Consider the following 57671-nt stretch of genomic DNA (forward strand, 5'->3'; position numbering starts at 1 on the left):
GTCTCGCCGTCGGCGACGCGGCAGGCGTGGATGTGGATTTCGGTGCCCTGCGCGTCCGGCCAGGACCGGTCGAGGAGCGAGCCGGCGTCCAGCGGCGTGGCGCCCAGCCGGATCCGCCCGGGTTCGCCATGGGCCACCAGATGCACGGCCGACGGCCGGTCGGCCAGCACCGCGGCCAGAACGGTGTGGGCATCCTCGGCGGCGGAGACCAGCAGGGTGCGAAGCTCCGGACGCCCATGGGTGAGCAGTTGGTCGAGATCCTCAAGCCCGGCATCCGCGATGATGACTTCGGTCAAGGGAAACACTCCTTGGGTTGTTTTATGTCTTGGGTCGTTGTGTGTCTGAGATGTGCAAGTGATCGAGATGTCTTGCGGTCGTTGGCGGCACCCGGTCGCATCGTTCGCGGCCATGAGGAAGCCTGCGACCCCCATGACATGATATTTCTGGGCACTTGTTCGCAATTGCCTAAGAAGAAATACCCCGGCACGCGTCAGATGAATTTCACAACAGGTATCGAGTGCTTAAAAAAGATGATTTCTTCAGGTTTATGCTTTTGTCTTCACTTACGGCTTTGGGGTAGTTGGCATGGCCGTCAAGGGCGGGCGGCATCACCACTCCGCATTTGCGAAGGTGGTACGGTGGCGTATGGCTGAGATCCGGACGGGGTGCCGACCCGTTCGAGGTACACTGCGCTCCGTTCGAACGCTCGTTCCGGGGCCATTGAACGGCCACAGGCCTAAGAATGCCCCCCTTTCGTCCCATCCATCATCACAACTGGTGGCAAAAAAGGGGGTGGATGCACTTTTCGGTGTTTTCAACGCGAAAGCCGCGCTTAGGGTTTCCGACGGCTTGATCAAAGCCGCCGACGAGAGCCGAAAGTCATCATGCATGATGACGCCGGAACGGGCGATATCACCGGAAAATCCGGTGAGACTCGTGTCCAGGTAATCGGCTGAAATGTTTGGAGACATCTCATGGCTATTAACTTCGCAACTGAGACGCTGAAGGCCATCATTTCGAAAGGTGTGGTTTCCACGGCCTCCGACGTGACGACGTCCGACAGCGCAGTCGCCAAGTTCAAGGCCCAGGATACGCAGACTCTGACGCAGACCACCGACGGCCAAGACACCCACACTCAGGCCACCGGCACCCAGGGTACCGACACCCAGAGCACGCAGCAGGGCGGCGGCACGGACGGACCCCACACCGCATCCGACGCCACGTCCGGCTCCACGGCCGCCCCTGCCTTCCCCTCGTTGCCGAATGGCACCCTTTCCGACAGCGCCCTCATCGAGTTGAAGGCAGCCTACTCCGAGGTGAAGACGGCGCTTAGCGACGCCGGCACCGATCTGACGACGCACGGCACAGGGGCGGGCCAGGGCGGCAGCCCGCTGGTCAAGGCCCTGACCGAGGCCACCGGTGAAAACGCCGGCACCGTCCGCGAGGTGCTGCAGCAGGTTCACGCCGTGCTCCGCCAGGAGCACACGGCGCAATCCGGCGACCAGGCCGGCGACCAGGCCAACGGCACGGGCAGCTTCTGGCACGACCGCTTGGCGCAGCAGGACCACACCGCGACCGACACGACCGCCGCGACGAAGACCACGGCCGGGACCGGAACTGGAACCGGTACCACGACGCAGACCGCCGCGGGCACCGACATGAAGGAGTCCGCGGGATCGGCGACGGACACCACCTCCACCGGCGCCAACACCGACACGGCCAAGGACGATGCCGCGAAGGGCAACGCCACCAAGGGCGCGGACGCCGGTCACAACCTGGCGGACGGCCATCTGTGGCATGACCGCTTGGTCCAGCAGGACAGCGGCACGCCGACTCCCACCCACGGAATGCCGGGGAACGGGACGGCGGCGACCTCTGACGGCACCACCGCCGAATGGCATCATTTTGCTGCCCAGAGCGGCCATCAGGATGGCGCGGACCAGGGCGCGACGGCCCCGACCCTGACCACCGAGCTGACCTCCGCGGTCGACCACTTCATGCAGGCTCTGGAGGACCTTCATGTCGGCCAGACGCAAGGCCACGCGACGGATCAGGCGGCACATATGACCGCCGCGTAAAGCCAGCCAGAGGCGCGGGGAAAGGGCCGGTCTCTGATGGGAGACCGGCCCTTTCCCCGCTCAGCTTCTCGTCGTTAGAGAGGAAACCCCGCCCCCAAACCAGCCTGGATTACAACAGCATCCAAAAAACCATGTGCAGGATGATCCAAGGGAAAACGCCAGAAGCGACCCAAATCATAGCGCGCAAACGCAGCGAATATTTTTCGGTTGACGGTCGTCGATCAGAATTCTGAAAAACCACGCCCGGATCGTCGTTGATTTTCTGCGGAATTTCGCGGCTATTTTCCGAATCTGCTCTGACCTCCTCCTTCGGAAGGAGGTCTATAGTATCCGCTCTATTAGGATAAAAAGACACGTTCCGTCTCCCATGCTTCCAATGTTTTGCAAGTGTTTGCGAGAGGCGTCAATCTGAGCCAGAGGCTTGCGCAAAGCCCACACTATCCAATCGGCTGACCGCTTCCAGCCGGGCGTTGTATTCCGCAACGCGAATGGCTTGGAGCGCGTCATGGCAAAGACGAACGTAGGCTCCGACGAATTCTTTCTTGATGCTCATCGACAGAACCTGCCGGTGTCGACCGACATGGCAGAACCGGACCATTCCAGCATCGGACTCGGCTATGTTGCGGTCGAGATCAATTTTCCATTGAGGTCGCGTGGCCATTCCGGTGCTCCTGAGTTACGTGCTGCCACGGGCGGAATTCGGGAATCCGACGTGGCCCGGCCTGGCCAGCCCACGCGGTGACCGAAAACGTCGCAAAAACTGCGGAGAAGGAAGCGGGGACACGCGGGTCAGCGCGCGCCTTCCGGCCAAAGGATCACGCGAACGGTTTGGAGCATGATGATCACATCCAGAAAGACGCTTTGGTTTTTGATGTAATAGAGATCGAACTTGAGTTTTTGTTTGGCGTCTTCGATCGAGGCGCCGTAAGGATAGTTGACTTGGGCCCAGCCAGTGATCCCAGGTTTGACGATGTGACGGTACGGATAGCTCTGGATTTCGTGTGCCAAGTCGGCAACGATGGAGGGGCGTTCCGGCCGAGGCCCGACGAAGCTCATTTCGCCGCGCAACACGTTGAAGGCTTGCGGCAGCTCGTCGATGCGAACTTTGCGGATAAAGGAGCCGACCCGTGTCACGCGTGTATCCTTGATGGCCGCCCACCGCGCAATGCCATCTTTTTCCGCGTCTATTCGCATGCTGCGGAACTTCAGCACGCGGAAGGTCGTGCCGTTGAGCCCTACGCGTTCTTGGCGGTAGAGGATGGGGCCACGGTCTTCCAACCAGATGCCGACGGCCGTCAGCGCCATAAGCGGCGCGGTGAGCACCACCAGCAGCAAACTGGCCACGATGTCGAAAATCCGTTTGCTCGCCCGGCTCAGCCACCCTTTATAAGACCCCTGCGAAAACAGCAGCCAATCCGGATAGGCGTTGTCGATGTTGAGCTGACCGAGTTCCCGCTCCAGCAGTGTCTCCACATCGATCACGGGCAAACCTTCAAGACGGGCCTGCCGCAGCATCTCCCGCAGCCGCACATCCTTGCGGGCGTCACCCGCCAAAACGATTCCATCCGCTTTCAGGCGCCTGTAGAGGGAGGCGAAATCTCTCGTCTGAATGACGCGGTCGGGCTGGCCTCCGGTCCTGCTGTCGCCAGTGCTCTCACGCTCGTCTCCGGCCGGGACGAACCCGAGGCAGATGAAACTGGCGGCCCCGTTGGCATGCTCCAGCGCCTCAATCCGCCGAGCCTCCTCTCCGGTGCCGAGCACCACCACACGCGACTTCCAGAAGGGGAGATCGGCGATGCGCTTCAGAACCTCACGCGATATACCCAGCATCAAGAGGCTTAGCGCCATACAGACCGCCTGCGCATCTCCCGGCATCTGCGCCTGGGGAAAAGCCCAAGTGGCCAGCATCAGCGTAAGAACCGCGAGCGCGAAGCTGGCCAGCATGCGCAAAACAGCGAGCCTCGGCCTCACAAGGAAATTTCGATCATAGCAACCCATAATGTAGAGGCCAAGCAGCACAGACATTGCATAAAATATCGCCTGCCATGGCAATGAATACTGGGCATCAACAAGCGCACCGCCTGTTGCCAGAACATGAATACTCATTCCTACGGCAACCGTTGCGAAGAGCACCGCCAAATCGATGGCGCCGAGCACAATCAGAGATGCTGGTATGGGTATGCTGAAAATCCTAATCATGGATCACCCATTTTTATGGTGTGCGCTCTAAGCGGCTAGCCCCTTTGAAAAACGGGGACGCAACTAACCTTTAAGAGCAGGAAAAGATGGATAAATCCTATCATTGCGCAGAAACAAATCACTTAACAATTAGTTCAGATTTGCAATGAATACGGCGTAATCAGTGAGGGATTACCCTTTCGGCGAACTCAAAAGATAGGCCATATTCCAACGTATACGAATATTTGCGCGGCGGACCAAAGGGATGCCGAAAATTTCGTTGAAACATCCGAGACTGTGCGGGTTGATGCGCGCCTCTTCACATCGCCACCCATGGCGACGAGCTCCATCCCCAAGTGGAGCCTTTGGCTCGGCTCACGATTGCGCACCGTAGAGGTCCCCGTCCGCTGTAAACTTTTGAGACACGGCCGGGACGGCGGCTCCGGAACTCTCTTTACGCCGACGCAGGAAGCCAAGACCAAGCAAGGCAGGGCTGAACAGCGCGAGCGAGGCGGGTTCCGGAACTGGAGTGGGTGGCTGAGTGTGATGGCTGCCAATGAGCATCAGATGAGCAATAGCCGGCCGCTGGCCGCCCCTGTTGGTGAAATTGATACCGAAGGTGCCGGAGCTGGTAAACGGCCCATTCGTCAGAAGCACATCGCCGAGTGAGCAAGTGGAATCGGCGTTTCCGCCAAATAAGTTAGCGCCAAGATCAATCGCGAGCGGAAGGTCTGGAGTTCCAACAACATCCGTCCAGTGCGCGCTCCACAATTCACTGCTTCCGCCGTCGGCGGTGACTTCAAAAGCCATACCGCCAATGCCTGTCAGGGCGCTGCTATCGTCCAATTTTTCGAGATGACCGAGACCCGAAGCACCAAAAGCCTCGTCCATATTGTCCGTTTCAGCACTCGCGCCACCGCCTTGAGCGGCGTTTTTCGCGCATTTTGTGGGCGCATAGGTCACGCCATTGATGGCCAAACTCAGCTTTGAAGCCAAGCGCGCAGCAGCCTCGGCCTTTTGAAGCGTCAGCGTTGGAATTGCCGTAACGACAGCGGCAACTGCGACCGACCGCCTGCGATCGAACTTTGGCACACTCATATTTACTCTCTTCGGCTAATCCATTGGGATTTCGAGGCCTTGCCGCAACCAGACCTCAATGAAAGCAACGGCCGTGCCAACAGGATGAAGTCATTGCAAAATCTTGGTGTGGCGATCAACGCAAAATCAACTTGTAAAGATTACAAACAAACACCGTACGTATACAGGCAAATTCAACACAGAAGCACTGGGCCGGCGTCGATATAGCACCTATACTATGCCCCTGTCATAAGCAATTATCCGGTGACGCATCAATCACAAGGTCATAGAACCGCGCATGACTGAATGCTGAGCCTTTCCCATAACTGTGGTGTTAACATTAACATTATGCAGAACAGGTTACGAATATTTTCTGAGACACCATCCAACGCCTCATACGCGTCGACGACTGAACACTTCTGTTGCGTCATTGAAGACTCGCTTATCCGAGCGCCCTGAGGCCGGTGAATTGAGTCCGCCCCTCATAGGCGCGGCACAGCAGCCGTACCTTCTGATCATCAAGGGCTGAGCAGTGTCCGTAGCCGAGGTCACGGGCTGCACGCCCCATGAATCTCCGCGCCCGCAGAACAACAAAACAAAAACAAGAATACAGAGGCAAATTTTCAACCAATACCCTTCAGGGTAGCTAAATGGCCCCAAGCAAATCTCCGCTCACCTTCGATGCAAACGGTCGAAGTCGCCAGATGAGCTTCCGCTGCATGTGGGAGTTAAGGTAAATTGCACTCCGCGTTAATTGGTGGAGAACCGCTCGACGGCCGGGTTGTCTAGACAACACGAATGCGGCAGAGCCAACTGCGGACAGTCCTTCCCAACAAATGCCCCGCGTTTTCGCCGCCTTTAAGGCGGCGCAAAAAGCGGGGAGGGGGGATTGGAGACGCACGCTGGAAATGGGTGTCACAACCTAACCTTTCGCCGGTCCTGGGCGACAAGGGCTGCCCTTACACACCAGGCCGGCCGATGGAGCTGTAGCTGAAGCCCGCCTTCGTCATGTCGCCGGGATTGTAGATGTTGCGCAGGTCGATCATGACCGGCCGCTTCAGCAGCTTCTTGACCCGCTTCAGATCCAGCGCGCGGAACTCGTTCCATTCCGTGAGGATGGCGACGCAGTCCGCGCCGTCGAGCGCGGCGTAGGCATCCTTCGTCCACTCCACGCCGGGCAGCAGCTTCCCGGCCTCTTCCATGCCCGCCGGGTCGAAGGCACGTACGTGGGCGCCGGCCGCCTGCAGCGCCGGGATGATGTCGAGCGAGGGCGCGTCGCGCATGTCGTCGGTGTTGGGCTTGAAGGTGACGCCCAGCACGCCGATGGTCTTGCCGTCCACCACGCCGCCGCAGGCGGCGATGATGCGCTCGGCCATCTGCTTTTTGCGCTTGTCGTTGATGTCCACCACCGTCTCGATGATGCGCAGCGGGCTGCCCACCTGCTGGGCGGTGCGGACCAGCGCCAGCGTGTCCTTGGGGAAGCAGGAGCCGCCGTAGCCCGGGCCGGGGTGCAGGAACTTCTTGCCGATGCGCCCGTCCAGCCCGATGCCGCGGGCGACGTCGTGCACGTCCGCCCCGACTTTCTCGCACAGGTCGGCGATCTCGTTGATGAAGGTGATCTTGGCCGCCAGAAAGGTGTTGGCCGCGTACTTCGTCAGCTCCGCCGTCTCCAGCGAGGTCACCACGATCGGCGTCTCGATCAGGTACAGCGGCCGGTAGAGCCGGCGCATCACCTCGCCCGCGCGCTCCGAGGTGGCGCCGATGACGACGCGGTCGGGGCGCATGAAGTCGCCGATGGCCGAGCCTTCGCGCAGGAACTCCGGGTTGCTGGCCACGTCGAAGTCGGCGTCGGGGCGGACGCGGCGGATGATCGCCGCGACCTCGCGGCCGGTGCCGACCGGGACGGTCGACTTGGTGACGACCACGGTGTAGTGGTCGAGGTTGGCGGCGATCTCCTCGGCGGCGCCGTAGACGTAGGACAGGTCGGCGTGGCCATCGCCGCGCCGCGACGGCGTGCCCACGGCGATGAACACGGCGTCGACGCCCTGCATCGCCTCCTTGAGGTCCATGGTGAAGGACAGGCGCCCCGCGGCGACGTTGCGCGCCACCAGGTCGTCCAGCCCCGGTTCGTAGATCGGGATCTCGCCGCGCTTCAGGCGCTCGATCTTGCCGGCGTCCTTGTCGACGCAGCAGACGTGAACGCCGAATTCCGAAAAGCAGGCCCCGGACACCAGCCCGACGTAACCTGTGCCGATCATCGCAATACGCATAATGTCTCCAATGCAATTGTTACGCGGTCCGCTCCCTTGGACAGGCGCCGTCAGGCGGATGCGCGCGTGGTTTCAAGAAAGGCTTCAAACATCATTGTCGCCCACAGAATCCGGCTGTGGTCGGCTACGCCGCGCTTGTGGTCAGCAACCATTTGTTCCAGGCCGCGCCGGTTGAAGAAGTGGGTCCCGGTTAGGGCCGGGCTGGTGGCGAGGGTGTCCAAGCGTTCTCTCAGCGCCCCACGCATCCAGCGGGCCATCGGGATGGAAAAGCCCTTTTTCGGTCGATAAAGCACCGGATGCGGCAGGTGGGGCTCCAACGCCTTCTTCAAAATGAACTTGCCTTCCAGACCCCGCACCTTCAACGCGGAGGGCAAGCTGGCCGCCCATTCCACCAGCTCGTGATCGACAAAGGGAGCGCGCACCTCAAGCCCATTGGCCATGCTGGCCCGATCCACCTTGGTCAGCATGCCACCGGGCAGCCACGTTTTCAGGTCGATATAAAGGGCGCGGGCGAGTGGGTCAGCCACGCCGGCGCGCGCCGCGTGACCGCGCAGCACCTCCACCGCGCGGTAGCCGCCGAGCGCCTGATCGAAGTCCCGGACCAGGAGTTGGGAGCGCCGCGCCTCGGGCAACAGCGTGACAGCACGGAAATACCCGCCCACCGCATCCGCCGCCAGGCTTTCAAACGTCGCCTTGGCGCGCAACCAACGCGGCGCCCGGTCCAATTTGGGATAGAAATGGGCCAAGGCACCGAACAGCGGACCGCGCAGCGTGGCCGGCACGACCGCCTTCACCGCCTCCTCCTTCATGTGGAAGGCGTGGCGGCGATAACCACCGAACACCTCGTCGCCCCCATCACCCGACAGGGCCACGGTGACGTGCCGGCGAGCCAGTTGGCTGACCAGGAAGGTGGGCAGGGCTGAGCTGTCAGCAAACGGCTCCGAATAGGCGCGGGCAAGGCGATCAATCATGCCCACAGCGTCCACGGACACGATCTCCTCGCGGTGGTCGGTGGCGTAACGGTTCGCCACTTGCAAAGCGAACTCACGTTCATCGAACACCGGGTCGGGAGAGCCCATGGAGCAAGTGCGCACTGGCCCGAGGGAGCTTTGCGCCATAAAGGCAACCACGCCGCTTGAATCCACGCCGCCCGACAGGAAGGCGCCGATGGGCACATCGGAGACCATGCGCATGCGCGTCGCGTCGGCCAGCCGCTCCGCCAGTTCCACCGCCACGCGGCCCTCGTCTCCCCCGCCAATCCCTCCCTGGCTGGAAAGTGTGACGTCCCAATAAGGCACCGGCTTGGCCGGCGGCTTCCCGCGCCGCAGGGTTAGGTGATGGGCTGGTGGCAACTTGTGGACGCCGGCAAAAATGGATTTGGGGTCGGGAACATAACCGAAGGCAAAGTATTCCTCCACGGCCTCCAGGTCGAGCGCCGGGGTCTCACCCAAGCCCGCCGTCAGCGCTCCCAGTTCGGATGCAAACAGGAACAACCCGTCCCGGCTGTACGTGTAATAGAAGGGTTTTTCACCCAGCCGGTCACGCGCGGCGAACAGGGTTTGCCGGGTCTCGTCCCAAATGGCAAAGGCGAACATGCCGCGAAAGCGGTGGACACAGTCCTCCTGCCACTCCTCCCAGGCGTGGACAATGACTTCCGTATCGGAACGGGTGGTGAAGCGGTGTCCCCGGCGCACCAGTTCATCGCGCAGGCTGGCGAAATTGTAGAGTTCGCCGTTGTAGACGACGACCACGTCTCCGGTCTCGTTGTAGAGCGGCTGCTTGCCGCCCTCCAGGTCGATGATGGCGAGCCGCCGGTGCCCCAGCCCGATTCCCGGCGCGTGGTGGAACCCCTCACCGTCCGGTCCCCGGTGCGCGAGACGCCCGTTGATACGGGCGAGCCGGTCCTGATCAATGGCGCGCCGTCCCACAACATCGACGATTCCGCTGATTCCGCACATGCATCAGTTCCTTCCCGAAGGCGAGCCGCCGACACGGTGCGCGGCGGCTGGAGGGGGGGCTGGGAGAGCCCCAGCGAACGCCGGCACCAGCGACGGCAGGCTCGCCGAGAACGCGTCCAGCGTGGCAAGCGCCGCGCCGGACTCATCAGCCTCGGCCGACAGCGCGATCACGGCCGCTTCGCGTGGGCCGCCGCCGAGCGTCGCGGCGACGCGCAACAGCTTGGCGATCGTCGGGTTGCCGACCAGTCGACCGTCAACCCAGTACCAGGCGAGCACGGCGCGCTGCTGCCCTCGGCCGGCCAGTCGTTCATAAACAGCCGCCGCGTCCGCGCCCGGTGGTGTGTGCCGGCCAAGGCCAATGCGCGTCCACGGGTCGTTGTCGAAGCGATTTTCGTAACGGAGCAGCTTCGCGTCCGGCCGTTCGTGCGTGTAGTAGGCGACGAACATTTCCACCCGCTGCCCGCCCCGCTGAAAGACGGTGAGGCGCCGAGCGTCGGCGTCGAAGAAACTTGGCCGCCAGTTTGAGGGGCCGGCAGCGCTCTCATGCCAGCCCGCCGGGGCCGGTGGCGCCAGAAGGGCGAAAGGCGTCACAATTGCCGGCTCGTGCTCAATCACCGAGGCGTAGACCGGGCCGGCGGCGATGGCGAGCGTCGGGGCGAGCGCCACGCTCCACCGCGAACGGATCCGGGCGCCCGGCTCTGTGACCGTCGGCGCGCGGACCTCCATGGCGGCGGGGGCATCGGCGAAGCGGTTGCCGACGGCCAGCAGCAGCAGCATAATGACGACGAAGAACCCCCAGCCGTAGACGATGTGGTCCGCCTCGATGGCGGCGCGGTCATCGGTCAGCTGGCCGATTAGGATGATTCCGAAAGCGCGCAGGCCGTTGGCGACAAGCGGCACCGCCACACTCAGGGCCATGAAGACCGCGCTTTTCCACCAGCGGCGGAAGGACAAGTGGGCGAACAGCGCCGCCATCACCACGTTGGCGATCATGAAGCGTAGGCCCGCGCAAGCCTCCGCCACGTGGAAGCGACCGTTTGGCAGGTCGATCATCACCCCATCGAGGAACACCGGAATCTGGAGCAGCCGCAGCAGGGCCACCGCGAAGCGCGCCGTAAAGTCCTGCAGGGAGGGCACCAGGAAATCCCCGAAGGGCACCATGGCGAACAGAAACAGCAGCGGAAAGGCGAGGTGGCGCGCCACGCGGAATCCCAGCGCGGCCACCGTTGCGGCGATCAGCATGCCAACGAAGCAAAGCTGCATCGCCAGCTTCGCCTCGGACACGGAGCCGAGGAGCCAACCGGCCGAGCCGAGCGCCAGCGGGACGAGAGCCCAGGACTCCCGCTCCGGACGCAATGCCGCGAGCGCGCCCCGCCGCCGCCAAACGAGCGCCAGAGAGATCGGCAGGATCACAAAGCCATGGTTGAAAGCGGCGGTGTCGAGCCACGTTCGGGCCATATCCAGAACGGTGCCGCGGAACAGCGCGACACACAGCCCCACGTAGAGCGCCAGCCAGCCAAGCGCCTGTGGCCAGCCGCGCTCAACGGCGCGGGCATCAAGCTCCAAACTGGCCTGACTCATGCGATTCTCCCCGACTCCAGGCCCGCCTCGAGCGCTTCGGCGCGGGCCGCCGGGGCGCGTTCCAGGCCAAGCAGCCGGTCCAGCGTCGTCAAGTTGCCAGCCCAGGTGTAGCCCGCCTCCACACAGGCCCGGGCCCGGCGGCCCAGCGCCTCGCGCAGCGCCGCGTCCTCCATCACTCTGCTCAGCGTGCCCAGGAACTCATCCTCCGTCTCAGCCAGCAGCAGATCGTGACCGGGCTGGGCGTCCAGCCCCTCGAAGGCGGCCGGGTGTGAAACGACGGGCATGCCCATAGCCATGGCCTCCAGCACTTTGTTCTGGATGCCCCGGGCGATGCGTAGCGGCGCTACGGCCACGGTGGCGTGAGCCAGATAGGGGCGCACGTCCGGCACGCGGCCGGTGACCGTCACGCCCGGAGCGCCGCCCAACGCGCGCACCCGCGGCGTCGGGTTGCTGCCGACGATGCAGAAGCGAGCTGAGGGGTGGCGGGCGCGAAAGGCGGGCCAGACACGATCAACGAACCAAGACACGCCGTCGATGTTGGGCCAGTAATCCATGGCGCCCACGAAGACGACCACCGGCCCCCCGGGCTCGTAGGGTGAGGCGGACGCGCCATCGTTCAGGGTGTTGGGCTGGAAGTGCTCAAGATCAACGCCGTTCGGCACCGCAAAGACCTTGTGCGCCGCCTCCGGTGCCATCCGCCGGAACAGCGCGGCCTCAGCGTTCGAGACGAAGAGGCTGGCGTCTGCGGCGGCGGCGGCGGCGCGCTCGGCTTGCGCCAGACGCACACCCTCGCGCCTGTAAACCCACGATTTTGGCCAGCGGCCGGTGCGGCCATACTCCGCCCATTTGATCGAGTCCACGTCCACGAAGTCGAACACCCGCGTGCCGGAGAAACTCGTGTCCAGGGCATAGGGGAACATCTGCGAGGAAAAAGCGAAAACCGCGTCGATGGGCCGGTCGCGCAGCGTCTTCCGCACCCACTCCGCCATGGTGCGGTGCTGGAAGTAACGCACCGACAGGGCCTCGCCCGTCGCGAACCCGGCCAGGCTGCTCAGCAATGCCCTGCGCCGGTCAAGCGGCACCACGTGACAGCCGGCGCAGAGGCGCTCCAGCACCGGGATGTATTGGCGGTCGTTCGGATCGTCGACGAAGCAGCCCACGTGCACCGGCACCCGTTCGGCCACATGCTTCAAAACGTGCCAGGAGCGGATCTTGTCGCCCTTGTGAGGGGGGTAGGGGATGCGGTGCGCCAGGAACAGAATCTCTCTCATGGCCGGCCTCATCCCAACTGGCGGGCGATGTGCGGGCCGAGCGCGGTGGCAAACGACAGCGGCAACCGCTTCCAAGCCTCCACCATCAGCCGGTACTTCGGGTTGAGCGGGTTGACGTTCGGCAGGTCGCGACGGCGCACCAGATGGTACTGGTAATGCAACGCCTCCGGCTCGAAGCCCCAGTAGGTTTTGTAGTCGAAGGCGCCGGTGCCGCGTTTGCTGCGGCCGAAATCGAAGACCGTGCAGCCGCGCTCCGCCGCCCGGCACATCAGCGTCCAGTACATGTGGTCGTAGGCGTGCAAGCCGCGCGCGGCGGGCAGCGCGCCGCCATAATAGGGCAGCACCTCGCCCCGGAAAAAGAAGCTGACCAGCGCCGCCACCGGCCCCGTAGGACCATGCACGGCGGAAATCTCCACCGCGGGGCCGAACTCGCGCTGAAGCCGCGCGAAGAAGTGGCGGGGGAACACCGGTGTGCCCAGAGTGTGGACGCTGTGCGCGTAAATCCGGTGGAAGGTCGCCACGTCGGCGGCGGTGTCCACCGTCAGGCCATTGCCGAGGCTCTTGCGCACGTCGGCGCGCTTCTTGCGCGGAATAGCCTTCAAGTTGCTCGCCTCGTCGGCGGTGATCGGCCGGCGGAAGGTGGCGTAGAGGTCGGTCTTGGCGGTCCAACCGAGGTTGTCCCGCGGCGTGCGATGGCGCAGCTCCACATGGCCCACGCCGAGTTCAGCGCCCAGCCGCTTCGCCCGTTCGGCCAGCTCCCAGGCCACCTCGGTGTCGTCGGCGGCGATGCCGCCGTAGGCGAAAAAGGCCGTGGAGATCAAACCGTTTCCAAACAAAGGGCTTCTGACGTGGACAAGCGGGAGCACGCCCACCACCTCACCGCCACGCCACGCCATCAAATAATGCGGGCGGTGACCGTAGGCCGCATGGATGACGCGGCGCCAGCTGGCACGGTGGAAGAAGGTCGCCTCCGGACTGCGGTCGACGAAGGCGTCCCACGCCCCCTCACCGCTCTCGTCCAGAAGCCGAATGTTGATCACTCCTGACATGGCGCCCCTCACGGTTTGACCGGGTGGACCTCATCAATCCGCCGCCAGACGAAATCGTCCAGCAGACGGCGTAGCTTGGCCTCCATGACGCCCACGTTGACGTAATGGCGAAAACGCGAGCGCCGCGATGGCACGGGCAAGCGCGGCTGGCCAGGGTCCATCTCCCAGGGATGGAAGTAAAAGACGACGGGCTTGCCCTCACGCCGGTTCACGGCGCCGATGGCGCGGCATGACAGCGCGTAGGGCAGCAGTCGAAAATAGCCGCCGCCGCCGCATGGCCACCGCTGGCCAAACAGGTCGACCGTGCCCACCGGGATTTCGCGGAAGCCCTCGATCGGATCGAAGGGAAAGCGTGGCGCGTCCGGCACGCCATAATGGTCATGCCGGATCGGGTTTATGGATGAGCTGTACCGGTAGCCAGCCTCGGTCAGTTCCTGGAAGGCCCACCAGGTGTCACGGTCAATCGAAAAGCTGGGCGCGCGATAGCCCAGCACGGGCACGCCCCCCAGGTCTTCCAACAGTTTGCGGGTATCGGCCACGTCCCGGCGGAAGGCCTGCGGCGATTGTTCGGTCACGCGGTAATGCAGCGCCCCATGGCTGGCCAGCTCGTGCCCACCGGCGACGATCGCGCGCACCAGATCGGGGTGACGGGCGGCCACGCAGCCCAGAACAAAGAAGGTTGCCCGCGCTTCGGTCTCGGCCAGCATGTCAAGGACACGCCGCGTCATTCCATCGACGCGCGCGGGAAACGCGTCCCACCGCGCCCGGGGGGCAACGGGGCCGAGAAGGGAGGCGTGATAATAATCTTCCACATCCACCGACAGCGCGTTCGCGACCACAGCCACCCGGCTGTCCACCATGAACCGAATGGTCGTGGAAGCGTCGGTTATGGGATGGTCGATCGGCGGGGCATCAGTCATGGACCACCTCCCGATCCGGAACGGTCTCCGGCGCGTCGGCGGGAACCGGCGGAACGGAGGGGAGAACGCCCAGCGTCGCCTCCAGCAGGCTGCGCAGCACGCGCTCCTGCTGCACGACGCGCTTCTCCAGGAGGGTGAGGCGGGCCGCGTCGGGGGCCACACCGTGGCCCGTGGGCGCGGTGACGGACGGTGCGGCCTGGGGGGCGGCGAGGGCCTCGTTGCGAGGGGGGCCGGTCAGCTCACCGCGCATGTCCTCAATGACTTGCTGGACGGCTTGGGCATCCAGCTCGTGCAGCCCTTCGAGAGCACCGAACAGCAGCAGCCGGTTGCACAGAAGATTGATCAGGCGCGGCACGCCTCCGGTTTCCTGGTGAATGAGAGGGTAAGCCTCATCCGCGATGGCCGGATCGTTGCGCCAGCCGACCAGAGCCAACCGGTGCTCAATGTATTGCCGCGTCTCCGCCGCCGACATCGGCTCCAAATGGTAGGACGCGATCACCCGCTGGCGGAGCTGCTCCAACTCCGGAGCGTTCATGATGTCGACAAACTGCGGCTGTCCCAGCAGGAAGCACTGGAACAGCGCCTGCCCCCCAACGGTGAAATTGGACAGCATGCGCAGCTCCTCCAGCGTGCGCAGTGGCAGGTTCTGCGCCTCGTCCACCATCATCAAGACACGCCGCTGCGCGCGGTGCTGCTGGCGCAAAAAGTCCTGCAGCGCGCCAATGGCGCTCGCTTTGTCGGAACCGGCGGGCTGGATCCGGAAGGCCGCGAGGATCAAGCGAATGGCGTCGTCGGCGTCGATCTGGGTGGTGACGATCTGGGCGGCGACAAAGCGGGAGGTGTCGAGCTGTGAGGCAAGCTGCCCCATCAACGTCGACTTTCCCGCGCCCACTGGGCCGGTGATGACGATGAACCCTTCCCCCTGCTCGAGGCCGAAATTCAGGTATGCAATCGCCTTGTTGTGGCTTCGGCTCTTGAAGAAGAAGCGATGATCGGGGCTCAATCGAAAGGCATTACCTTTCAGGCCGTAGAAGTCTTCGTACATCTAGAACCTCGCCATAAGGCCAAAAAGGATGGTGTTTTCCGTGTAGCGCTGCTCAGGACGAGAGGAAAAACGCTGCGACCGGGACAGCGAGACACTGCCGGTGACGTCACGGAAGACGGTGTAAACGAGGCTGGCTGTGCCGATGGCCGTGTCCGAGTCCCCTTCCGGGCCAGCCGTCGCGACATGCCGGTACTGCGCCTGTGCGCTGAGCGCCAGGCGCTCGGACAGCCGGTGCCGCCACTGCGCGCCGCTCGTCACGATGGTTTCATCGGGACCGACGTCGTAGTCGCGCGTCTCACGCGTGAACCACAGGTCAACGTCGTCCACCGTGTAACGCCCCTTCAGGTCGAAGCGCAACGTGCCGACCACGGAGGCAGAACGCGGAATGCCGAGATTGCGCGTGTCGGAGACAACGAGCCCGCCGGTCTGCGGGTCCAGCGTGATGCGGTTGGCCGGTCGGCCCAGCCGCGTCTGCGGTGTCTCCAGCGTCTCCGCGTAGTTCACGCCCGCCGTCCAGCGGCTGGTAACGAGGTAGGACAGGTGGCCATTGTAGGTCGGCCCCCCGTAGCGTTGGCCCGCGGTGAGTTCCAGCTCAAGCCGAGGGCTCGGCCGGTATCGGAAGCCGCCGAGGCCGATCAGACCGTTGCGGGTGTAGCTCAGCCCCGGGCTGGCGATCCGCTCCCAGCCGGCGGACCCGATCAGGAAGACCTGCCGCGTCACCGCGTACTCGCCCGACAGCAGCGCCGTTTCGCGGTCCAGGTTGTCCTCACTCGGTGAGGCGCGGGTGGCGCTGTATTCCAGGGTGCCGGTGAGCCGCAGCCGCGGCAACGCCCGGCCACTTGTGGTCCGCCAGGACAACGCATTCGTCATGGAATTGCCGACATCGCGCGCATCCACCAGCGTATCCTCGTGGGTGTAGCGCAGCTCGGTGTCGGCGTAGGGGCCGATGTGTCCGGTGAGAAAGGGCGAAACGGCGACGGTGGTGACGCTGGTCTGGTTGCCCCGGCCGACCGTCGGCGACGAGCCGATGCGGCCCCGCGCATCGATCAACTCGCGTTGGCTAAGCAGCCGCCCATCGACGTACAAGCGTCCCTCGACCAACTCGACCCGACCGGTGCCGGTCACGTCTGGACGCAAGCTCACGTCGGTGCCGTTCCCGACCGTGGTGTCGAGGTTCAGCCGACCATCGAGGGCATAGTTGGTGTGCCGGTTGGTCTCGCGCAGCGACAGGCCACCGAACTCCGTAAACACCACCGCGCTCTCGCGGCGGTCGCGCGGCGCCAGGTCAATGTTGTCGGTCAGGGTGACCTCGGCACCGGCGTAGGGCGTCAGGTGCGGCTTCGCCAAAGCCGGGGCCGCAAGCCCGCCCACGGCGAGGCCGGCGCCGAGCGCCAGCCAGTGCGGCGGTCGGCATACGGATGGCCGGGGCACAGAACGCCGCCGTATCATGCAGAGACTCGCATCTTGGCCGCCGGCCAGCAGCGCCGCGGAGAACACCGCCTGGGGACAGTCGCGTGATCCATGGAGTCCTCGCTGCGATGCGGTTAATAGTTCAGGTCGGCCGGGGACAGATGCGGTGGCTGGCGGTTCAGGACGAGGCTGATGCGCTCGTCCATTTCCAGGCGGTCGAGCGCGGCCCCGATGGCCGAGCGCGAGGTCCGCCCGGCCGCGACCACCATCAGCACCCGCCCGGCCTGATGCGCGAGCGCCAGCGATTCGGACGTGGTCAACACGGGTGGTGCGTCGATGATGACCAGCCCGTCGCCAACCATGGACGCGGCCCGGATGAGCAGAGAGGCCATTCGTTCCCCGCTGAAGATGTCGGCGGCGGAGTTTTGCGCCGTTCCCGCCGGCAGCACGAACAGAGCCTGCTCGTAGCAATCCAGCAGGGAGTCCAGAGGATCGCGTCGCCCCTCGTGGCGGAGGGCATCGGTCAGGCCGGGCCGGTCGGCGACGCCGAGCAGGGTCGACAGCGACCGCCGGATCGGGTCACCGTCGATCAGGACCACCTTGCGCCGCTCTCCCATAGCAATGCTCAAGGCGAGATTGACGGAGGTGAAGGTTTTGCCTTCGTTGCTGCGTGCGCTGGTCACCACGATCGTGTTGTTGGGCCGCTCCACGGACGCTTCTTCGGCGGTGGCGCCGACATCTCGGAACAGCCGACGTTTGATCAGGCGCAGCTCCTCGGCGAGGCGCGATTTGAGGCCTTCCGGATAGGCAACGCCGGCGCGTTTCAGCGCCGTGAAATCAAGGGGGAAGCTTGGAACCCGTCGGCCACTTCCCGCGCTTTCCCGCGCAAAGGGCTCCCCGACGGCCGGGGCGTCGGCCGGCTCGGGCGCGGGGCTTTGATCGAGGGCCGCGCCTGCGGAAGGCGCCCGACGCCGCTCATCGCGACCGGCGGTGGGGCGCAATCCTTGCGTGGCTCTGACGATGATGGACATGGGCGTTGATCCGTCCTTCGGCGGGGCGGTCTAAAGGAGTTGCGCCTGGATGGAGCCCTTGAGCCAGTTCAAGGTGCCGCGCAGATCGGGGCGGTGGTCGACGGAGGAGTAGACGAAAGCCAGCATCAGAAAGGCCCCGATCAGGCAGGCGGTGGCACTGCCGAACGTGGACAGGCGGGTGACCGTCCGAACCCGGGCCCCCGGGTTTGGCAGCTCGGAGATGGCCCCCAGAACGCGAAGTCCATAGGCTTCGCTCAGGCTGGCAGGATTGGAAAAGGGATTGCGCATCAGATATAGAAGAACCACCAGCCCGACGCCGGCCCCGATCGCGGCGGCCAGCACCGCGGCGAACAGAGCAACGCGCGGCGGTCCCTCGGGGATGCGAGCCAAGACCGGCGGTTCGATGATGCGGAACTGCACCGTTTTGGTCTGGTCTTCCAGGCTCCGCGCCATCCGGGCGGACTCGCGACGGACCAGAAGCTCGGTGTAGTTCGTCTTCACCACATCGTAGTCGCGCTGGAGCTGCTGCAATTCCGTCTCGGCTCCTGGCACCTCGTCGATTTGCTTGCGCAGGTCGCCGATCAGGGTGGCGCTGTCCTTGATTCGGCGCTCCAGCGTGGCGATGGAGCCGTCCATCTTGCGCAGTTCAAGGTTCAACTGGTTCCAAGCGGGGTTGTCGGCGCTGACGGTGCGGACGGTGCCGCCGGACTGCGGCCTGGCCGGGTCGGATTTGGCGGCCGCGATCTGCCGGCGCAGGTTCACAACATCCGGGTGGTCGTCCGTGCGTGTCGCGCGCAGCAAGGCCAACTGCCGCTCCATCTCTGCGGTGCGGCTAAGGGGAGCGCCGCCAGGGCCGCGCTCCTGGCTGGTCTGCTGCGGCGTACGGGCCAGCTCCAGCCGAATCTGGTCGCGGTTCCAAACAGCGGCGTCGCGCTCCTGCTGGAGTTGACGCAGTTGAACCGACGCCATTTCCAACGCGGATTGAAGGCCTTGACGACCGCCCAGTTCGTTGGCGTGGGTGCGGCGGAATTCGGCGACGCGTTCCTCGGTCTCACGCAGGCGCTTTTCAAAAGCGTTGATCTGGTTGTCGAGAAAACGCTGGGCGTTGTCCATGTCGGCCCGGCTTTTGCCAACATTCTGCTCAACAAATTGATTGAGGATGATTTGTACGACGCGTTGCGTCAGCAGCGCGTCCGCGTCCCAATAACTGATCTGGAACAGACCCTTACCGTCGGCAACAACCTTCAGCTTGCGCTGCATCGTGTCGATGAGACGCTCCAGATCGGCCGGCGTCTTGGCCCGAAGGTCCAGGTCGGTTTTGCGGATCACCTGCTCCAGGTTGGGACGGGTCAGCAGGGTTTTGCGCATGATGTCGATCTGGCGGTCCGGATCGGTCTGCACCGTCAGGCCGCGCATCAGCGGCGTGATCAGGGTGTCCGTGTCCACATAAATGCGCGCGTTGGACTCATAGCGATCCGGCATCAGCATCACCGCGACCCAGCCGATGCCGCACACCGCCCAGGCCAGGAGCAGCGCCAGCCATCGCCGGCGCCACAGCTCGTCCAGGTAGACGCGCAGCAAATCCCGGATTTTTCCCATATCCATCATGATCAGAACCACGTTTCCGGAATGATCAGGACATCGCCGGGCTGGACCGGGACGTTGCTGCGGATGTCACCGTTCTTGAGCAGACTGTCGATGCGCACGTTGTAGCTTTTCTCCCCCTCGGCGGTATGCCGCACCAGGACGGCGCGGTTTCCGTCGGCGAACTCGGTCAGCCCGCCCACCTCGATCATCAGGTCGAGCACCGTCATGTCGGCGCGGTAGGGGATGGCCCGCGGCTTGGTCGCCTGCCCAACGACGCGCACTTGCTGGACGTTGCCGACAAAGCTGTTGACCATCACCGTCGCGACCGGATTCTCGATGTATTTTTTCAACCGCTCCTCAATGGTGCGGCCCAACTCGGTGGGCGTTTTGCCCGCGGCCTGAATGTCTTCGATGAGCGGCATGGAGATTTTGCCGTCCGGACGAATCGGGACAGACACCGAGAATTCCGGCGCCTGCCAGACCACGATCTGGATCGCGTCGAGCGGGCCAATGCGATAATGCGTCTGGTCCACAGCGGCGCCGTTCATGCTTACGGTGAGCGGGGCCTCCGGCAGGTTACCGCCACATCCGGTGAGGCCCAGAACGGCTCCCCAGGCGATGGCCCCCGCCAGGGCGTGGATCCGAGTGTCAATCCCTTTGCGCAACACGGTGCCCTCCGAGTGCTCGACGATCGCGGTTTGCGACACCCTGCTTACCCCATGTTGCAAAATGTGGGTAGTTGCGCTATCTCAATATCCCGAATTTAGAGAAAGAATTAAGAAGATTCGCCGAAATAAGGAGGTTCGGTCGGATGCCATATGACGACCTATGGCGTACCAATTTCACGGTGTTTTTTTAGATCCAGAAAAAAGTTGTACCCATTTTGTTGAGCAACCACTCGAAAGAAAGGAGACCAAGGAGGGGTTCGACAAAGGGGATGGGGTGCGCCTTAATGGCAAGACAGGCTGGAGGCGCAGGGCTGTCGGTCCGCGGCCCTCCGCAGGCGGGATCTCCACAGAGGCTTCCGGCGGTCATGAAAATTCTATTCCATCATCGTATTGCGTCGCGCGACGGGCAGTCTGTGCACATGGACGAGCTGATCGCAGCGCTTCGGCGCCAAGGGCACGAGACCATCATCGTCGGCCCCGCGCGCATCGCCAACGAGCGGTTCGGTTGTGGCGCCGGGTCTGTCGAGCTGCTCAAGCGCCTGCTGCCCCGCTGGGCCTATGAACTGTTGGAGGTGGGCTATAACCTGGTCGCCTGGCGCCGCCTGGCGCGGGCGGTGCGTGAGCATCGGCCCGATGCCATCTACGAGCGCTACAATCTGTTTTTGCTGTGTGGTCCGTGGGTCGCCCGCCGGTTCGGTCTTCCGTTGCTGCTGGAGGTGAACGCTCCCTTGTGCGAGGAGCGCGCCCGCCACGCTGGGCTCTCTTTGAAACGTCTGGCCCGTTTTTGCGAACGCTGGATATGGCACGCCGCCAACGTGGCTTTGCCGGTCACGCACGTGCTGGCCGGGGAGGTCCGAGCCCGGGGCGTTCCGGCCGAGCGAATCTCGGTTGTGCCCAACGGAATCGACCGACACCGCTTTCCGTCCAACGTGGACGGCAGCGCGGCCAAGCGGAAGCTGGGATTGGAAGGGCGGCTGGTGCTGGGTTTCACCGGCTTCGTCCGCGCGTGGCATGGGCTGGAGGAGGTCGTCGCTCTGCTCGGCGAGTTGGGCGAACGGCACAACGCTCATCTCCTGCTCGTCGGCGACGGCCCGGCGCGCGAGGACTTGGAACGCTGCGCCGACGCGCTCGGGGTGCGGCATCGGCTGACCGTAACGGGGGTGATCGACCGCGATGAGGTGACCGATCACATCGCCGCGTTTGATATCGCTCTGCAGCCGGCGGTTACACCCTACGCCTCGCCCCTGAAACTGTTCGAATACATGGCGCTCGGCCGTGCCATTCTGGCCCCTGACACACCGAACATCCGGGAAGTGCTGACCGACGGCCAGGACGCTCTCCTGTTCGATCCGGAGCGCCCGGACACGCGGGCCGCCGCCATCCGGCGCCTCTGTGCCGATGCGGACCTGCGCCAGCGGATCGCGGAGCAAGCCTCCGCCACCATTGATCGGTGTGCATTCACGTGGGATCGGAACGCCGAACGGATCGTCCAGATGATTCAGCAGCACGCGGCCGACCACACGGGTGTTTCGTCCTTTGCCCCTGCGCCGCTGCGGCTTCAGCGATGATGGACCACGCGGCCCAGCGTGGAGGGTCGACCGCAGAGATCGCGGAGAGCGAGAATAATCCTCCGTTCGAGACCTCTCCGCCATGGTTCTCCGTGCTCGCCGCGACCTGCCTTGATCCGGGGGATCGGCTGCGCCGCTTGGCTCTGCCCGGGCAACGGCCTGACGCTCCGCTGTTCATGCGGGAACGGACCGCGCGGCACGGTGTCCTATCGGTGCGGACTCTCGCCAGTCTGACGACCTGCTACAGCACGCGCTACGTCGTGACCGGGGTTGCCGAGGACGATCTGGCCACCGAAGTGCGCGCGTTGCGTCGGGAACGGTCCCGTCCCCACCGCCTTCTTTTTGAGGCTCTGCATTCCTTGGACGAGGTCGCCACTTTGCAGGCCGGCCTCCGGCGCGGCGGTATGGTCGTGGAAAGCTTTCGCAATTTTGGCAACTGGCACGAGCTGATCGACGAGGGCTTCGAGACCTATTGGGCGGCGCGCGACAGCCGCCTGCGCAACACCGTGGAACGGCGCGAGCGCTCTTTGCGGCGTGGCCCTGGCTATGACCTGCGGGTTTGGGCAAGGCCCGAGGGCACCGGCGAGGCGATCACCGCCTACCAAGCCGTTTATGGGGCGAGTTGGAAGGAACCGGAACCCTATCCGGATTTCATTCCGGCACTGATTTCTGCGCTGCTGACGCACGGTGCTGGTCTTGTCGGGGCGTTGTCGATCGCCGGCCGTCCGGCGGCGGCGCAAATTTGGTTGGTTGGCGGGGGCGGCGCCACCCTCTTCAAGCTGGCTCATGACGAGCGCCAGAAGCAGCATTCCCCCGGCTCCGTGCTGACCAAGTTGATGCTGGAGCGGATTTTGTCTGACCCCGCGGTTCGGGAGATCGACCTCGGTCGTGGCGATGACCCCTACAAGCGCCAATGGGCGGCACACCGTCGCCAGACCTGGGGCGTCGCCGCCTACGATCCGGCCACCCTGGCAGGCATGGCGCTCGCCGCGACCAACCTGCTCCCGCACGTGGTCCGTCGTTCTTAAAGGCGCTTCGCGAACCTTCCGTCAACGAAGCGCCACGGCTTCAAAAACTCCGTGTTTGCGCTCCCAACCCAGGGCAATCGCCCGAACGCGGGGATCAGCGGCTTGCGGCAAACAGCCGGCCGCGGAGACGCTCCAGACGCCACCCCGCCGCCAACGCAACCTGAAAGGCGGTGGCTTGCGGCGTGGCGCGCGTCCACAGGCCGCGGGTGAATGTGTGGCACTCGTTGGCAAAGTCCCGTTTGGCCTGGGTGTCGCCGGCGCCGCGGTCGATCAAGGTGATGCCAAGATCCGGCGCCATCTGAATGATGGATTTCAGGAGCAAGCGGCCTGGCGAGAACGATTGCAGCTCCGGATTGTAGACCGGGAACCAGTAGTGCAGCGTCCCCCCACACATCAGCCCGAAATGCGACGCCACCCATGTGTCGCCCGCGTGCAGCGTGCTGACCACACCGCGGCACAAGGCGTCGTCGGACTGGGCCAGCTGGGCCAGCAGCTTCCGTGCCGAGGGCGTCGCTAGCGAATCCTTCGCGTTGGTCCGCTCATACTGCTCGCGCTTGCGGGCCAGCAGGAACTCCAGATGGGGCAGGGGGGTGGCGTGGCGAAAGACAAAGCGCAGTTCACCATTGGCGGCCACGAGTTTGCGTTCGCGCCGTTCCGTATCATTCACAAAGCGCTTGTCGGAGCGGCGGAGCTCCTCCCAATAGGGTTCGCCGCCCGCTGGCATGCGGATGCGCAGGCCGGTTTCCGGCTGCTCGCCTTGCAGGCCGTGGACAGCCTGCGCCTCGTCAAGATGCGTGAAGAACAAGGCGTTGAGGCGGCACGACCGAAGGAGTTCGGACGCGGTCAGCACAAGCTGGGGGGCCGCCAACAGGCCAAAATAGTCGCTCAGCTCGCCGCCAAGCCGCTCCGCCAAACCGAGCAAGCGGTGTGTCGGGCTGCGGAACTGAAAGGGGAAGAAGCCCAGCGCCTCGTTTCCGCGCGTCAGAACGCACACGCGCACCGCATGGAACACCTCGGCGCAAACGCGCGCGTAGGCGAAGGTGAGGAAGGGGCTGGCCAACAGCGGGTTGGCGACGCACAGTTCGTTCCACCGGGCGACTTCCGAGGGGGTCAGGTCGGCAGGGGACACAACGTGCGCCCCCAGAGGGCGAGCGGCGAAGGCGGCGTTTGCCGTTCTGATGCCATCGCCGATTTTGACGTGAGTCATGACGCCTCCTGCTGTGCGGCGGCCAGACGACCGGGGAACGATGCGGCCGTGATGCCCGGGGGGCGCTGCGGCCGGGTGAACAACCACGTGGCCAGGCGATCGGGACTCAACGAGCCATCCGCAGCGACGATTTGGTGGGCCGGAATGTCAACGCGCCCGAGCACGTCGCCAGAAAGGGCACCGTCCACCGTGGCGTTGAGCCAAGGCTCGCTGGTAAAGATCAGCTGAAAGCCGACGGCTCGTGCGGCTTGGGCGACCTCCGCCGACCAGCGGCCATGCGGACAGGCGAGGGTTTGCGGTCGTCCCGCACCGTCGTTCCACAGCCCGGCCAGAGCCGTTCGCGCCCGCGCCAAGTCCGCGAAAGGGGAGGGCAGAAAGGACAACGGCATGTGCGAAGCCCCGTGCGCCCCCACCGCGATTCCGTCGCTCGGCAGGCGCCGCACCATGTCGAGCGTCATCATGTGGCGTTGTGCCGCCGTGTCAACGAACGGGGCAAGCGCGCGGGCGCGTGCCGCGGCATCGCAGTCATGAAAACGCAGCAGCAGACGCAATTCGCGATCGGGCCCAGCCGGTATCGGTGCGGAAGGGCCGGGCAGCAAGCGCCACAAGGCCTCGTAGGACACGTGCCCCTCGCGCAAGGGACGCAACAGCGTTTCTTGCCACCAGCACGGCGACGGGTCGGCCACGGCGTCCGTTGCGACGAAAACCGTCGCAGGCAGCCCTTCCTGGCGCAGCAAGGGCAGCGCAACGCAAGCGTTATCAGCCCACCCATCGTCGAACGTGATAAGGAGCGCGCGCTCCTTCAGGCGCCGCCGACTGGAGCGTGCGGCCAGGACTTCGGCCAAGTCGACCACATTGTAGTGTTGCCGGAAGAAGCGCAGGCAGGCCGCAAACAAATCGGCCGATACCGTGTATTCCGGGTCCGCGCCCACCAGCCGGTCCGCCGGCAGGACGCGATGGAACATCACAACGGTCAGGGTCGCGGCGTTGCGCCGCCGATGATAGGCCGCCAACGCGCCCGACGCGTACGCAGCGTTCCGAATGGCTTGGCGTATTGCGGTCATTGGTGTGCCGAGGAAGCGCGGCGGATGGGCATTTTCACCATCCAATTCTTCAACCAGCGCATTGGCGGCAGGCTCTTGGCCAAGAACAGCAGGCCTCCCACGGGCTCATAGCCAGCAAGGACGGAGCGCAGCGTCAACGTGATGCCGACCCGATACATCCCACGCCCGCAGGCTTGCCGGCCAACATGACCTAGCCGACGCCCAATGATCCGATTGTACTCGCGCCGGGGCAGGTCGCTCTGCCTGGTCCGCAGGTGCTGCATGATCATCGGCAGCGTGTAGGTCAGCTGATCGGTGACGTTGTCCCCGCTCGACAGGCTGTTCGGCATCATGTGGACCAGCACGAGGCATTCATCCACGTAGGCCACCTCACCCTTCATGGCGAGTTTGAGCCACATGTCCTGATCCTCGGCGACCTTGAGCGCCGGATTGAAGCAGCCGGCATCGCGCAGCGCTTCGCGGTAGGTCAGAACGCTCGGGGTCGTGATGAAGTTGTAGGCCAGCAAGGTGCGCCAAGCGTCAATGCCGGTGGCTGGCTTGAGACTGCCATACACATTTCCCAAGTTCGCGCCGTTCGGGGCAATGAGGCTGGACCGGCAGGACACCAAGATGGTTCGCGGGCGTTTGGCGAGCTCGGCCACTTGCTTGTGCAGCTTGCCGGGCAGCCACTCGTCGTCCGCGTCGAGAAAGGCGATGAGATCGCCGCGTGCCGCGCCAATCCCCGCGTTGCGCGCCCCGGCCGCGCCCCGGCCGGGCTTCAGCGAGATCAGCCGCACGCCACGCCCGGCGTAGCGCTCCACCACGGCAGTCGTAGCATCCGTGCTGCAGTCGTCAACGACGATGATGTCCAGCGCGTCGTAACCCTGGGCAAAAATCGAATCAAGCGCCCTTGCGATGGTCGTGGCGGCGTTGTGAGCCGGAATGACAACGCTAATAAGCTGCATCACTCACATCCCCCTCGGTGCGATTGGCGAAGCGGTGTGCGTGGTTGGGGGGCCACCGTCGCCGGCTTTCAGCAGATCAAAGATCTCCAACGGGGTTGCGCACCGGCCGCCCAGGTCTTCGGTGAAGAAGGCCAAAAAGCCGTCCAGGGTGCGCAAGAACGCCTCCAGCTCCCGGTTGTTGCTCACATACGGCGTGTTCCCGGGCTGCAATGATGGGCTGTGATAGCTCAAGGTGAACAGCCGCTGCCCACGCGCCAAAAGACCGCGCGTCAACCGGCGCATCGCCTCCAGGCTGACGCCTTCCGGCGACAGTGTGATGCGCTCAATCAGATTGCTGCGCGCCAGGACCGCGGGCAGATGCAGGCGCGCGAGTGCCGATCGGCTGGCGAACTTGAACAATGTCGGGCACTTCGCCGCCAAGCCGCCAACCAGGGCACGGGTCACGGGCAGCTCGAGCATGCGGTGCCCTGTGCCAAACCAGAAGGGTTGGTAATCGAAGTCGGAGAAGTCCGGTCCACCCTGAGCCCGATAGTTGCTGCGGGGCATCAAGCTGGTGTCGACCAGAAAGCCCAGGTCGGCCAGGATCCCCGCCGTGTTTGGCCCGATGCCGTAGCGTCCCGCCTTGTAAACCTTGGGCGCGCTGCCGAAGCGCTTGGTGATGCGGTCGACGAGCGTCTGGACCTTTTGCCGCTCGATTCCAGGAGGCAGATTGCCGGCAAACGAGGCGGACGGGTTCAGGGGCTCGCGATAGGGCGGCGTGACCCAAGGATGGAGTTGCGCGCCGATTGTGCAGCGGCCGTCCTGCAGCAATTCCAAAAGGATGCCTGACGCGGTCGTGTCGTCCACCACCGGACAGGTCAGCAGGTAGGCGGGACAGACCCCGTACTTTTCAAAGATTCCGTGGGCCCGGTGCTGCGCGCCGATTGAGGCGACGCTGGTGTTCTGGCGCGAGAAGGATTTGGCCCAGTTGAAGTCTTCTTCGGCGTCGATGATGACGCAGAGGATTGGCGGCCCGTCTGGGGGAGCGACGGCCGTGGATGCCGGGAACAGGGGCGTCGTCCGGCTGAAGGGGGAGGAGAGGAGAGAAGCCTCGCCAACCGCGCTCACGAGTTGGAAGCTCATGGCAGCATGCCTCGTGGCCTTTCACAGGCTGGCAAGGATGCGGTCGAGCATCGGGCGCAGGGCATCCTGGGAAGCATGAACCCAGAACGCAAGCAGCATTAGCCCCGCGGCGACGCCCGTCGTGGCCACGGCGCCCCACGCTGGCCGGGGCTTCCGGCGGTGCGGGGCCTGCTCCGTGGGCGTGGTGATGGCGGCCCTGCGGGCGGCGATTCGGTTTTCCAGAAAGGAAAGACGCTCCAGCAGAACCGACTGCGCGGCCTGGTTCGCCTCCACGGCTGTGGTCAGCCGCTCGAGCGTGTCGCTGATCCGGGCGAGCGCCGTGGCGGTCTGCTCGGTGTTCCGCTGAAGCGGCATCGCATGGCTTGTCCAAAGGTTCAGTGTCTGCCGGACCTCTTCGAGCAAGGCAGTGTTCTGAATCCGTGCGCTTTGGGGCTCCTCGCCGCACCATGAGACCTGGCTCAAGCGCCGACGCACTTCCGCCACCAGGTCTTCAAGCATCCCACCCTCCCGGTGGTCGGCGCGTTCCGTCCCATCCATCCTGTTCCCGCCTTTCTGGTTTTGCTTCAGCCCGCGCGGAAAGACTGTGCTCTGTGGACTCAGCGACGGCGTTTCACTCTCGGCCCCTCTCAGCGCCGAGGGTTGTGGGCACATACCCATCACCTGTTGCAGCACGGGTTTGGGGCTAACCACTCGTTGTTTGTGCGAGCCGGCTGGTCAATATACGCCCAGTAATGCAAAGCACAGACGGCGTTGTCGACGTCGCGTCCGCCTGCCCTCTTTTTGGGTAGATTGCGCAAAAAGAGTTACCCAAAAAGGGAAAAACGGACGAAGGCGCGGCCATTCGCGGGCCCTGAGGTTTGCCGACGTTCCCCTCCTTGCCCACTAAGCCGTCTGGGGCGGCTTTCAGCAAATGGATTAACACAAATTAGCAGAAATCCTTACCACATTACCGAATGATCGAGGTAGTGCGCGGCAGCATGCTGATCCGCGGCGAACTCCGCTGCGCTCCCGCCTGTCCACGGAGCGGGGGATTCCGCAAGGAAAGGCGTCGCTGTGTTATGACCGCCATCGATCACGATCACGGCACCTCTTGGGACAGCCTGCTGACCCTCTGGTATGGGTGTGCCCGTCGTCGACCACCGGAAGCCCACGGCGCGCGACCGCGAAAGATCGCGCCTTTGGGCACCGCGACCACCTCTACGACCGAGCGTCGGCACGTCCGCCTTCTGAGTGTGCTGGGGCTTGCCGTTGGTCTCGCCATGCTGGTGGCGAGCGGGGTGTCGGCGCAGCAGTTGCCGCCCGCCCCAGGAAAGCCGCCGGTGGTGCGGCGCAACGCGGATGGAGAGATTGTTGTCCTGCCGCCCCCCAAGATAACGGCGGCACCCCAGGTGAAAGCACAACCCGCAGCCCTTCCGGCGGCCGAAGCGCCGCCCGTTTATGCCACGCCTCCTGTGTGTGCGCCAAAGGCCTTGACGTGCATCGAAGCGGTGGGAGGTTCCCAAGCACAGCGCCACGTACCGCTCACGGTCGGGCAGCCCTTTCGCGCGGGCGACGTCCCCAAGGGAGCGTCTCTCATCGCGGAGGACAGCCGCGGTGGATCGCTGCCGGTGCAGATCGATCAACCGGCCACTTTTGCTGATGAGTCGCTGCGCTTTGCCGTGCTCTCCACCGTGCTCCCCTCTCTGCCGGCGCACGGACGAGAAATCGTCAATTTCTTCGTGGGCACGCCGGCCGGCGGCACGGGCACAGCGGTACCGACACCGGACACCAAGATTGAGGCGGTGGCCAGTGTCTACGCCGCACAAGTGAGCCTGATCACCTTCGGCAACCGAGCCGGTCTCACACCGGGCGTCCCGTTCTTGACCGGAGAACAAGTGACCATCGCGCTCGGTGACGCGCCGGAGGACCGCTACACATTGACCATTTCGCCCGATATGGCGGGTGGGGCCCATCCGACCCTGCGCCGGATTGCCGAAACCTTTCTCACTCTCATCAATCAAGGCCGCAGCTTCCGCGCTTACAAGCTCGGAGAGGGCGGCGGTTACGAAAACCTGTGGGTCACAACCCGCGAACAGCCCGGGCGAGCCTTCCGGGTGCGTTTTCTCTACACCGGTCAAGCGCACCTGCGCGCATCCGTTTTGCAGGAATGGCAGCCGTCACGCCGTTTCGTCGCGTCGGCCAAGGCGGGCGACACCGCACACGCGTGGCTCAGCGGTTCGGTCGTGTCGGAAACCACGCAGACGGTGCCATTTGTCGAGGAGGCTACGGGCACTCCCCATCCGCAGCTCACGGCGCGCTTTGCCGTCCGTGCGTACGCCGGCGTCCGGGCGGTCCGTGTCGACACGACGGTTGAGAACGCCTGGACCCACGAACCGGGCGCCGGCAATCTCTCCTACGACATGGCGCTTCTGCTGGACGGTGCCGAAGCGTTCCGCATCCGGAACGTGACGCACTATCACCACGCGCGATGGCACACGGTTCGTTGGGCGGGAGAGGCCCCGACCGTCCATGTTCGGCACAACGCCCCCTACCTGTTCAAAAGCCGGGCGGTCTGGAACTACAACACACGGGTTGCCATTCCAGAAGCGGTGCTGGCTGCCGAGGAGCAAGCTCTGGCGCGCGCCGACACCGGCCCAATGGGCGCCGCAACCATCACGACCTACATGCCGATGACCGGTGGGCGCAGCGACATCGGCCCGCTGCCGCGCTGGACGGCGCTGTACCTCCTGACCCAAGACCGTCGAGCCAAGGCCTTGATGCTGGCCAACGCCGACGCCGGCGGCGGCGCGCCCATCCATTTCCGCGATCGCCAGACCGATCAGCCCATCAGCTTGGAAAGGCACCCTAATCTGTTCCTGGTGCCGGGCCAGCCAGGCCCGGATGCCATCCCTGCGATGAGCAACGCGGACACGCCGTGGGCGCCCGATGTGTCGCACCAGCCCTCGCTTGCTTACGTTCCCTACTTGGTCACAGGCGACAAATACTACCTTGATGAGCTGATGTTCTGGGCCAACTGGACCGTAGGCGTCCACCGACCGGAGTATCGTGGAGGCGGCTTGGGGCTGCTCACCGATGAGCAAATCCGAGGTCAAGCCTGGGGGCTGCGCGGACTGGGCGAAGCGGCGCATGCGCTGCCCGATCGTCATCCCATGAAGGGATATTTCGCGCGCATTCTGGCCAACAATCTCGGATGGTATGTGAACACCTACCCCCGCAATCCGGACCGGCTTGCGACCTCTCCGCTTGGCTGGGTGGAAAAGAACGACGCCATTGGCGTCACCGGCCCGTGGCAAAACGACTTCCTCGCGATCGTGATCGGTTGGCTGGCCGAGACCGGCGAACCGCTGGCCGCGGAGTATTTTCGATGGCTGAGCCGCGCCACGGTGGGGCGGTGGACGCACGAAGCGCACGGGTATTGCCGGGCGCAGGCTCCGGCCTACTACATCAAAATTCGCGGGCCCGACAACCGGTTCATTGCCGACTGGGGAGAGCTGCACCGGCTGAATTGGCCCGAGGTGCGTGGCTGCTCAGGCGCCATCACCGAAGGATTCCCGAATGCGCCAACGGGCTACGTCGCCGTCTCATTGGCGATGTTGGCGGTCGCCGCGGACCAGGGCGTGGACGGCGCCGCGGCGGCCTATAACCGGCTGCGCCAGGACACCGCCATGACCTTCGCCACCGATCCCACGTGGGCGATCGTACCACGCCAGTCCACTGACTCTGGAGGCCCGCATGGAGTGGATGCCGCTGTTCGCTAACTTCTCCGCCCTTGTCGTTTGCATCTACTGGTTTGGCCGCAACGACCGCCGTGACAAGGAGGCCGGAACGGTGGGGCTGTTCCGCTTCACCGTTGCCAACGCCACCGTCCAGACCGAAACCGAGCGCCCACGGTCCACGCGGCGGAGCGGCCCACCCCGGAAAGGCCGCCCCTGACCCGCCGGTTGCCCTCTGCCCGCGCCCGCAATGGATTGAGTCGATGCGTGATATTGTCTTTTTGTGCTGTATGGTTGCCACGCTGCCCTGGGCGTTTGCGCACGCGTACATTGGGAGCTTGCTGTGGACGTGGACGGCCCTGCTGACGCCGTCGACCTATCTGTACAGCTTCATGGGCGGGGTGCCGCTCAATAAGCTTGCGGCGGGCATCACCGTGCTTGCCCTGTTGCTCAATCGACAAGGCGCCGTCATCCGCCTGGGCAGCACAGCCTATATGCTGATCGGGCTCGTGCTGCTCGGCGGGGTGTCCATGATGAGCGGAGGCGTCGTGCCTGACGCCGGCTGGGAGATCTACGATCGACTGGTCAAGACGGTGCTGCTGTTCCTGGTGCTGACCGCACTCATCAACACACGGCTGCGCTTGCACATGTTGCTTTTGATCATAGCGCTCAGCATCGGGTACAACGGCCTCAATGAAGGTTTGAAGGTCATCGTGTCTGGGGGGGCGTACAAGCCCGAAGTCCCGCTTCTTGGCGACAACAACCATTTCGCCGGCGCAATCTTGATGGTGATCCCGGTGATCGGTTACCTCTATCGCTACAGTGAGGAAAAGTGCGTCAAACTGGCGCTTTTCGGCACCCTGCTGCTGTGCACGGTGTCCGTCATCGGCACCTACTCACGAGGGGGCTTCATCGGTCTGCTGGTGATCACGTTCAGCTACATCATGACAACCCGGCGCAAGATTGCCAACTTGGTCGCCTTGGCCGCGCTCGCCGGGCTGTTGCTGCTGATCACTCCCGACTCTTGGTTCGAGCGCATGAACACGATTCAGGACGCCGGCGAGGACTCGTCCTTTATGGGGCGGGTGGTCGCGTGGAAGATCAGCACACTGATTGCGCTTGATCACCCCCTGGCTGGCGGCGGATTTCGGGCCGTCCAGACCGGTTATTTCTGGCATATGTACAGCCAGAAATTCCATCTTCTTGATTTCATCCCCACTCCGGAGCCACTGTCCAGGGCGATGGCCGCGCACAGTATCTTTTTTGAGGTTCTGGGCGACTTGGGTTTCACTGGGCTTTTCCTTTTCGTTGGCGTCATCGTCACGGTAGTGCGGAGCTTGTCTAGGGTGCGGGGCCTCACGAGGGGGCAGCCAGAGCTTGCCTGGGCCTTTCATTTGGCCGGCGCTCTGCGCTTGAGCGTGCTGGTGTACACCGTCACGGGCGCGGCGCTCAGCCTTGCTTACTTCGAGTTCTTTTACGTGCTCTGCGCGGCAGCGGCATCGCTGCGCTGCATCGTGGAGGGACAGCCAGTCACCGCCCGCAGCCCGGGCAAGCCCTTGGCAGCGGCGCCGGCCAGGACGTAACGGTCATACGGCGCGTCCGCATTGTGCGTTGTCATACACGTAATACACGTAATAGCACCAAAACACGATGCTCAGGTTTTTGTCAGTCCGACTTTCATCCTGCTTGCGGAAGCTGTGTTGATGCGCAAACTCGGCACAACGGCACGAAGAGCGGGCGGATAAAACCTCGCCTTGCCTAACGCTTTGATCCGCATCCTTGGGCCCTCACGGCAGAACGCAACCTTTCGCGCGCGGGCTGTGCGACGCGTGTCAGAGAATCGCAACGTTTCGAGAGGTTTGACCCCGTGTCTGACAGCAAGCTGAAACAGAAGGTTGCAATCGGTGCTGGCTGGATGATTTTCCTGCGCTTGGCCAGCCGCGGTGTTGGCATCGTCAGCATGCTCGTGATGGCGCGATTGCTGCTGCCGGATGATTTTGGCCTGGTCGCCCTCGCCACGACCATCGCGGGCGCGGTCGAAGCGCTTGGAATGATCGGACTGCAGCTGGCGCTCATCCGCGAAAACGGCGTGAATCGTGATCTTTACGATACGGCGTTTACCATGACAGTGATTCGCGGCGTTTTGACGGGACTGATCGTTGCGGCGAGCGCCCCCGTCGTCGCGAGCTTCTTCGCCGACGACCGGCTGACGGCCGTTCTCTTCGTGATCGCCGCGGGGGCGGCGCTGCAAGGTTTTGAGAACATCGGCACCGTCGCTTTCCGCAAAGACCTGGCGTTCGACCGCGAGGTGGTCCTGTTCATGACAGCCCGCGTGTCAACCTTCCTCGTGACGCTTGTCTGCGCTCTGGCAACCCACAGCCATTGGGCGCTGGTGGCCGGCATCTCCGCCTCGCGCGTGGTTCGTGTGGTCATGAGCTACAGGATGCATCCCTATCGCCCGCGCTTTACGCTGATAGCGTGGAGGAGACTGATTAACTTTTCCGTGTGGATCTGGGTTGCCAGTGTTGCCGGCTTTCTGCGTGATCAGGCCGATGCCTTCGTCATCGGACGTTGCTTGGGAATGACGCAGGTCGGCGTCTTTCGGCTTGGCACGGAAATCTCCAGCCTCACCACCAGCGAGTTGGTTCAGCCTATCTGCCGCGCCTTGCTGCCAGGCTTCTCAGCCATGCACAATGCAGGCCGGAACGTGTCGGACAGCGTCGTGGAATCCTTCTCGGCGGTTTGCCTTCTCGTGTTGCCGGCCGCCCTTGGTCTGAGTTTGGTGGCTGCCCCTCTTGTTCACTTGGCCCTTGGCCCGAATTGGTCCGAAGCCGTGCCGGTCATCCGGATTCTCGGGATGTTTGTCATTTTCCATGTGGCGAGCGAAATCGGCGCGGTGGCGCTGCTCACGCTGGGCCGCCCAGACGTTACGGCGTGGATCGCGGTGGCCGCAACACCGATGCGGCTGGCGTGTCTCATGGTGGGCATCGGGACGTTCGGTCTTGCGGGGGGAGCATGGGCGCTTGGGATCGGTGCCGGACTGGAGGGGATTGTCTTTCTCTTTCAGATGGAACGGCATTTGCCCGGCGTTCTCCCGGGCATTGCCGCTTCTGTTGGGCGCACGGCGTTGGCCAGCGTTGCCATGACAGGAGCGTTGCTGATCATCAACGGCGGCCCCATTTTGGCTGGCACCGACGCGGTGGCTTCGGCCGCCCTGCTGTTCGGCAACGTCGGCTTCGGGGCGGTGGTGTTCGCCATTGTCCTGTTGGCTCTGTGGCTTCTCGCGGGCCGGCCCGCAGGGCCGGAGGCAACCCTCATTCGCGCGGTCCGCAATCGTTGGACACCGCGCCGCGTGGAGAGCCCCGCGCCCTAGCCGGGAAAATTCACGAGGGTTGGCGGGTGTAGCGGTATCCGATGAGCGGCCGTAGGATTTGGGTGCTGACGCCAACTCCTGCCGTTTTCGGAGCGCCCACCCGCCATGGTTGATCCTACGCCGACGCTGCCCGGTCTGTCACCCCTGGCTGGAAAGCCGGTGATCGGGCGCTTTGATGGCGGCCGCTTGTCCTCCGATGGTGGGCTGCTGGTTCTGCGCGAGGTCGAACAGCGGCTACGCGTGGCCGAACGGCTGGCCGCCTGTATCGAGGATCCGCGCGATCGCGTCCCACCGCGTGGTGTCTGAGGCGTGAGGCTGGCCCGCCGGAGCGCTCCCCCATAGCTGGCGCAGGCGGGCCGGCCGTTCGGGAGCGGCGGTCACCGTGTTCTTCGGCTAAGTTGAGGTTGCTTAACGACCATCAACCAAGACGGAGACCACGATGACCGAGGACAGGATCGCTCTTCAGGAGCTGATTGGGAAGAGCGCCGATGCCGACTTTCTGCGCGAGATGGTCGGCTTCGCCGCCCAGCGCCTGATGGAGCTGGAGGTGGAGAGCCTGTGCGGCGCCGGGTATGGCGAACGCAGCGAGGACCGCCAGACCAAGCGCAACGGCTACCGGGAGCGGACCTGGGAGACGCGCGCCGGGGCCATCGACCTGCGCATCCCCAAGCTGCGGCGCGGCTCCTACTTCCCGGCCTTCCTGGAGCCGCGCCGCACCGCGGAGAAGGCGCTAATCGCGGTGATTCAGGAGGCCTACGTGCAGGGCATCTCGACGCGCAACGTCGATGATCTGGTCAAGGCGATGGGCATGACCGGCATCTCCAAGAGCCAGGTCAGCCGCCTGTGCCAGGACATCGACGAGCGCGTGCAGGCGTTCCTGAACCGGCCGCTGGAAGGCGACTGGCCCTTTGTGTGGCTGGATGCGACCTACGTGAAAGTGCGCCAGGACGGCCGCATCGTCTCGCTCGCCGCCATACTGGCCATCGGCGTCAACAGCGATGGCCGGCGCGAGGTGCTGGGGCTCGGCCTCGGGCTGTCGGAAGCCGAGACCTTCTGGACCGATTTCCTGCGCACCCTCACCCGCCGGGGCCTACGCGGCGTAAAGCTGGTGATCGCCGATGCGCATCTCGGGCTGAAGGCCGCCGCTTCCAAGGTGCTGGGCGCCACACTTCAACGCTGTCGTGTTCATTGCATGAGGAATCTCCTCGCCTGCGTCGGCAAGGCGCACCAGACGATGGTCGCGGCCACCATTCGCACCGCCTTTGCCCAGGAGACCGCTGAGGCGGCGCATGAGCAGTGGCGCCGGGTGGCCGACAGCCTGCGGCCGCGCTTTTCCAAGCTGGCGGCGCTGATGGACGAGGCGGAGTTCGACGTGCTGGCCTACATGAAGTACCCCAAGGACCTGCGCACCAAATTGCACAGCACGAATCCTCTGGAGCGGCTGAATGGCGAGATCAAGCGGCGCACCAACGTCGTCGGCATCTTCCCTGGCGAAGGGGCGGTTGTGCGCCTCGTCGGCGCCTTGCTGCTGGAGCAGCATGATGAATGGGCGGTGGCCCGGCGCTACATGACCATGGAAAGCCTGGCCGAGCTGTGCCACCCTCACACCCCTGATCCGCTGTCCATCGCAGCGGAGTAGACCGGCGGCCTCAACCCGCCGAAGAGCACAGAGGCCCCCTCAGACACCACGCCTCGGGGCACGATCATCCGCGCGATCCCGCGCGCACCGTGCATCCGTTGGCTGACATCATCGGCTTCCGCCTGCTGGCCATCGCGGCGGGCTACGAGGACGGCAACGATGCCGACAGTCTGCGCTCCGATCCGCTGTTCAAAATGGCCCTGGAGCGGCTGCCGTCCGAGCGCGACCTGTGCTCGCAAGCCACCATCTCGCGCCTGGAGAACCTGCCGGATACCCGTGCCTTGCTGCGCATGGGCCGGGCCATGGTTGATCTCTACTGCGCGTCGTTCCGCCACGTGCCCAAGCGCATCGTGCTGGATGTGGACGACACCTTCGACGCGGTGCATGGCGGCCAGCAGTTGCGCCTGTTCAACGCCTATTACGACGAGTATGGCTTCCAGCCCTTCGTCGTGTTCGATGGCGACGGCCGCTTCGTCACCGCCGTGCTGCGCCCGGCCAAGCGGCCCAAAGGCACCGAGGTCCGGGCCTTCCTGCGCCGCCTGCTGCGCGCCATTCGGGCGAACTGGCCGCACACCGAGATCCTGCTGCGCGCCGACGGCCACTACGCCTGCCCGGAGGTGCTGGACTGGTGCGAGGCCGAGAGGATCGACTACGTGCTGGGCCTGCCGACCAGCCGCACCTTGCGCCGTCACGTCACCACGTTGGAGGCCAGCACCGCCGCCCGCTTCCAGGCCACGCCCGGAGCCGACAAGGTGCGCCGCTTCAAGGAATTCTATGACGGCGCCAGCACCTGGAGCCGGGTGAGGCGCATCGTCGCGCGCGTCGAGGCCGGAGGCCAGGGCACCGACACCCGCTTCATCGTCACCAACCTGCGCCATGGCACGGGACGCTGGCTGTACGAGGTTTTGTACTGCGCGAGGGGACAGGCCGAGAACCACATCAAAGCGTGGAAGGCCCACCTCGCCGCCGACCGCACCTCCTGCACCAAGGCGATGGCCAACCAGTTCCGCCTCTTTCTGCACGCCGGGGCGTACTGGCTGCTGTGGAGCCTGCGCTCACTGATGCCCAAACGCTCCCGCTGGCGCACGGTGCAGTTCGACACCTTGCGTCTGCGTTTGGTGAAGATCGCCGCGCGGATCGTGGAGATGAAGACGCAGATCAAGGTCCACCTGCCGACCAGCGCCCCCGATCAGGCGATCATCCATCTCGCCCTCGGCCGTCTGCCGCGGCTGATCACTTGAACACCGGGGCAGCGTGCCCCAGCCGTCACCCACTCCCGTCCACCGCCAACTCCACCGACCTCACGCCGCCAGCAGCGCGGCGACTGAGGGCGCATGCCCCTGCAACCCCACGCTGAACATCTCCGCTCGGTGGCCTGGCCGCGCCTCACTCCGGTGCATAAAGGCGGCTAGCTGCGGCGCTTCCCGTTGCGAGCGGGCACTCCGCGATGGACGGCCGTTGACGGACACAGGCCACCACCGGCGTCCACCGGGCGACGCGGTCCGCCGTCCGCGCGTTTGCCGAACAGCCCTCGGCAAGGGCATAGCGCCGGGTTTCCAATGGCCGCCTCAAAAAATCGGACACCCGCAGGGGGCGCAGGCGGTTCCCGGGCTCCGATGGAAGCGTGTCTTCGATAAATTTCCGGCAGCGAGGCCATCCTTCTTGCCCGAGAAGGAGCAGGCCGTCGCTGTCTCAGCAGCCTGTGTGGGGTGTCGCTTCCGCCAGCTGCGCACACTCTGCATCGAGTGCCCGCCAACCTTCAGGCGAGGCCGCACAGCATCTATGGAACCACCGCCTGGCAGATGCTGATGGCGTCGCAGACACTTCAGCCAAGCGTTAGGCGCGCGCCATGGAATGCCCGGAGGTGCCCGGGGACGCCATCAGAAGCCGGAAACATCCCGTCGGAGGGGAGCCTTTCCGTATCGATGCTGGGGCAAAGATTGCCAACGGTCGGCTGGATGCGCCCAATAGGCCCAAAGCCTCTGGGACTTCTGACGATAGTTATTGACCTTCCGGCTCGCCAAGGCCTGCAACCTCTCTTCGATTCTGTCCACTGGATTAACCCCAAAAATGGGGTAGCTGCATGGGAACAACTTTGCGACACTGCTACACATGGTTTCTGGGGATGTTGCTCTTGTGATTGAGATCATCCTCGGCCGTGCCCGCTTCGTCGGCGCCGCATGCGCGCTAGACTAAGTTCAGCATAGAAAGAGCTTAGACCGCATTGTGCCTTTTGTCTGCTGTGCTTCGACGTTTTCGAAGCGCGTGATTCGTGCCGGCTGTTGCTTACCAAAGACTCTTCCAGGTGAAGATTGGCGTCTGCCGAAGTCCGCGCCTCTGTCCTTCAAGGAACAGAGGTGTCGTCACCGGATAACAACACGCCGACAATTCGCCATAACTGTCTATTAACTCTTGCCGAGGGGATTGTTCGCATCATGATTAACGTCGGAATTGTCGGATGCGGCTATTGGGGGCCTAACCTCATCAGAAATTTTTCCGATGTGGATGGCGCGCGGGTTGCCGCCGTATGCGACTTGTCGCAAGACCGGTTGCAGGGAATAAGCCGCCGGATGCCCACCGTGGATACAACCACGAACTATCGAGAGCTTGTGCGCAACCCCGCCATCGATGCGGTTGTCGTCGCAACGCCGGTGTCATCGCACTACCCCATTGCCCTCGCCGCTTTGCAAAATGGCAAGCACGTCCTAGTCGAAAAGCCCATGACCGAGACATCCGACCAGGCGGCGCGGCTGATCGATGAAGCGGCGAAACGCAACTTGATCCTTATGGTCGATCACACGTTTATTTACACCCCTGCGGTCAGAAAAATCAAACAGCTTATCGCAGGCGGGGATATTGGGCATATCCATTATTACGACTCTTTGCGAGTAAATCTGGGTCTGTTTCAAAGAGACGTAAACGTCATTTGGGACCTGGCCGTCCATGATCTGACCATCATCGACCATCTGTTGGGCCCTTCAGTGACGGCCCTTTCCGCCAGCGGCGCCTCGCATGTCCGTGGCAGCCCCGAAAGCATGGCGACCCTCACGCTGTTTTTTGATCAAGGCACAATTGCCCATGTCAACGTGAATTGGCTCGCTCCCGTTAAAGTCCGCCAGCTGCACATTGGCGGCAGCAAGAAGATGATCGTGTACGACGATCTGCAGATCAGTGAAAAGGTCAAGGTGTACGACAAAGGCGTCACCGTCGCCGAAGACACTGACCAGCTGCACCAGCTTCTGATCGGCTACCGGAGCGGGGACATGTGGGCCCCGCAACTTCCGGCTCAGGAGGCACTGCGCATCGAAGCGCAGCATTTCATCGACTGCATCGAAACGCAAAACACGCCCATCACGGATGGGCCTACCGGACTGCGGATCGTGCGCCTGCTCGAGGCCGCCTCGTGGTCCATGGCACAGCGCGGTCAGCCAATTGATCTCCAACTCACCAGGATTGCATCATGATTCCCCTGATCGATCTCCTCGCTCAGTATCGCTCCATCAAGGACGATATCGATCAAGCGGTTCTGAACGTATTGGCGAGCGCGCAATACACCCTCGGTGATGAGGTGACGGCGTTTGAAAACGAGTTTGCCGCCTACTGCGGTGCTCAGCACGCCATCGCCGTGAACTCCGGAACCTCGGCGCTCCATTTGGCTTTGCTCGCCGCTGGCGCGGGGCCGGGGACGGAAGTCATTACGGTTTCCATGACGTTCGTGGCGACCGTCGCCGCCATCCTCTACACGGGCGCCACACCGGTTCTCATCGACGTCGATCCGCGCACCGGCACCCTCGATCCGGCGCTTCTTGAGAAGGCCATTACGCCGCGCACGCGCGCCATTCTGCCCGTTCATTTGCATGGCCAGACCGCCGAAATGGACGCCATTCGTGCGATTGCCCGCGCGCATGGCCTTTTGGTGATCGAGGATGCCGCCCAGGCGCAGGGCGCGGAGTACTACGGCGCCCGCGCCGGCGGCCTCGGGGACATGGCGTGCTTCAGCTTTTACCCAAGCAAAAATCTTGGCGCGTGTGGTGAGGCCGGCGCCATTGTCACCAGCGACAGCGCGCTCGCCGACAAGATCAAGATGCTTCGAGACTGGGGCCAGATGGGGCGCTACAACCACGTTCTGCAAGGCTACAATTACCGGATGGAAGGCATTCAAGGTGCGGTGCTGCGCGTGAAACTCAGGCATCTGGATGCGTGGAACGACGCGCGGCGCCAGCACGCCGCCTTCTACAACGCCAGGCTTGGGACCGCAGGGGTGCGCACTCCTGAGGAGGCGCCTGGCCGGCGTCACGTGTATTACGTGTACGCAATCCGCGTCGCGGAGCGCGATGATGTTCGCGACCGGCTTCTCAAGGCGGGGATCGCCACCGGCGTTCATTACCCAGTGCCGGTGCATCGCCAGCCCGCCTACGCCGAGGCCGTCAAAGTCGTTGGCGATTTGTCGGTGACGGAGCAATTCGCGGCGCAAACTCTGTCCTTGCCTCTGTATCCCGAGCTGGCTCGCGAGCAGCTTGTCCGTGTTTGTGACGCTCTTTTCGACGTCTGCGTGGAACAGCCGGCCTGACGCGGGGCGTCCACCGTTCGCCGGTCATCAAAAAGTGCATGCAGGGGGCAACGTTGGCGGAGGCGCACCGTGCAGGCGCCTCCGCCAACGTCAACAAAGGAGAACGGCTTATGGCAAATCTCGAAGGCAAATCCATCCTCGTGACGGGTGGCGCCGGGTTCGTCGGGTCGCACATTGTCGACTTGCTGGTTGAGGAGCGCTGCCACAAGATTGTCGTCGTCGACAACATGGTGCGCGGTTGCCCGCAGAATCTGGCGCGCGCCATCGCTCAAGGGCCCGTCGAACTCGTCGAGGGCGACATCCGGGACCGGACCACGATGGGGCGGTTGGTTGCCGAAGCCGACATCGTTTTCCACCAAGCGGCTTTGCGGATCACGCATTGTGCCGCCGAACCTCGCCTTGCTTTCGAGGTCATGGCGGAAGCGTCTTTCGACCTTCTGACCATGTGTGCGGAGCATGGTATCGAAAAGGTCGTGGCGGCGTCCTCGGCCTCGATCTATGGCATGGCGACCGCGTTTCCAACCGATGAGAATCATCACCCCTACGACAATCGCACCCTGTATGGCGCCGCGAAGCTGTTCAACGAGGGGCTTTTGCGGTCGTTCAACGACATGTATGGCTTGAATTACGTGGCGTTGCGTTACTTCAATGTTTATGGGCCGCGCATGGATATTCATGGGAAATACACTGAGGTCCTCATCCGCTGGATGGAGCGCATCGCGGCCGGACAGTCGCCCATCATCTTCGGAGACGGCAGCCAGACCATGGATCTCATCCACGTCACAGACGTTGCTCGAGCCAACATCCTGGCCGCCAAAAGCCCCGCGCACGACGACGTGTTCAACGTGGGCAGCGGCACGGAAGTCAGCCTCGCGCAGCTCGCGAAGAGGCTGGCCGTCGTGATGGGCAAGCCGGAGCTTGACTTGGAGTTTGCCGCGGAGCGCAAAATCAATCCAGTTCCGCGCCGCCAGGCGGGAACGCACAACGCGGCACGTCTTCTCGGGTTTGAAGCCAGTGTCGACCTTGATAAAGGTCTGCGCGCGCTCGTGGAATGGTGGGGCCGCGAGCGGCTTTCGGTGCTGGCTGAGGCCGCGCCATGATCCCGATCGCCAAGCCCGTCCTGGGAGACGCGGAGGCCGAGGCGGCGCGCGAGGTGGTGCTGTCGGGCTGGCTCACGCAAGGCCCGCAGGTGGCCGCCTTTGAGCAGGCGTTCGCCGCGGCGATGGGAGCCACGCACGCGTGCGCCGTATCGAACTGCACGACGGCACTCCATCTCGCTCTCTTGGCCGTCGGCGTCACCGCGGGCGATGAAGTCATCGTGCCGAGCCACTCGTTTGTGGCGACGGCCAACGCCGTGCGCTACTGCGGCGCGGAGCCGGTCTTCGTCGACATCGATCCGGCCACCTTCAACCTTGACCCGGCGCTGGTCGAGGCCAGCATTGGTCCCCGAACGCGCGCCATCTTGTGCGTGCACCAGATGGGCATGCCCTGCGACCTCTCGCGCCTGGGGGCGATCGCACGGGAGCGCGGCCTTGCCCTCATCGAAGATGCCGCCTGCGCGGCCGGATCGGAAATCCTGATCAACGACGAGTGGCAGCGGATTGGGCGGCCGCACGGCGACATCGCCTGCTTTTCCTTCCATCCGCGTAAGGTGATCACGACCGGCGACGGCGGGATGATCGTCACTGACAATCCCGAATGGGACAAAATGTTTCGCCTCTGGCGCCAACACGGCATGAGCGTGTCCGATGTTGCCCGGCACGGCGCGCAGGAGGTCGTTTTCGAAAGCTACCCGGTTCTCGGGTACAACTACCGCATGACCGATGTGCAGGCGGCTATTGGCCGCAAGCAACTCGAGCGCCTGCCGGACATCGTGGACAAACGCCGCGAGCGCGCCGCTGCGTACCAAGAGGTTTTGGCCGTCATTCCCGGTTTGGTGTTGCCGACCGAGCCGTCGTGGGCCCGCTCGAACTGGCAAAGTTACTGCGTCCGCCTTCCGGACGGCGTTGATCAGCGGACCACCATGCAGAAGCTGCTCGACCACGGCGTCGCCACGCGGCGCGGAATTGTCTGCGCACACCGCGAGGCGCCTTATGCGCAAACGGCGCTGCGGCTGCCCCTTGGTGAGTCGGAGCGCGCGCAGGACCGCTGCATTCTGCTGCCGCTCTACGCACAAATGGAGACCCGTGACCAGCATCGGGTGGCTGAGGCGCTGTATGATGCCTGCAAAAGGGAGGTGCTGCCATGGATATGAGCCCGCCTTGCCTCCCCACTGCGCGCGACGGCGCGCCGCCCCCCATGGTGTCCATCGTCATGCCGGCGTACAATGAGCAGCGCAACCTCCCCGTTGCTTATCACAGGCTGCGCAACGCCTTCGCGGCCACGGCCCTGACGTGGGAGCTGGTGATTGTCGATGATCATTCATCCGACGACACCTTCCGCGTTGCCTCGGAGCTCGCGGATACGTCCGCCAACGTCCACGTCCTCCGCCTGTCCCGCAACTTTGGATCGCACACCGCCATCGCCTGTGGGTTGGATCGAGCCCAGGGGCAGTGCGTCATCATCATGGCGGCGGACCTGCAGGATCCTCCGGAGACCATTCCCGCCTTGGTCGACCGCTGGCGCGATGGGGCCCAAGTCGTTTGGGCGGTTCGCAGCCAACGCAAGGGCGAGAACCGATCCAGGTTGGCGTTCTCTCGCCTCTACTATTGGCTCATGCGCCGGGTCGTTGGCCTTGCCGATATGCCGCCGAACGGCGCGGACTTTTTCTTGTTGGACCGCGCCGTGGCCGATGCCTTGCGTCAGTTCAATGAACGCAACACCAGCCTTTTGGCCCTGATCACCTGGATGGGCTTCCGGCAGACGCAAATCCATTACGATAAGGAAGCACGCCTGCACGGAACGTCGGGGTGGAGCTTGGCGAAGAAGGTCAAGCTCGTCGTCGATTCTGTGGCGGCGTTCAGCTTTCTTCCCATCCGCCTGATGCTGTCCGTGGGCGTGGCAACGGCCCTCCTTGGCCTGATCTACGCCATGGTCATCGTCATGAACGCCGTTTTCGGCCATCCCGCCGAAGGCTGGTCCTCGCTTATGGTCATCGTTCTGGTGGTTGGCGGGGTTCAGATGCTGATGCTCGGGATGCTGGGCGAGTATCTGTGGCGCGCACTCGATGAAGCCCGCCAACGCCCCCGCTACCTCATCGAGAACGAGCGCAAGAGCCGCGTCGCGGAAGGCACGTTCCACGACGCGCGAACCGCAGACGGCATCCACGAGATACCGCCGGACCGTCCCATGCTCCGCCACGCATCCAGGGGGCCACAATCGCCGCCGCCCGGACCGGACATCCGGTCCCCCTTCCCGCATTGAAGCACGAGGTTCCCATGCCCATCAAAGACGATGTTTCTCTCGACGACACCGTCAAAATCTTTCATCCAAACCTGGTGAACCTCTACGGCTGCACGGTCGGCGCCGGCACCAAGATTGGGGCGTTTGTCGAGATCCAGAAGAACGCGTCCATTGGGGAACGCTGCAAAATTTCATCTCACAGCTTCATTTGTGAAGGCGTTGAGATTGATGATGAGGTGTTCATCGGACACGGGGTCATGTTCACAAATGACCTTTATCCGCGAGCCACAAACGACGACGGACGCCCGCAAACTGAGCAGGATTGGACTCTGGAGCGCACGCACATCAAGGCTCGGGCGTCGATCGGGTCGAACGCGACCATTATCGCCGGTGTGACCATCGGGACGTCCGCACTGGTTGGCGCCGGCGCCGTGGTGACTCGCGATGTGCCGGACTTTGCCATCGTCGCTGGTGTTCCGGCTCGAATCGTCGGTGATGTCCGCCAAAAAGAAGCCAAGGAGACGTCATGTCAGTGACTGGCTTTTACCTCATCATTGCGACCGCGTTCTTTACCCTTTGCGCAAACCTGCTTATGCGCATCGGCATTGATCGCGGCGGTGGCTTCCATCCAACATCGATGCAGGCCGTTTTTATGGATTTTGTTAACCTGCTGTTCCAGCCCCTTTTTGCCATTGGCTTTGTGACTTATTTCGCGGCCGCGTTGGTCTGGTTCCGGGTTGTCGCCTCAGAACCTCTCAGCATCGCCTATCCCATACTCGTCAGTTCTACGTTCATTCTCGTCTCCTGCGCGGCATCACTGCTGTTCGGCGAACCGTTCACGCTGCGAAAGGCGCTGGGGCTTATCCTCATCATTGGCGGCATCATCGCCGTGTCCAGCGCGCCTGCCAATCACTGATAACGAGAACGAGAAGCCTCATCCCGCGCATCGCTGCAGGTCAGTCTGAAAGGCCATCACCAACTCCATAGGCACCCCCATCATGTCTGACATTGTGCCGACTTATTCCCGTGCCTCGCGACCAACGGCATTGAAAGGGATCTGGATAAAGATTGCCGCAGCGTCCGTACTGACCGCGTTCACCGCCACCATGGCGCTTGGCTACTTCCTTCCTGTGTATGCGGATGAAGTGACGTGGAAGCTGCTGCAATCGCGCTATCTGATTGACGGCTTTGTGAATATTACGCTGCTTCCGCAGTGCGGAGCATCGTTCGTTACGGAAGTGCCGTATTTTATGGTTCCGAGCAGGCTGCTTGATGCATTTCTTTTTCAGGATCTCAGCTCGCCGATGAAGCTGCGCATCTATGGGATTGCCGGTTTCCTGGCTTGGTGCGCGGTTATGCTCGTGGCGTTGCCAAAATGCCTGTCGATCCGCATCGATCGCTTTCTTCTGGCATCTGTATTCTTTGGCTATCTCGGTCTTGGAGTGCTGCCGTACATCGTCAGTCTCAGCCGCCCAGAGATCATGCTGCTGTGGTGCTTTTCTCTCTTGTTGGTGATTCCGTTGTATTTCGGACGCCAGGAAAGCCTGCTGCGCCAAGGTGCGTTGACAGCCGGATTTGTGCTGATCGCATCCGTGGCCATAGCGCAACATCCCAAAAGTTTGCTTTTCTTTCCTTTAATTCTGACCAGTTTTCTCGTTGCTGTTCAATCGACAAAGCTGCGGCTGGTGGGCGGATCCGCGCTCCTGTATTTTGCCGCATCGGGCTATTCCTACTGGATGGCGCGCAACACCTGTCCAAGTGATGTCGCGTTTGAGCAGGCCAGCCGGCTTCAATTGGTGCCGCTGTCGGACCTGTTCACAAACCCGGCACAAACCCTCGCCACGTACGCTCACAACGCGATCAAGACGGCCGCGTATTTTTGGAATCTGCGCCATCAAAACATTTATGGCGGAGAACGATGGCTGCCACCGAATGATGTGCCTGGCTGGGTGCTCATGGCGGTAAACATCGCCATCTTTGCTTTCTTCGCCGCGTTCCTGGTTTTCATGCTGGTGGGGGTTTCCTCCTCCGTTGTGACAATGCTGCGGGGCAAACAAGTCAGCGGGTGCGATGTGCGACGAAACGCCATCACGCTGGCCTGTTTGCTGTCCATCGGTGCATTGGGCACCGTCCAAGGATTCAAGCATTTCTACGAGTCCGGGCTGATCATCCCGCTCATCGGGTTGATAATGATCGTAAATATCAATAGCGAAGGTCCGATTTCCGCAAAGGCATGGAAGATTTTCGGAGCGTCGTTGTTGGCGGTGTCCTTCGTGAGCCAATGCGTTCTTTGGTGGAGCCTTGCACCCACGGCCGTTAATGCGACCTCTCCAGGGTATCTGGCCGAGCAGGAAAAATCGGTGTCATTCATTAACTACGACAAAGCGCGCCCAGACATCGCAGAAGCGGCATCGGCCTGCGGCATCAGACCAGAACTGCCCATGAACCATCTTGTGATCGATGACATGACCTATCCCGTGTTCCAGAAGTCTGTACAGCCGTTCCATATATTCTTTATTTCCCAGGTTGGAGGGGCATCGATTTGGAAATCGCAGTCCGCGGACAAGATTGTTAAACTCCTCAAAGATTATCGATCCGACGGGGTGATTGCAGGGTGCCATTCTCTTCCCGCGGATATGCGGCGCCGCGCCACACAGACTGGCCCATTTTGCTGTATGTCTGCGTTCCGCTGACGACTACGGGTGTTGCGAGGGGAAATGTTATGACTGATATGCTTTCCGTGTACATTCTTACACTCAATAGCGAGCGTCGACTGGCGCAAGTTCTGGAATCTGTTCAGAGCGTGGCTGATGAAATTGTCATTGTAGACTCCGGAAGTGCTGATCGGACGCACGCGATCGCTCACTCCTTTGGAGCAAGAGTTCTGGTTCGCACGTTTGACAATTTCTGCAACCAACGTGTTTTCGCTGAGAAAAGTTGTGTTCACCCCTGGGTGCTTGCATTGGACTCCGATGAGGTTCTGTCCCCTGCGCTGCTCGCGAAAATTCGCCAGCTGAAGGCTGTCGATTTCATGTTGGATGGCCGTTCCCCGGACGGCTACAGCATCCGCCGTGAATGGTTCTTTCTTGGAAAACGAGTGCGCACGTTTTATCCCGTCAAAGCTCCGGATTACACCATTAAGCTGTTCCAGCGTGCCAAAATGGGCCACAGCGGAAGCCGAATTATTCATGAATCCATTCAGTGCAATGGCGGTACAATTGCGAATATTCATGAACCTATCTTTCATTACAGCTGTGACAGCGTTGAGGAGCTTTACGGGAAAATAGATCTCTACACTCGTCTGGCTGCGGCTGACATGGCCGCCAATGGAATTCGGGCGTCATGGGTCAAGGTGAATGTTTATCCTTGGCTTCTGTGGATCAAATGGTTCCTCGTAAATGGCGCTTGGCGCGACGGAGAAGTGGGCCGAATCCTGAGCAAGTATGCCCGCGACACGGTCTATCTCAAATACCTCAAGCTAAAACATGATTTCCTAAGCTGAAACATGAATCCCCAAGCTGGTGACGGCGGTGGAACAACGGGCGTTGTTGCGCGCACGTTGGCAACCCGTGATTGGCGGGAGTATGGGTCGGGCGTGATCGAAAGGTTGGAGCGCCTGAATCACGGCAGAAGGCGCGTTTCGGCCGGCCTGGGCGCGCATCGCGGGTCGGGAGGGTAGGGGCAGCCTGGCTGCCAGACGTCATTGGCGTTAATCCGCCTGCTTGTCTGCATTGAGAAATCGATAGGGTTAATCTTTTCCTGAACGCCGAAGTGGAACTGGAGACACTGGATTATGATCACGCAAGGATATCTGACCATTGCTACCGGTCACCCGAAATACTTGGCGATGGCGGCAAACCTGGCGGTGTCCTTGCGACGCTTCGATCCCAAAAGGCGCATCTGTCTTATGCATGATCACGGCACCACGCCGCCGGCGGAACTGCGCGCGCTCTTCGATGATTGCGTGCTGCTGCCCGACGATGATCGCTACAGCGGTTGCGCCAACAAGTTGCGCGTTTACTCCTTGAGCCCGTACGATCAGACAATGTTCGTGGACGCTGATTGCCTGCTGCTCAGCCATGACATCGATCTCTACTGGGACGCTTTGCAGGGCTATGACTTCACCGTTGCCGGAGAGCGTCGGCGCAATGGTTTTTGGAATCAGCTCGACATAGCCGCCGTCTGCGCGCGCTTCGAAATCGACTATATCGTGCAGATGAACAGTGGCGTGTTTTTCTTCAAGAAGACCCCAACGGCCGCTTCCTTCTTTGCTCGTGCCAATGAGTTGTACCTGCACGACCGGGACCGTGTGTCTTACATCCACAAAGGTGCTTCGGGGCAGTATGCAGACGAACCGATTCTGGGCGTCACCATGGGCCTCTTGGGGCTGCAGCCACTACATAAAGTCAACGATCGGTCGTGGATGGTGACAACGTGGCGGGCCTGCGGCTTTCGGTATGATGCCGGATCGGTTCGCTTTTCGCTGCGCAAGTTCAACCGCTTCCTATTCGGCCGCCTGCCGACCGGCTGGGTCTGGCATTCGCCAATGGTCGTTCACTTTATCGGGCTACGACCACGCGGCATGTACCGCCGTCTGGTCCGTCAGCTGCTGCACGAAGCGCGCACCGCCAATTCCAGAGCCACGCAGTTCTCCGGATGAACAGTGCCAGCCAAGCCTATGCGGCTTTGGCTGGCGTTTCGGGCCTGTAAAGCAAGAGGTCAGTTTTCGCTCGCGGCGACACCTAGATTTACGAGGTGACGCCTCCGGTCAACATATCTTCACCGCAAGCTTAGCGCTTTGATGGGGGCATGGGCCGTCTGGACACGGAGGCTCGCATGACCGGTCGAGGAGGTCGAGCAGCGCCAGGGCATCGGTGCTGCGCTTGGTCCGACTGGGGCCATCCGCAAACTCGATGCATGGCGGATGCGGATCAGCGCCGGAATGAGATACCGTCACGCTGAGCAAGCGCTTTTTTCAGGCGGCAAGCTTTGGCTCGAAGGGTTTTCAAGCCTTGGCAACGGCGTAGATGGCGACGAGGAGCTTTCGCATGGCGGCGACGAGGGCGAGCTTGGGCGGCTTTCCCTGCGCGCGCCGGCGGTCGTTGAAGGCTTTGAGCCAAGGGTTGCGTCGGACGGCGGTGAGGGTTGGCATCCACAAGGCGGTGCGCAGGCGGGCGTTGCCGATGGGGGTGATGCCGGCGCGGGTGGGGCGGCGCTTGCCGGACTGGCGCAGCGCCGGGATCACGCCGACATAGGCGGCCAGGGCCGCCGCACTGGCGAAGCGGGCGGGGTCGCCGAGTTCGGCGATGAGGCGGGCGGCGGTGCCGGGGCCGATGCCGTCGATGGAGGTCAGCAGCGTGCCGACCTCGTGCTCGTCGAGCAGGCGGGCGATGTCATCGTCACGCTCGGCCAAGCGGCGGCGCCGCAGGTCGAGATCCTGACCGATGTCGCGGACCTGGACGCGGTCGGCGGGGCCGTGGTGCTGGCCGACCGAGCGCTTGGCCGCGGCGATGAGCTGGTCAGCCAACTCGTTTCCGACGGCATGGCGGCCATCGTAGCGCAGCGTGGCGAGACGGCGGGGCGTGGCCTTGGCGACGGCTTCGGCGGTGGGGTATTCCGCCAGGATGGCGGTGGCCAGCATGCTGTCGAGGCTGCGGACGTAACGGCGCAATTCCGGGAAACCAAGGTCGACCAGCCGGTGGAGCTGGCGGACGCGGTCGTCGAAGTCCTGGCGCAGCCGGTCGCGATGGCGAACCAACTCCCGCAGCTCCTCGCTGGCCCGGCTTCCCAATCGGGTCGGCGACGGGCGTTTTTCCCGCCCAAAGCGGGCCAGGCCGACGGCGTCGATGGCATCGGTCTTGGTGCGCTCCAGGCTCTCGCCGTGGAAGCGGTGGGTGCGCAGCGGGTTGATCAGAGCGACGTCGTAGCCCTGGGCCGCCAGCACGGCGAACAGGGTCTTCCAATAATGCCCGGTCGCCTCCATGACCACCAGCGCCTCACCCGGCGGGGCCAGTGCGGCCAGCAACGCGCCATGGCCGGCGGCGTCTTCGGCAATCGGCTTGGGCTTGACCAGGACCGTGCCATCCTCGCCCAGTACGGCGAAGACGTGGGTTTCCGACGCGATGTCAATGCCGACACATTGCATGGCACTCCCCTCGCGGTTCGGCCGGAAGCCTCGGAGCCGGTGCTCGTGCCCCTGCTTGTCCATGCGCGGATGACCGCCCCGATCGGGGCGGTCATCCGCCCCCGCGTCACGACACCGCCGGATACCGTCCGGGCAAGAAGCACCGGGCGAGGGCGCCAATCTCATTCCCGAAGACAGCGCTTCGAGCACAACGCGGCGACCCTCTCCCGGCCATCAGGCCAACCATCCTCCCAGGAGACGGCCCGATGAGTGGAAGTCATACAAGCACATGGAAGGGACAATCTTCCCTTCAGAGCGCCAGTTTCCGTGTCGAAATCGCTGGTTTTGTTGCTCCCAGCCGGCCTTGTCGTCGATCGGGTTTCCCTTGAGGCGATGCGGGCCCCAAAGGCGACCTGTCCGCTGTGCCGTCGCCCCTCCGTGCGCGTCCACAGCCGGTACACCCGGCACTTGAGCGACCTGCCGTGGCCGGGCCGGGTCGGCGAAATCCATCTGCAGGTCCGCCGTTTCCGCTGCGCGCCGGCAGCGAGCCCGGCGCTCGGTTGGCCACCCGGCTCGCCATGCCGGTCAGCGGCGACACGCTGCTGCGCTTGATCCGCGCGGTGCCCGTAGTGCCGGCCCCGACGCCCGGATCATCGGGATCGATGACTGAGCGTGGCGCCGGGGCAAGCGCTACGGCACCATCGTTGTCGATCTCGAACGCAACGCCCCATTGATCTGCTGCCCGACCGTCAGGCCGATACTGCCGCGTGGCTCAAGGCGCACCCCGGCGTGGAGATCGTTGCCCGTGACCGGGCCGGCGCCTACGCCGTTGGCATTCGCCAGGGTGCGCCGGACGCGATCCAGGTCGCAGGCCGTTGGCATCTGTTGCGCAATCTCGGCGATGCGCTGGGCGAGGTGCTCACCGGTCACCAGCGCGACCTTCGGGCCGCCGCCCAACGGGCCGTTGCCCCGGCCGCCACCGACAGGCCGGCGCGGCCACCGGCTGCAAAAACTCGACCAGCAACCCACAGCGAGCGGCGGCGGGCGGCAACCCGGGCCGCCCGGCTCGCCCAATACGACGAGGTCGCCGCGCTGAACGCCCGCGGCTGGTCGCAGACGCGCATCGCCAGACGCTTGATCTCGACCGCAAGACGGGGCGGCTCTGGCTGTCAGTGCCGGACAACCGCCGTCCTGGAATCAGCCGGCCAAAGACAGTGTGCTCGCTCCGTTCAGCGACTACCTGTCCCGGCACGGGGACGAGGGTTGCCACAACGCCGCGCGGCTGTGGCGGGAGGCCCGCGTCCATGGTTTCGCCGGGCAGCGCAGCGTGGTGCGGGACTGGGCCCGCCCACGGCGTCAGGCAATCGCCGCGGCGCCATCCGGCGGGACGGCCTCCTGGCGAACACCCTCACGGCGGAGGGCGGCATGGCTGGTGGTGGCCGATGACGACGCGATCGAGGCGACCGAATGCGCCTTCGTTGCGGCCCTCAAGCGCGATCTGGCGGCGGTGTGCGCGGCGTTGTCGTTGCCCTGGAGCACCGGGCCGGTCGAGCAGCAGATCAGCAAACTGAACACGACCAAGCGCGCGATGAACGGCCGCGGCGACTTCGACCTGCGACGGCATCGCGTCCTCCAAGCCGCCTGATTGGAGCCACTCAAGCTGTGCCTGTGCACCGAGTTTGCGGATGGCCCAGCACTCACCCACCACTGACAACTTGGGCTCTGATGTATGATGCGACCATCCGGGACAAGGGGGAGCGGGAGCGCATGGGCGAGCTCCTCCAGCCAACGCCGGTCGGCCCGAGCGAGCTTCAGGTCAATGGCCCAGGAGAGACATCCATCCCCCGCAGCGCGCCAACGTCCCTTGTAGAACGTAACCCCCTGTTCGTTTCGCGCCACCAGGAAATAATCTTTCGGGGCAGACTCTTATAGGAACGAGACTCTCTCCTCGTCGCCCGCTTCAAATTCGAGGTTTATCTCTTCACCAACAATTCGTGCAGGGCAACCCCAAGCCTTTTTCCCTGACGGAATATTTCTGTTCACAAGAGACATTGCGCCAATAATTACCGAGTCGCCTATGGTGACTCCCATTTCTATGACGCTGTTCGGCCCGATGTAAACGCCGCTACCAATGGTCGTCGGCTTTTTTTCCATGTCGCGCTGCCCCATGGTGATGCATCGCTGGACCGTGTTGTGCGTATATATATGGACACCGGCAGAAATATCACAATGATCACCGATAATAAGACCGGCCGTGCCGTCGAGAACAACGCCAGGACCTATCCACGTGTTCTTACCAACTTTGACATCGCCCAAAATAAGGACGCCGTCGTAGCATGATGTTCCCTCGCCAAAGCCACATTCTTTGGCGTTTTCCCAGCGATCGGTGAGCAAATCACCGAAGGGCAACCGCCTCTGGAAATTTTTTATTTTCTTCCTTTGCAGAAAAGCTTGAAGCTTTTTGAGGTCGTGCAGCATCGCCCTGTCCCCTACCAGAATGCACACAGGGTAAGAGCCTTGGCAATTTTCGGAAATTCGAACAAACGCTCTAGCCGAAATTTCGTGGTAGAAGTCTTAGCCGCTTCCGGAAATGCGAACAAACGCGCTAGCCAAAATTTCACGAAATATCCTGGCCCGAGGGCCGAGGGCCCACCGGATTGCGCGACGGCTTCAACGCCGTCGCGGCGTTCAAAAAAGTTCCCCATCTTGCTGGTGCAGGTCGCGGCGCACGAGGCGGCTGGCAAGCCCATAGAGATCGGGTGGCAGGACGCGGCCGCGCCGGCCAGAAGAACACGATCGCCCGCCGCTGGGCGCGCCGCGGGATCAGCGCACGCGCTCGGCCTCTCTGTTCGGGGCGATCTGCCTGTCCCAGGACAAGGGCGCGGCTTTGGTGCTGCCGCGCTGCACGAGCGCGGCGATGGCGCTGCATCTGCAGGAGATCGTCTGCGCCGTAGCGCCTGGCGCGCATGCCATCGTGCTGCTCGATCATGCCGGCTGGCACACCTCGGCCAAGCTGCCGATCCTCGGCACCATCACCTTGCTGCCGTTGCCGCCGAAATCGCCCGAGCTGAACCCGGTGGAGAACATCTGGCAGGATATGCGCGACAACTGGCTCTCCAACCGGATTTTCGCCCCCGACCAGGACATCCTCGATCACGGCTGCTTCGCCTGGAACGCCCTCGTCGAGCAGCCCTGGACCATCTTATCCATCGGACTGCGCGACGGGGCTCATCGGTCATGATCCGCGAGTCTTGGTATTACGGCCCCGCCCCAATGTGAACATTGGCGCCTGCGGCCACCGCACCCTGGCTAGGCGAGCAGGAGCGGCGTCTTCCGCACCACGTCATATTGGTTCTACTCGAATCGTCACACGACTTTTTAGTCTAGTGTCGATCGCAAAAAACAATGGCTTAATGCGTTCGCTGGCAGCACCATGGGTGTAGTCGGATCGCTTTCCCAAACGCCATCATAAAGAAAAGCTGCTCCTGTAAGCCGCAGCAATCTGGTCTAAATATCAGACTTTGGATTGTCCCCACATGATAGAATACGCCAAGCTCACCCCAGGTGCCGGCTTTTCGCCAGTGAACGCCGCTCTGTATTACTCACAGCGGCTTGTTCAACAGCGGCGCATTCGAAGCGCCATAGCGAAAGCGATTGCGCGGTTTGTCAACGCTTTCCACCCCATGGAAGCGCATGGCAGCAAAAGTCAATCATACCCAACGAGCACTGTCGTCGATATAGAGCGGAATGGCTATGCTGTGATCAATCGGCTTGCAGACGACAAAGCACTTTTTGATATCGAACAATTTCTTCAAAAAAAAGAAGTCCTCGGGCCGGACGGCCAGCAATACTTTCTCTCAGACCTACCCAGCGGAACATGCGTCGCTCCGTACCCTTTGGAGACCGTTCTACGTTGTCCGCACGTTTTGGCTCTAGCAAACCATCCGATGGTGCTCAGCATTGCGAAGGCCTACTTGGGCTGCAAGCCGACGCTGTCGAGCATTGGCATCCGTTGGACGTTTCCAACGGAGCACCCTGGAACAGACGTGCAACGTTTCCATCGTGATGTCGATGACTGGCGGACGCTCAAGCTGTTTGTCTACCTTACGGATGTGGATGAGGAGTCAGGTCCACACACCTACGTTGCGGGCTCTCACCGCACGCCGGGCTCAATCTTCGCCCGTTCGTACAACCAAGCGGAACTTCTGCAGCAATATGGCCCAGACAGCTTGCGAAGCATTCTCGGCCCGCACGGCACAACCTTCCTCGCGGACGTGCACGGAATCCATTGCGGCGCGGTTCCGATCAACCGGCCGCGCCTCATGCTGCAAATCCAATATTCTCTTTTGCCGATCTATGCCTTCATGTACAGGCCCATGACCTTACCTGTGTCTGAAAATCTTGACATGTACATCAACCGACTGCTGCTTTGTTAGAGATTTTTCTGGCGTTTCAGGCCTTGCGGCCCAGTCTGGTTCCCAGGCTTTAATTCCAGGCCGGCGGTGAGCAGAGCGAGGGCTGCGCCCTGACTGCGTGTGGTACGGACGCGGCCATCGCAACGGGCTTCCGCTCAGACCGACTCTTTTTCCGGGACAACCTCGCAGCACGGGCACGATTGCGTGGCCGGTGCTTGCGGGGGCCACGACAGCAGCCCGCGAGCAGCCTCTTCCCCTTTCCAAGTGAGCCTCGCCAGGAATTCGCCCGGTGCGGTGGCACGGACCGCGCTCCATCTTGCGGTGGCGCTCCGTTGCCGACCATCAGACCGCGCATCGAACAGCAGGAGCGGCGGGAAGCACGATTGCGGCCGCCTTCCATCCGCCAACCGCTGCGCGGTTTGGATGGAGCACTGGCCATTGATTCGACAGAATACGCCGTTTAGGGCCGCCCGATGATCAACGGCGCCATCGCCCACCGCGACGGGCTGGCTCCCGATATGCGCAATGGGTAATTCGTAAGTAAAAATATTCCCATTCTTGCGTAGACTCACGCATCAGAATTGAAAATGGCGCCGGAAGCGCGTTTCAATAAACTTTACATTTCAAACCACCCCATAACGCCAAACGCTTGAGAAACAACAAATTTTTGGATTGGCATTGATATTGCTACTATTCCTTTCATCAGCAGCATTGCTGGAAAACTCTTTCTGGAGATAAAAATGACCAACAAGTTCGTCGCCGCTGCGGTTGGTGCGTTGGCTGTGATTGGGGTGGCGACGTCCGCCTCTGCAGGAGCTGTTAACTTTAATATTTCCAGCGGGTACTTCACAACCGGGTCGGGGTATGGCAACAGCAACGGCCAACTCGACGTGACATTCACAAATCTCTTCACCCAACCTCAGTCGTTCAGTCTTGATCTGAACCAAACCCAGTCATTTTTGTTTGGGCGAGCCACGCTGAACGAGACCTGCATTAACAATGGCTTCTTTGCGTGCGGCGCGTCTGATTTCCTCAACAGTGAACTTGATAACCTCGACGTTACTGCTAATTTCACGTTCACCAGCCCGGTTTCACAGTTGGTTCAATCTGTGGCAGTGACTGGCGCTTTTTCTGGCCCCGTGAATGGTGACACTCTGTTTGGAAAACCGGTTACCGACTACTATATCGACTTCAGCCCAGTGACGATTAGCTTTGGCACTGGAGGGGAGTTCGTTCTTGATGTTGGTGACATGTATTTCAACAGCACCGGCAGCATCACGAATGGTGCCAACGTTACTCTGACGGCGGTTCCTGTGCCGGAACCGGCCAGCCTCGCCGTGCTTGGCGCAGGCCTTCTTGGTCTTGGGTTCCTGCGTCGGCGCAAGGAAGACTCTGAAGCGGTGACCTAAACCCTCCTGAAAGACCTTGCACTGAACGGCGGTCCATTCGGATCGCCGTTTTGATATCACGGCACACTCCTCCGGAGGTGCGCACGTTAGAACCTGGCCGCGTATCAAAAGTTATGGCCGTAACGCAACGCGTACCAAAGACGGCCCAACCATTCATGCAATGCATAATATGACTGGGCAAGGCCGCGCGGGCTGGGGGTTAGGCTGTCTAAGCTGAGGGTGTCGCCGTAATGCGCAAAGGCCGTTGGTGCTGGAACGACCTCAAGCCCAGCTGCCTCGAAGGCTGCTTTAGCACGCGGCATGTGCCACGCGTGCGTCACCAAAAGCACCCGCCGCCAGCCGGCTGTCTGCAGAATTGCCGAAGATTGTTGCGCATTCTCTGCAGTCGTGCGCGAGTGCTCTTCCATAAGCACGGTAGGAATTTGGAAATCGTGTTTCAACACCTCGCCACCGATAGCGGCCAGTGATGGGGCGTGTCCATTGCCAAAGCCGCCGGACACCAGCACCGGCAATTTGGTACGACGCGCCAGAAAAGCGCCGTACCGCAGCCGCTCCAAATAGAGCGCGTCCGGCGCGACGCCGGCCTCGTACTCGGGGGCGTTCGGATTGCGGCCGGCGGAGAGGACGACGATGACATTCGCCCGCACCGCGCTAAGATCAGCGGCGGAGAGGGGGGGATCGCTCTGCAACGCGTCGATAAGCCGGAAAGACAGCGCTGGGACAGCGAGCAGCACAACCGTTGCCACCGCCGCGCCGGCGAACCATAAGCCGGGGCGACGGTATGGCTCGTTGCGCGCCGGATTGAGCATGGCAGGGCGGCGCGGTGGCTCAGGTCGGCAGATGGCTGGGTAGAGCGCCACCGGCAAACAGCCGGTCGTAGGTGGCAACCATGTGGTCCTCGTTGTAGACCGCCTCGACGCGCGCCCGATTGGCTTGCCCCAGCGCGCGGCGCAACGCCGGCGCCCCCAGAACCGTCTCCAAGGCCGCCGCCAGCGGCTGCTCGGCCTTCGGCACAATCAGCGCCTGGTTCGCCGCGGCCACCATCTCGCGCACATCGCCGACGTCGGTGGAGACCACGGGCAGCCCGGCGGCCATTCCTTCCAAGACACTGAGCGGCATCTGCTCGGTGTCCGAAGACAAAGCGAGGACGTCGCACCCGACCAGCAGGCGCATGGGGTCGGCAACGTGCCCGGTGAAGACAACGCGCTCCGCCACCGCCAACTCACCCGCCAAACGCTCCAAATGCGGCCGCTCCGGGCCATCCCCAATCACGCGCAACCATGGCCGCCGCTGCGGCGGAAGAAGGGCGAGAGCGCGGACCAAGCGGGCGACGTTCTTTTCCGCCCGCAAGGCACCAACGTAGCCAACAGTCAGTTCTGAGAGCGGGGCGTCACGCACGGTGACGGGCGTCACCGCGCCGGCGTCGATGCCGTTGGGGATGTGAAGCACGCGCGGCGTCGGCAGCCGCCAAACGCCGGTGGCGATGGACCACAGCGCGCGGGATGGCACCACAACGCGTGCGCCGCCCAGAGCCAGCCGGCGCATCCAAACGCGGCGGCGGATTTGGCGGCCATCGGCCTCCTCCGGGCCAAACCCGTCTTCGAAATGGATCGAGGGGCAGAGCGGCGCCAAACGGTTGGCGAGCGGCCATTCGACGGCACCCCAATTGTAGCTCAGCAGCAAATCGGGGCGCAGGCGGCTCAGCACGCGCCGTGCGATGGCCAGATTGGCCGCCACGCCGGTCTTGCCGGGGCGCATCTCCAGATCGAGGAAGCCGACGTCAAGCTCCGGCGCCAGCAGGCTGGCGCTGTCGCGGCGGTGATCGAGCGCCAAAATCCGGTGCCGGTAACGAGGGCCGAGGCGGTTGGCGAGCCGCACAAAGCGCACCGCCGCACCGCCGCTGCCGAAGCTGGAGAAGATGTGCAGCAGGGTGCGCGGGGCGCCATCTCCGCCGCTTCCGCTTTCGATGGCGGTCGGCCCGCGGCCGGTTACCCCGTGCCTTACTCCATTCCCGACCACCGTCATGGCCA

Annotated in this window: 45 protein-coding genes and 4 pseudogenes (2 of these 49 cut by a window edge); 24 read left to right on the forward strand and 25 right to left on the reverse strand. The window is 63.1% G+C overall.

Annotated features, from left to right (window positions below; genetic code table 11):
• On the reverse strand, positions 1-296 hold the start of the coding sequence (locus M2351_RS27265) for a DUF4347 domain-containing protein (protein ID WP_264659190.1). It extends 2005 nt beyond the left edge of the window; only the first 296 of its 2301 coding nucleotides appear in the window; the start codon lies at positions 294-296; its stop codon lies off the left edge, out of view.
• A 678-nt stretch (positions 297-974) separates the two neighbouring features.
• Here M2351_RS27265 and M2351_RS27270 point away from each other — a divergent pair.
• On the forward strand, positions 975-2078 hold the full coding sequence (locus tag M2351_RS27270; protein ID WP_264659191.1) for a hypothetical protein: 1104 nt from the start codon (positions 975-977) through the stop codon (positions 2076-2078).
• 109 nt (positions 2079-2187) lie between these two features.
• Here M2351_RS27270 and M2351_RS27275 read toward each other — a convergent pair whose 3' ends face one another.
• From M2351_RS27275 to M2351_RS27345, 15 genes are all read right to left on the reverse strand, one after another.
• Positions 2188-2433, reverse strand: coding sequence for a hypothetical protein (locus tag M2351_RS27275; protein WP_264659192.1), 246 nt, complete (start codon positions 2431-2433; stop codon positions 2188-2190).
• Positions 2434-2481: 48 nt separating this feature from the next.
• Positions 2482-2739, reverse strand: coding sequence for a hypothetical protein (locus M2351_RS27280; RefSeq protein WP_264659193.1), 258 nt, complete (start codon positions 2737-2739; stop codon positions 2482-2484).
• A gap of 128 nt (positions 2740-2867) precedes the next feature.
• A complete protein-coding gene (locus M2351_RS27285) occupies positions 2868-4235 on the reverse strand; it encodes a TIGR03013 family XrtA/PEP-CTERM system glycosyltransferase (RefSeq protein ID WP_264659194.1) in 1368 nt (455 codons plus the stop codon).
• 396 nt (positions 4236-4631) lie between these two features.
• On the reverse strand, positions 4632-5354 hold the full coding sequence (locus M2351_RS27290) for a PEP-CTERM sorting domain-containing protein (RefSeq protein WP_264659195.1): 723 nt from the start codon (positions 5352-5354) through the stop codon (positions 4632-4634).
• A 938-nt stretch (positions 5355-6292) separates the two neighbouring features.
• Positions 6293-7603, reverse strand: a complete 1311-nt coding sequence (locus M2351_RS27295) for a UDP-glucose dehydrogenase family protein (RefSeq protein ID WP_264659196.1) — start codon at positions 7601-7603, stop codon at positions 6293-6295.
• A gap of 50 nt (positions 7604-7653) precedes the next feature.
• Positions 7654-9561: an XrtA/PEP-CTERM system amidotransferase gene (locus tag M2351_RS27300; RefSeq protein WP_264659197.1), complete on the reverse strand. Its 1908-nt coding sequence runs from the start codon at positions 9559-9561 to the stop codon at positions 7654-7656.
• A gap of 3 nt (positions 9562-9564) precedes the next feature.
• Positions 9565-11142 (reverse strand): exosortase A, encoded by a 1578-nt coding sequence (gene xrtA / locus M2351_RS27305; protein WP_264659198.1) that lies wholly within the window; start codon positions 11140-11142, stop codon positions 9565-9567.
• Positions 11139-12413, reverse strand: a complete 1275-nt coding sequence (locus M2351_RS27310) for a TIGR03087 family PEP-CTERM/XrtA system glycosyltransferase (protein WP_264659199.1) — start codon at positions 12411-12413, stop codon at positions 11139-11141. The genes xrtA and M2351_RS27310 overlap by 4 nt, the downstream gene beginning before the upstream one ends.
• Positions 12414-12421: 8 nt before the next feature.
• Positions 12422-13462, reverse strand: a complete 1041-nt coding sequence (locus M2351_RS27315) for a FemAB family XrtA/PEP-CTERM system-associated protein (RefSeq protein ID WP_264659200.1) — start codon at positions 13460-13462, stop codon at positions 12422-12424.
• Positions 13463-13470: 8 nt separating this feature from the next.
• Positions 13471-14382 (reverse strand): XrtA system polysaccharide deacetylase, encoded by a 912-nt coding sequence (locus M2351_RS27320; RefSeq protein WP_264659201.1) that lies wholly within the window; start codon positions 14380-14382, stop codon positions 13471-13473.
• The gene (locus M2351_RS27325) at positions 14375-15427 is read right to left on the reverse strand and encodes an XrtA/PEP-CTERM system-associated ATPase (protein ID WP_264659202.1); all 1053 of its coding nucleotides are present in this window, start codon (positions 15425-15427) and stop codon (positions 14375-14377) included. The genes M2351_RS27320 and M2351_RS27325 overlap by 8 nt, the downstream gene beginning before the upstream one ends.
• Positions 15428-16858 carry a TIGR03016 family PEP-CTERM system-associated outer membrane protein gene (locus M2351_RS27330; protein WP_264659203.1) on the reverse strand — a complete coding sequence of 477 codons (1431 nt, stop codon included), beginning with the start codon at positions 16856-16858 and terminating at the stop codon, positions 15428-15430.
• Positions 16859-16971: 113 nt separating this feature from the next.
• The gene (locus M2351_RS27335; RefSeq protein WP_264659204.1) at positions 16972-17868 is read right to left on the reverse strand and encodes a nucleotide-binding protein; all 897 of its coding nucleotides are present in this window, start codon (positions 17866-17868) and stop codon (positions 16972-16974) included.
• A 30-nt stretch (positions 17869-17898) separates the two neighbouring features.
• Positions 17899-19476 carry an XrtA system polysaccharide chain length determinant gene (locus M2351_RS27340; RefSeq protein ID WP_319801932.1) on the reverse strand — a complete coding sequence of 526 codons (1578 nt, stop codon included), beginning with the start codon at positions 19474-19476 and terminating at the stop codon, positions 17899-17901.
• Between the two features lie 2 nt (positions 19477-19478).
• Positions 19479-20162 carry an XrtA/PEP-CTERM system exopolysaccharide export protein gene (locus M2351_RS27345; protein WP_264659205.1) on the reverse strand — a complete coding sequence of 228 codons (684 nt, stop codon included), beginning with the start codon at positions 20160-20162 and terminating at the stop codon, positions 19479-19481.
• Between the two features lie 326 nt (positions 20163-20488).
• Here M2351_RS27345 and M2351_RS27350 point away from each other — a divergent pair, with 326 nt between their 5' ends.
• Both M2351_RS27350 and M2351_RS27355 read left to right on the forward strand, forming a co-directional pair.
• The gene (locus tag M2351_RS27350; RefSeq protein WP_264659206.1) at positions 20489-21691 is read left to right on the forward strand and encodes a glycosyltransferase family 4 protein; all 1203 of its coding nucleotides are present in this window, start codon (positions 20489-20491) and stop codon (positions 21689-21691) included.
• A 92-nt stretch (positions 21692-21783) separates the two neighbouring features.
• On the forward strand, positions 21784-22719 hold the full coding sequence (locus M2351_RS27355) for a GNAT family N-acetyltransferase (RefSeq protein WP_264659207.1): 936 nt from the start codon (positions 21784-21786) through the stop codon (positions 22717-22719).
• Between the two features lie 94 nt (positions 22720-22813).
• Here M2351_RS27355 and M2351_RS27360 read toward each other — a convergent pair whose 3' ends face one another.
• From M2351_RS27360 to M2351_RS27380, 5 genes are read right to left on the reverse strand one after another with little or no spacing between them, the layout of a single operon-like run.
• Complete coding sequence (locus tag M2351_RS27360; protein ID WP_264659208.1) at positions 22814-23926, reverse strand: GNAT family N-acetyltransferase; 1113 nt, start codon at positions 23924-23926, stop codon at positions 22814-22816.
• A complete protein-coding gene (locus M2351_RS27365; RefSeq protein ID WP_264659209.1) occupies positions 23923-25035 on the reverse strand; it encodes a polysaccharide deacetylase family protein in 1113 nt (370 codons plus the stop codon). The genes M2351_RS27360 and M2351_RS27365 overlap by 4 nt, the downstream gene beginning before the upstream one ends.
• Complete coding sequence (locus M2351_RS27370) at positions 24987-25934, reverse strand: glycosyltransferase family 2 protein (RefSeq protein ID WP_264659210.1); 948 nt, start codon at positions 25932-25934, stop codon at positions 24987-24989. The genes M2351_RS27365 and M2351_RS27370 overlap by 49 nt, the downstream gene beginning before the upstream one ends.
• 3 nt (positions 25935-25937) lie before the next feature.
• Positions 25938-27056 carry a polysaccharide deacetylase family protein gene (locus tag M2351_RS27375; protein WP_264659211.1) on the reverse strand — a complete coding sequence of 373 codons (1119 nt, stop codon included), beginning with the start codon at positions 27054-27056 and terminating at the stop codon, positions 25938-25940.
• A 21-nt stretch (positions 27057-27077) separates the two neighbouring features.
• Positions 27078-27554 (reverse strand): hypothetical protein, encoded by a 477-nt coding sequence (locus M2351_RS27380; protein WP_264659212.1) that lies wholly within the window; start codon positions 27552-27554, stop codon positions 27078-27080.
• Between the two features lie 560 nt (positions 27555-28114).
• On the opposite strand from M2351_RS27380, the gene M2351_RS27385 reads away from it, so the two are divergent.
• From M2351_RS27385 to M2351_RS27465, 17 genes and pseudogenes are all read left to right on the forward strand, one after another.
• Positions 28115-30814: a hypothetical protein gene (locus M2351_RS27385; RefSeq protein WP_264659213.1), complete on the forward strand. Its 2700-nt coding sequence runs from the start codon at positions 28115-28117 to the stop codon at positions 30812-30814.
• On the forward strand, positions 30798-30989 hold the full coding sequence (locus M2351_RS27390) for a hypothetical protein (protein WP_264659214.1): 192 nt from the start codon (positions 30798-30800) through the stop codon (positions 30987-30989). Before M2351_RS27385 ends, M2351_RS27390 begins: the two co-directional genes overlap by 17 nt.
• 43 nt (positions 30990-31032) lie before the next feature.
• Entirely contained in the window at positions 31033-32352 is a 1320-nt protein-coding gene (locus M2351_RS27395) for a putative O-glycosylation ligase, exosortase A system-associated (protein ID WP_264659215.1), read from the forward strand.
• 284 nt (positions 32353-32636) lie between these two features.
• Entirely contained in the window at positions 32637-34142 is a 1506-nt protein-coding gene (locus M2351_RS27400) for an oligosaccharide flippase family protein (RefSeq protein WP_264659216.1), read from the forward strand.
• Between the two features lie 105 nt (positions 34143-34247).
• Positions 34248-34424: pseudogene (locus M2351_RS27405) on the forward strand (transposase); the annotation flags it as partial.
• 157 nt (positions 34425-34581) lie between these two features.
• Positions 34582-35781 (forward strand): IS256 family transposase, encoded by a 1200-nt coding sequence (locus tag M2351_RS27410; RefSeq protein WP_264654291.1) that lies wholly within the window; start codon positions 34582-34584, stop codon positions 35779-35781.
• Positions 35782-35843: 62 nt separating this feature from the next.
• Positions 35844-37022: pseudogene (locus M2351_RS27415) on the forward strand (IS1380 family transposase); the annotation flags it as partial.
• Between the two features lie 1116 nt (positions 37023-38138).
• Positions 38139-39245, forward strand: a complete 1107-nt coding sequence (locus M2351_RS27420) for a Gfo/Idh/MocA family protein (RefSeq protein WP_264659217.1) — start codon at positions 38139-38141, stop codon at positions 39243-39245.
• On the forward strand, positions 39242-40351 hold the full coding sequence (locus tag M2351_RS27425) for a DegT/DnrJ/EryC1/StrS family aminotransferase (protein ID WP_264659218.1): 1110 nt from the start codon (positions 39242-39244) through the stop codon (positions 40349-40351). Before M2351_RS27420 ends, M2351_RS27425 begins: the two co-directional genes overlap by 4 nt.
• Positions 40352-40461: 110 nt before the next feature.
• A complete protein-coding gene (locus M2351_RS27430) occupies positions 40462-41451 on the forward strand; it encodes an NAD-dependent epimerase/dehydratase family protein (RefSeq protein WP_264659219.1) in 990 nt (329 codons plus the stop codon).
• Positions 41448-42605: a DegT/DnrJ/EryC1/StrS family aminotransferase gene (locus M2351_RS27435; protein ID WP_264659220.1), complete on the forward strand. Its 1158-nt coding sequence runs from the start codon at positions 41448-41450 to the stop codon at positions 42603-42605. The genes M2351_RS27430 and M2351_RS27435 overlap by 4 nt, the downstream gene beginning before the upstream one ends.
• A complete protein-coding gene (locus tag M2351_RS27440; protein ID WP_264659221.1) occupies positions 42596-43714 on the forward strand; it encodes a glycosyltransferase family 2 protein in 1119 nt (372 codons plus the stop codon). Before M2351_RS27435 ends, M2351_RS27440 begins: the two co-directional genes overlap by 10 nt.
• 14 nt (positions 43715-43728) lie before the next feature.
• On the forward strand, positions 43729-44229 hold the full coding sequence (locus tag M2351_RS27445) for an acyltransferase (RefSeq protein WP_264659222.1): 501 nt from the start codon (positions 43729-43731) through the stop codon (positions 44227-44229).
• A complete protein-coding gene (locus M2351_RS27450) occupies positions 44220-44609 on the forward strand; it encodes a DMT family transporter (protein ID WP_264659223.1) in 390 nt (129 codons plus the stop codon). The genes M2351_RS27445 and M2351_RS27450 overlap by 10 nt, the downstream gene beginning before the upstream one ends.
• An 82-nt stretch (positions 44610-44691) precedes the next feature.
• Complete coding sequence (locus tag M2351_RS27455; protein WP_264659224.1) at positions 44692-46386, forward strand: hypothetical protein; 1695 nt, start codon at positions 44692-44694, stop codon at positions 46384-46386.
• 29 nt (positions 46387-46415) lie between these two features.
• Positions 46416-47195 carry a glycosyltransferase family 2 protein gene (locus M2351_RS27460; RefSeq protein ID WP_264659225.1) on the forward strand — a complete coding sequence of 260 codons (780 nt, stop codon included), beginning with the start codon at positions 46416-46418 and terminating at the stop codon, positions 47193-47195.
• 291 nt (positions 47196-47486) lie between these two features.
• On the forward strand, positions 47487-48353 hold the full coding sequence (locus tag M2351_RS27465) for a glycosyltransferase family protein (RefSeq protein ID WP_264659226.1): 867 nt from the start codon (positions 47487-47489) through the stop codon (positions 48351-48353).
• 345 nt (positions 48354-48698) lie between these two features.
• On the opposite strand, the gene M2351_RS27470 is transcribed toward M2351_RS27465, so the two are convergent.
• Positions 48699-49838, reverse strand: a complete 1140-nt coding sequence (locus M2351_RS27470; RefSeq protein ID WP_264659227.1) for an IS110 family RNA-guided transposase — start codon at positions 49836-49838, stop codon at positions 48699-48701.
• Positions 49839-50096: 258 nt separating this feature from the next.
• On the opposite strand from M2351_RS27470, the pseudogene M2351_RS27475 reads away from it, so the two are divergent.
• A pseudogene (locus tag M2351_RS27475) lies at positions 50097-51462 on the forward strand (ISL3 family transposase).
• 281 nt (positions 51463-51743) lie between these two features.
• On the opposite strand, the gene M2351_RS27480 reads toward M2351_RS27475, so the two are convergent.
• The gene (locus M2351_RS27480; RefSeq protein ID WP_264659228.1) at positions 51744-52295 is read right to left on the reverse strand and encodes an acyltransferase; all 552 of its coding nucleotides are present in this window, start codon (positions 52293-52295) and stop codon (positions 51744-51746) included.
• Between the two features lie 197 nt (positions 52296-52492).
• Between M2351_RS27480 and M2351_RS27485 the strand changes: the two are divergent.
• From M2351_RS27485 to M2351_RS27495, 3 genes and pseudogenes are all read left to right on the forward strand, one after another.
• Positions 52493-53058 (forward strand): annotated as a pseudogene (locus M2351_RS27485) (transposase); the annotation flags it as partial.
• 295 nt (positions 53059-53353) lie between these two features.
• Positions 53354-54253, forward strand: a complete 900-nt coding sequence (locus M2351_RS27490) for a phytanoyl-CoA dioxygenase family protein (RefSeq protein WP_264659229.1) — start codon at positions 53354-53356, stop codon at positions 54251-54253.
• 719 nt (positions 54254-54972) lie between these two features.
• A complete protein-coding gene (locus M2351_RS27495) occupies positions 54973-55641 on the forward strand; it encodes a PEP-CTERM sorting domain-containing protein (protein WP_264659230.1) in 669 nt (222 codons plus the stop codon).
• A gap of 104 nt (positions 55642-55745) precedes the next feature.
• On the opposite strand, the gene M2351_RS27500 is transcribed toward M2351_RS27495, so the two are convergent.
• Together M2351_RS27500 and M2351_RS27505 are read right to left on the reverse strand one after the other, a co-directional pair.
• Complete coding sequence (locus tag M2351_RS27500; protein ID WP_264659231.1) at positions 55746-56450, reverse strand: YdcF family protein; 705 nt, start codon at positions 56448-56450, stop codon at positions 55746-55748.
• Between the two features lie 19 nt (positions 56451-56469).
• A protein-coding gene (locus M2351_RS27505) for a glycosyltransferase family 4 protein (RefSeq protein ID WP_264659232.1) crosses the window boundary here: on the reverse strand, positions 56470-57671 show its 3' portion. Its footprint extends 1 nt past the window's final position; only the last 1202 of its 1203 coding nucleotides appear in the window; its start codon straddles the right edge of the window (only 2 of its three bases are visible, at positions 57670-57671); its stop codon occupies positions 56470-56472.

The organism is Azospirillum canadense (assembly GCF_025961225.1).
GTDB classification, from domain to species: domain Bacteria; phylum Pseudomonadota; class Alphaproteobacteria; order Azospirillales; family Azospirillaceae; genus Azospirillum; species Azospirillum canadense.

Coding starts and splice junctions, on each gene's coding strand:
- M2351_RS27270 (WP_264659191.1), top strand. CDS start 975: ATGGCTATTAACTTCGCAACTGAGACGCTGAAGGCCATCATTTCGAAA.
- M2351_RS27280 (WP_264659193.1), bottom strand. CDS start 2,739: ATGGCCACGCGACCTCAATGGAAAATTGATCTCGACCGCAACATAGCC.
- M2351_RS27290 (WP_264659195.1), bottom strand. CDS start 5,354: ATGAGTGTGCCAAAGTTCGATCGCAGGCGGTCGGTCGCAGTTGCCGCT.
- M2351_RS27295 (WP_264659196.1), bottom strand. CDS start 7,603: ATGCGTATTGCGATGATCGGCACAGGTTACGTCGGGCTGGTGTCCGGG.
- M2351_RS27300 (WP_264659197.1), bottom strand. CDS start 9,561: ATGTGCGGAATCAGCGGAATCGTCGATGTTGTGGGACGGCGCGCCATT.
- xrtA (WP_264659198.1), bottom strand. CDS start 11,142: ATGAGTCAGGCCAGTTTGGAGCTTGATGCCCGCGCCGTTGAGCGCGGC.
- M2351_RS27310 (WP_264659199.1), bottom strand. CDS start 12,413: ATGAGAGAGATTCTGTTCCTGGCGCACCGCATCCCCTACCCCCCTCAC.
- M2351_RS27315 (WP_264659200.1), bottom strand. CDS start 13,462: ATGTCAGGAGTGATCAACATTCGGCTTCTGGACGAGAGCGGTGAGGGG.
- M2351_RS27320 (WP_264659201.1), bottom strand. CDS start 14,382: ATGACTGATGCCCCGCCGATCGACCATCCCATAACCGACGCTTCCACG.
- M2351_RS27325 (WP_264659202.1), bottom strand. CDS start 15,427: ATGTACGAAGACTTCTACGGCCTGAAAGGTAATGCCTTTCGATTGAGC.
- M2351_RS27335 (WP_264659204.1), bottom strand. CDS start 17,868: ATGTCCATCATCGTCAGAGCCACGCAAGGATTGCGCCCCACCGCCGGT.
- M2351_RS27340 (WP_319801932.1), bottom strand. CDS start 19,476: ATGATGGATATGGGAAAAATCCGGGATTTGCTGCGCGTCTACCTGGAC.
- M2351_RS27350 (WP_264659206.1), top strand. CDS start 20,489: ATGAAAATTCTATTCCATCATCGTATTGCGTCGCGCGACGGGCAGTCT.
- M2351_RS27360 (WP_264659208.1), bottom strand. CDS start 23,926: ATGACTCACGTCAAAATCGGCGATGGCATCAGAACGGCAAACGCCGCC.
- M2351_RS27370 (WP_264659210.1), bottom strand. CDS start 25,934: ATGCAGCTTATTAGCGTTGTCATTCCGGCTCACAACGCCGCCACGACC.
- M2351_RS27375 (WP_264659211.1), bottom strand. CDS start 27,056: ATGAGCTTCCAACTCGTGAGCGCGGTTGGCGAGGCTTCTCTCCTCTCC.
- M2351_RS27380 (WP_264659212.1), bottom strand. CDS start 27,554: ATGCTTGAAGACCTGGTGGCGGAAGTGCGTCGGCGCTTGAGCCAGGTC.
- M2351_RS27385 (WP_264659213.1), top strand. CDS start 28,115: ATGACCGCCATCGATCACGATCACGGCACCTCTTGGGACAGCCTGCTG.
- M2351_RS27390 (WP_264659214.1), top strand. CDS start 30,798: ATGCCGCTGTTCGCTAACTTCTCCGCCCTTGTCGTTTGCATCTACTGG.
- M2351_RS27395 (WP_264659215.1), top strand. CDS start 31,033: ATGCGTGATATTGTCTTTTTGTGCTGTATGGTTGCCACGCTGCCCTGG.
- M2351_RS27410 (WP_264654291.1), top strand. CDS start 34,582: ATGACCGAGGACAGGATCGCTCTTCAGGAGCTGATTGGGAAGAGCGCC.
- M2351_RS27425 (WP_264659218.1), top strand. CDS start 39,242: ATGATTCCCCTGATCGATCTCCTCGCTCAGTATCGCTCCATCAAGGAC.
- M2351_RS27430 (WP_264659219.1), top strand. CDS start 40,462: ATGGCAAATCTCGAAGGCAAATCCATCCTCGTGACGGGTGGCGCCGGG.
- M2351_RS27435 (WP_264659220.1), top strand. CDS start 41,448: ATGATCCCGATCGCCAAGCCCGTCCTGGGAGACGCGGAGGCCGAGGCG.
- M2351_RS27440 (WP_264659221.1), top strand. CDS start 42,596: ATGGATATGAGCCCGCCTTGCCTCCCCACTGCGCGCGACGGCGCGCCG.
- M2351_RS27445 (WP_264659222.1), top strand. CDS start 43,729: ATGCCCATCAAAGACGATGTTTCTCTCGACGACACCGTCAAAATCTTT.
- M2351_RS27450 (WP_264659223.1), top strand. CDS start 44,220: ATGTCAGTGACTGGCTTTTACCTCATCATTGCGACCGCGTTCTTTACC.
- M2351_RS27455 (WP_264659224.1), top strand. CDS start 44,692: ATGTCTGACATTGTGCCGACTTATTCCCGTGCCTCGCGACCAACGGCA.
- M2351_RS27460 (WP_264659225.1), top strand. CDS start 46,416: ATGACTGATATGCTTTCCGTGTACATTCTTACACTCAATAGCGAGCGT.
- M2351_RS27465 (WP_264659226.1), top strand. CDS start 47,487: ATGATCACGCAAGGATATCTGACCATTGCTACCGGTCACCCGAAATAC.
- M2351_RS27470 (WP_264659227.1), bottom strand. CDS start 49,838: ATGCAATGTGTCGGCATTGACATCGCGTCGGAAACCCACGTCTTCGCC.
- M2351_RS27480 (WP_264659228.1), bottom strand. CDS start 52,295: ATGCTGCACGACCTCAAAAAGCTTCAAGCTTTTCTGCAAAGGAAGAAA.
- M2351_RS27490 (WP_264659229.1), top strand. CDS start 53,354: ATGATAGAATACGCCAAGCTCACCCCAGGTGCCGGCTTTTCGCCAGTG.
- M2351_RS27495 (WP_264659230.1), top strand. CDS start 54,973: ATGACCAACAAGTTCGTCGCCGCTGCGGTTGGTGCGTTGGCTGTGATT.
- M2351_RS27500 (WP_264659231.1), bottom strand. CDS start 56,450: ATGCTCAATCCGGCGCGCAACGAGCCATACCGTCGCCCCGGCTTATGG.